A 56,322-nucleotide genomic window follows, 5' to 3' on the forward strand; every position below is an offset into this window, starting at 1 on the left:
CAACGTTCAACGAGTAATAATTAGCCTAGCTAATTAATACGAAAAAACCCGAGCTTAGCCTCGGGTTTTTTAATGCCTGCAATAAAATAAAGGTTTCAGGTGCAAGGTTTAATACCAATCCGCAATAATACTCAATCATTTTTTGGGGCTAAACGTGTCGCTATCTGTGTTAAAAAATTCTCATTTAGAACAACTAAATAGCGAATTTTTTGCCTAGCTATCCCCCCGTTTTTCCTGCCTCAAAATAGACCGCTTAATTAAGCGAATTGGTATAAGATTTTAGGTAAAGCAGCTCGGTGTAAATTTAACACTGTCACTTGGATTGAGTTTTATCGCACTTAGAGGGTAAAGCATGAAGGTTCTACACTTACCTTATGCATTGGTGCTTAGTAGCAACGATCGTTGAGTTCTCAATTACTGTAATGCTGCAGGTTTCAGGTTTTAATGAGTGAAGTTTGGCGTTCCTGTTGTTGTCGTAACGAAGTTTAAAGCAGCATTGATACCGCTGCTTAAAAATTAACGAGGCTATTTTAAGGCTTGTTTATCGTTATTTAAGTTGGAACGTTGTTATAATAGGTAATAATTAAATAGTCAGTAGCGCAGAGAGTCCAATGGAACTTGAACAAGATAGCAATTTAACACTTCCTTTATTTATTCTAGATGAAACACTAAGTACCCGTGACTTAGCGCAGCCTGACTTGGAAATTTCAGTTATCTTAAGTGATGAGCTGCTTACTCAACTATGCCAGAACCCCAGTGCTGACAGTAGTATAGGCATTAGCATTGCAGACTATGAGTTGAATATCATCAATTCAAGCTTTGCTACCATAGCGCATAGCGAGCATGACGCTCAATTAACCATAACACAGGGCCCTCTATTAAGCGCTGTGGTGACTACTGTTGAAAACCTAACATTCGTATCACCGCAAATCGATATGATGCCTACGTTCGATTTAGGTGATGAGACTGAATAATGAAAAAAAATATTATAGGTACTTTTGTACTGATTATCTTAAGTGGTTGTGCTTACTTAGGTAATGCACATTACAATGAATTATTCGGTCCTGAGCAAACACAAGATCGTATGGTTGCTCATAATAGCGGTGCGGGGGCTGAGTTTTTACAGCAAGTAAAGCCTGTACTCGATAACCGCTGCGTGGTTTGTCATGGCTGTTATGATGCGCCTTGCCAATTAAAACTCTCTTCTCCTGAAGGTATCGACAGAGGCCTCAGTAAAGAGCTGGTTTACGATGGTACTCGGTTGTTAGCCTCAACGCCGAGCCGATTATTATTTGATGCAACCACGACTGAGCAATGGCGTGATAAAGAATTTAGCCCGGTATTAAACGAGCGAGCACAAACTGAAGAAGCCAATTTAGCGGGTAGTGTGTTATTTAATACGCTGGTATTAAAGCAAAGTTCCCCCTTGCTAGAAGATGAAGTATTAGATGAACGTTTTGATTTTTCGCTTAGCCGCAACCAAAGTTGTGCGACGATGGGTCAGTTTGACCAATTAGCGGATGAGCAACCGCATGCGGGTATGCCTTATGGCTTGCCTGGAGTGACTGCTGCTGAATTTCAGCACTTACAAAACTGGATTAAAAAAGGCGGGAAAATGGCGCACATCAAGCCGCCATCAGCTGCTGAGCTTGCGCAAGTAAAAAACTGGGAAGCATTTTTAAATCAAGATGGTTTGAAGTACCAATTATCAGCGCGCTATATTTATGAGCATTGGTTTTTAGCACACATCTATTTTAGTGATGCACAATCACCTAACTTTTTTAAGTTGGTACGCTCAAGTACTCCCCCTGGTGAAGACATTAAGCTAATAAGTTCTCGTCGCCCTTACGATAATCCAAACGTTGAGCGTGTTTATTATCGACTGCTTCACGACCGTTCTACTATTTTATCAAAAACGCATTTACCGCTTAAACTTAATGATGAAAAGTTGGCACGTATTTACCAGCAATTTATTGCGCCAAATTACACTGTATCTAGTTTACCAAGCTATGAGCCTACCCTTGCATCAAACCCGTTTAAAACGTTTGAAGCACTGCCTATAGATGCAAAATATCAATTTATGCTCGATGAAGCTGAGCTAATTATTATGGGCTTTATTAAAGGCCCTGTTTGTCGTGGTCAAATAGCACTCAATGTGATTAATGATCATTTTTGGGTGGCGTTTGCTGATCCTAAAAAGGTAGCGACTCCGGCGGTAGGTAAAATGCTGGTGCAGCATGAGGATGCATTAGAGTTGCCCGCAGCAGAGGAAAGTAATGCGTTACCGATTTCTAATTGGGTCAAATACTCGGTTCGCGAAAAACGTTACTTAAAAGCCAAGGTAGAGCTTGCTAATAATCTGTTCAAAAACGGCGAGCATTTAACCACCGACTTATTGTGGAAAGGGGATGGGCACAATCAAAATGCGGCACTGACTATTTTTCGACACTTTGATAGTGCAACTGTAGTTAAAGGCTTTATTGGCCAACAACCTAAAACTATGTGGGTGCTTGATTACGCGCTGTTTGAGCGTATTCATTACTTGTTAGTTGCGGGCTTTGATGTGTATGGCAATATTGGCCATCAATTAATAACGCGCTTATACATGGACTTTTTACGTTTAGAAGGTGAGCACAACTTTTTAGCTTTGTTACCTGAAACTCAGCGAGAGACAATTAAACAGAGTTGGTATCGAAAATCACCACCTAGTTTGTCGACCTTTTTTGAAAACAATCGTGAGTTTAGTCAACCCAGCGGTATTAACTATCAAACAGATGAACCGCAATCAGAGCTATATGGCTTAATTAAAGAGGCATTAGAGCCCGTTTTAAGTCCTCGTTATGACTATAAAAAAGTACCCGCACCATTAAGTGCGATTAATACCATGCCTGCTAAAGCAGTTAACTTACTGCCACAGCTATCGTATGTGCTAGTGAAAGAGCAGGATGGCCACACAGGCTATACGATTATTCACCATAACGCGCACTATAATATTTCGAGTCTACTAAACGAAGATGGACAGCGCGCCTATGAAGAAGATACGGTGACAATTGTTCCGGGCTTTATTGGTGATTACCCTTCTGCAATTTGGTATTTAAATAACGCCCAACAGGTTTCGGCCTTTGCCGAACAGTTACCGCTAATGCAAGTGGAAGCTGATTATCGCGCTTTAAAGTCTAAGTTTGCGATTCGTCGAACTCACCCGCAATTTTGGCAATACAGCGATATTTTACATCAGGTTGCCCGCCAGTATCGAGGTGTCGAATTTGGTATGTTTGATTATAATCGACTAGAAAATCGTTAGGTACACGCTAAACGGTTACAAGAGCCCAGCTTAACTAGCTGGGTTTTTTATATTTAATAATTTAGTAATTAGTTTGCTAAGCTTAGGCTACAGTTAAAACAAAAAAAGTAACCTAGTTTATGTTCAACATTGTTAAGAGTATTCGCAAACGTTACCGTTGGGCTTTAGTTGCTATTGCCTTATTGGTCAGCGTATCTGCATTACTGATGCAATACTTCTTTTCAGTGCAAAAATACGATGCAAAAATTATCAATATAGCTGGCAAGCAACGTATGCTTTCGCAAAAAATAGCTTGGCATAGCAATGCATTAATTAATCAAACGGATAATCACGCACAACATCTTCAATCGTTAAAACACTCCCTTGAGTTATTTGAACAAGCCCATGAATATTTACTCACTAAAGATGAACAAGGTGACGCAGTTTATCTAAATACACCTTTATTTGATTTATATTATGCCCCCCCAAGCAACTTAGATGCAGAAGTGTTGGCCTTTATAACGCAAGCTAAAAATTTGGTTTCTCAAAAGGAGCCTATTAATTTGGCTTCGTTTTCCGTGAGCGAAGTTGAAGCATTACTTAAAAAATTAGACACTGCGGTGAGCTTATTTGAGCAACAAGCGGTAAAAAAGGTTGATTGGATCTCTAGTATTGAACTGCTTTGTTGGTTTTTTACTCTGGCATTATTGTTTTTAGAACTTAGATTTGTGTTTATGCCGATGGAAAAACGAGTTCTGCAGACCTTACAAAAGTATCAACAACAAAAAGAATTTGCAGAGCAGGTAAGTAATAACAAAGAGCACTTTATTGCACGAGCCAGTCATGAATTTAGAACCCCATTACAGGGGTTAATTACCTCGATCGATGAGCTAAAAATTCCCACTTCACAGCAGGATATACAACGCCAAGCTCGGTATTGCTCGGCGAGGTTGTTGGCGATGTTAGATGAATTACAAGATTTACAAGCGCTGAGTTTAAATCGTTGGTCGTTAAACCCGACCTCTGACAACTTACTAACCACCATAAATAAAGTGTTAGTTGTGTATGAATATGGTTGTACTGAAAAAGGGTTAAAGTTAATTAGAGAGTTAGCAGCGAGCTTAGACTGCGCGGTGATTGTAGATCATGCACGCTTACAACAAATAGTTAATGAGCTACTTAGTAATGCATTAAAGTTTACAGAGCAAGGAAAGGTGAAAGTCAACGCTACGCTCAACAATAACCAACTATCGCTGAGCGTCGAGGACACCGGCTGTGGCTTTGATCACCTTATCGAGCAATTAGAATTAGACAGCACTGAGCAAAGTAACCATTTTCAAGGACTCAGAACAGGCCTTACCCGTGTACAATATATTGTTGACGCCTTAAAGGGTGAAATTCGTTTTGAAAATAATCGTCAGCAAGGGGCATCTGTATTTTTAACATTACCATTAGAGATGGATACTACTTTAAGCAAGTCATCGTCAATTCCTGATAACTTACATTGTTTAGTCGTTGAAGATAACCCACTTAATATGCTGGTACTCACTAAGCTATTAACCGCATTGAACATACACGCTGAATGCGCTGAGAATGGCAAAATAGCGTGTGAAATGGTCGCCAAAAAATCTTATGACGTCATCTTTATGGATTTAAATATGCCGATTATGGATGGGTTTGAAGCCACTAAAATCTTGCATGATAACGATAAAACACTGCCGATTATTGTGGTTACCGCAAACACCTCTGATAGTGATCTTGCTCGCGCTAAAGCTTGTGGAGCAATAGGTCATATTCATAAACCCATAGATCAGCAAAGCATAATCGCGGCGCTAAACGATGCTTTTCTACCTGAGGTTGATTAAATCTCACTTGCTTAATTATTCCTTATTACGTTAGTTTGAGTTTTTAGCTCTGTTATGGGATCTAACGTGCGCTCAATTTTACTACAGCAATTTAGTGGTTATTTATCTACCGATGACAGTGTTCGGTATTATATCGACGATTTAACTTGGCAAGTAAAGCAGGGTGAACATTGGGTCTTACTCGGGGGTAATGGTGCTGGAAAATCAGCACTCGCAGCAGCGTTAATTGGTGAAGCAAAACAACAAAGCGGGCAACGTCATAGTACCTTTAACAAGCTACAATTAGTGTCAAGTGATCTACAAAAGCAGTTACTTAACACGCATCGTAAAAGTGAAAAGCCACAAAAAGTAACGGACATGCTCTTTGCTGAGCCTCAAATAAATAGCGATTTATGCCAACAGTTAATCACCGCTTTTAATTTTGATGCCTTACTTAATCGTGATTTTACTGATTTATCTACTGGCGAAACGCGTAAATTATTATTAATTAAAGCGCTATCTGCTAACAGTGATTTAGTCGTGCTTGATGAACCATTTGATGGCTTAGACTCTGAATCGGTTGGGCAGCTAAACCGCCTATTACAGCAGTTGAGCGCACAAACCTGCTTTGTGTTTGTGCTAAACCGTGTTGACGAAATTCCAGCGTTTGTTGATCACTTTGCTTATGTGAATAATGGTCGTTTACAACATAGCTTGGCAAAACCGTGTGCAGCAAAACGAGCGGATTTATTCAAATTACTTCATTTAGAGCATACATCATTAAGTATTCCCGATGCGCCTGAGCGCTGCTTTAAATCAGCGACAAACACGCCACTCGTTAAGCTCACTAATGTTCATGTGCGTTACAGCGAACAAACAATTTTTAAAAATTTAAACTGGACGATTAACCAATATCAGCACTGGCAACTTACCGGGAAAAATGGCTCAGGTAAAACCTGTTTATTAAATTTAATTACAGGTGATAACTCTCAATGCTATAACAATGAGATTGAAGTGTTTGGTTTTAAGCGTGGCACAGGGGAGAGTATTTGGGATATAAAACAGCACATTGGTTATATTTCAAATACGCTACATTTGCAGTATCGAGTGAGTATTTCGGCGCTTAATACTATTATTTCAGGGTTTTTCGATAGCATTGGTTTATATCAACAAGCCAGTGAGTTACAAACGCGTTTAGCTAAAGAGTGGTTGGCACTAATTGGTTTAAGTGACAAAACAAATAGCGCTTTTACCCAGCTATCGTATGGCGATCAGCGACTATTACTGATTGTGCGCGCAATGGTTAAACATCCTGCTTTGCTTATTTTAGATGAGCCATGTTTAGGGCTTGATGAGGCAAATCGTCAACGCGTTTTACTGCTGATTGAAAAGGTGTGTGCTGCAAAAACGAGTACCGTTATTTATGTAAACCATCATGCAGCAGATACCATTAAAGGGATTGAACACACCTTAAAAATGGAAGATTTTAAACCGGCTCACTATGGGCAACATGCTGCTCATAGTGAGACGCTTATGTAAGCTTGTTTATAACTGAGTAACCTTAAACCCTTGGTCGCGAAGTTGTTTAATTAAACCATGCTGCTCAACTAAGTGCAGAGCACCTACCGCAATAAACACCTTGCCTTGTTCAAGTTTAGGCGTGAGTTGAGTGACCCAATTATTATTGCGCTCAATCAGCATCACTTGCTCGCTTTGTTGACCGTATTGGCTGTCATCAAAACTGGTGTGGTAATAGCTGGTTAGGGTTTGCATATCGCCCTTTTTCCATGCATCCACTAGGGTGATAAAGTAGGTATTAATATCGCTTAGTTGCTCAAAAGTTTCTGCCATCATGGCATTGCTTAATGACTCTAAGCCATTAAACATCTGTAGTTGTTGCTCTATGGTTTCAAGCTCCGCAATGTTAATACTGTGCTTTTGCGCGTACTCGAGTATTTGCTTATCGATGCCGTTTTTATCTGAATAGCCCGCGTTTTGAAACTCAATTTGCATCATGGTCAACATGACAGCCCAAGGTTTAAAACTGTTGAACATGGCAATATCAATCGATTTTTTAGCAAAGTAGTCTTTGAGGAGTTGATAATTTTTTTCTGAAAGCTCGCTCTGTAGCGTACGCCCGTTAGTAAGCAGCATAAACGGCATAGAACGTTGTTGCATTTGTAATGGTGATAGTTTACTTATATCCACTTCAACAACAACTTGATTACTGTTATCCAGTGCGTGAGTCACTTTTTGTGGTAGCCCTTTCATGCTGGCATCACCCACATGCACGGTGCCAAATAAATACGAGCTAGCGCCTTGTTTTTCTATTTTGAATAGAGCCGGTGCTGCATAGCCATTGACGCTAAAGGCTAAAAGTAATAACACCATAAATAAATGACTAATACGTAATGACACGTTCATAAAATCCTATCCAAGTTTAAGTCGTTTTATAAATACTAACTTAGTTTACTTTATAGGTAACGTAAAAATGCCTGATTAATCAATCAGGCATTTTTCGGTGTTATTGATACCAATTATTGCTGTATGCCATGTTGCCATAATTAGCCAGCGCACGAGCTTGCTTGATGAGTGCGCTATCGTTATGTCTGGGGTGTAATTGCTTATTTTTATAAATATAGGTGGTTGCCGGTTTATCTGGCTGCAAAATAACAACGTTATCATTTTGCATGTAAGCAAAGTTTTTATCGTACTGCATCATTGCACGCTGCTTATTTTTGGCCACAGGGCGAGTGAGATCGTGACCAATCATTGGGTGTTCACCGCTGGCGCCAATAAGCGACAGTAAGGTGGTAGGAATATCCAGCTGACTGGCTAATTGATGATCGCGTTTGGGCTTAATACCGTTTCCAAAAATAACCGCAGGAATTCTAAAGTGATCAATAGGTACAAGGCTGGAACCAGACACGCGTGAGTCGTGATCAGCAATCACTATAAACACAGTATCGTCCCAGTAAGATGACTTTTTCGCCTTTTCAATGAATGTGCCTAGGGCATAATCTGCATATTTAGCTGCGTTATTACGGCTTTGCTTTGGTTGCTCAAACAGGGCTATTTTACCGTCCGGAAATTCATAAGGGCTATGATTAGAACTACTAAAAATCAGACTAAAAAATGGCTTTTGCTGTTGTTGTAATTTATTCAGCTCTTTATCTGCTTGAGTAAATAAATCTTCGTCAGATGCGCCCCATGAACCATTAAAGTTAATGTTATCGAAGCTTTCACTATCAACAATATCACTAAAGCCGTTACCCAAAAAGAAGCTACGCATGTTGTCAAAGTGACTTTCTCCACCATAAATAAACTGAGTATGGTAGTCCTGCTTTGCTAAAAAACTAGCCAAGGTAAAAAAGTCACGTTGTGATTTATCGAGTTTTACAACCGCGCGTGAGGGAGTCGGTGTAAAACCGGTTATAACTGCTTCAATACCGCGTACAGAGCGAGTGCCGGTAGCGTATAAGTTATCAAATCCCCAGCCCTGTTGATAAAGTGCATCTATATTAGGCGTTAAGGGTAAGCCACCTAAGGTACCTACATAACGAGCGCCCAAGCTTTCTTGCAGAATAATAACCAGGTTTTTCTTTTTACCTTGGTAGCTTGCCTGATGAAAAGTGCGGGTAGGGGCATTTGGATTATTAAATATTGCTTGAGGATTTTGCATGGTACTGCGTACTGTGGCGAGTAACTCCTCTTGAGGGACCTTGCCATAATATGCCTGACTTGATTGCTCATTGGAGAGCTGTTTTAACGCAAATGCTACGCTATATGATGAATTAAGCGTGAGGTCATTCAGCAAGTGGTCGGTCGAAAATGCCACCATAGCGGGGTTTAATGGACGATGGCCTAATGAATTTCGAGCGCCTAACAGTGTTAGGCTACATATAATAACAGCTAATAGTGATAGTTTTATTGCCCCTAGGGACGAGCGGTTTTGCCATTGCTGAGTAAGAATTTTGTTAGCAAATTTAATGGTGAAAACGAGCGCTAAAACAGCGAAGAGGACTTCGAGTTTGTAACCTGAAAAAATCATTTTAGAGACTTCTTTAGGATAAATAAGGTATTCAATAAATAGGCGATTAGGGCGTAAGTCGTATTCGTTAATAAACGTGGGTGTAATAACCTCAAAAAACACTAACATTGCAGCCATTATTACTAAATACCACTTTACGACTCCTCGAATATAAGCAGTTAATTTGAGAGCATGTGCTGCAAGTGTTAGTAACAAAGCGGGGGTTATGATGTAGCATAATGTTGCTATATCAACACGTAAACCGCCTACAAAAACAAAGTGCCAGGCGCCTTCGGTAAATACACGGCCACTTTGCCACAAACTTAAACCTAATCGCGCAAAAGTTAGCAAGCATAGGAGTGCGAAAAAAAATACCGCTAAAACCCACAATGGCCCCAGTACTTTTTTAGTGCTACTGATTAAGTCCATAGCACAGACCACCAAACTAAAATAGCAATAAGCATGGCGATAAAGACACTGGCGGATGCAATATCTTTAGCTAGGCCTGATAGTTCATGATATTCGCTACCGATGCGATCAACCACCACTTCGACTGCGGTATTGACCAACTCAGCAAATAACACAAACAATAAGCTGGCAATCAAGATTAATTTGCTACTTAAAGTAATTTCTTGCAAGCAGGCAAATACGCCTAGCAAACTAAATAAAACCAACTCTTGCTGAAAAGCAGCCTCAAATCGGCTCATCCATTTTAGGCCGTTAAATGTATGGCTTAAGGTAAAAATTAGGCGCATTAGGCCTTGGCGTTTTATAACGGTTTTATTATTCATATTTTAGTTTCGCTATGGTTAATCGTTTGACATGACGCGAGTAAATCTTCAGAGGTTTGGTAGGTTTTACTCGCAACACCGGTTAAGCTTAAAAGGGTATGAAAAATAGCATCGTGTGATTGCGCTAAAGTGCTATTTAAGTTGTTTAGACACTTGGCTGTAATGCGCTGATTATGCTTATCAGCCCAGATGTAAAGAGGCACATGGGTTTGAGCTGTTGGTGCAAATGCATAGGGAAAGCCATGTAAGTATGCGCCATTTTCACCGAGCGACTCGCCATGGTCTGACACATACAGTAATTGCTTATCAATATTAGCTGGCAGTGCCTTTAACTGTTCAATAACTTGAGCGTTGATAAAATCACTATAAGCAATTGTATTATCGTAGGTGTTAACCAGTTCTTCAGCGCTACAGTTTTGAATATCGCTGCGGTCGCAGGTTGGACTAAACTGTTTAAATTTTTCAGGGTAGCGCTTAAAGTAAGTAGGGCCATGTGAACCCATCATATGCAGCACTATAACCGTATTAGCCTGACTCAAATTGGCAAGCTTGTGCTTTAAAGGGGCTAGTAACGCTTCATCAAAACAGTATTTACCATCACATAGTTCAGATGCTTTGGTATCAATATTAATGGTAGGTACGCGCGTGCAGACGTTTTTACAGCCACTGTTATTATCAACCCACAAGACATCTGCGCCTGCTTGTTGTATCAAATCAATTACGTTTTGCTGGTTATCACTGTCTAAACGAGAAAAATTGGCATGAGTTTGCAGTGAAAACATACATGGTACTGACACTGCTGTGGCCGTGCCACACGACGATACGTTATCGAAATAAGTGACATTATGTTTTTGCGTGTATTGGTTGGTATTACGCTCATAGCCTTGGTAGGAAAAATTTTCAGCTCGAGCGGTTTCACCTACCACGATGACAGTAACTCGTGTTGTGCTTGGCGATGCTAAAGTTGGCGTGGTATCAATATTTTTAAATTCAATATCGCTATAAAGTAACTGGTCACGGGCGTATTTGTAGCCACTAGAGAGATATTGAAATGGAATAATTTCTTTTTTAAGAATACGGTTATTACGACCCGTTGCCGCGTAATCGGCGTAAAAGTTAACGACCACTAATGCAATCAGTGCAAAGCTTGCTAAAAGCAGTTTAAGACGGCTAATAACTTCTTTGTATGGGCGAGCGCAGTTTATTTTTATTCTACTCAAAATAAAGACAGGTAATGCGGCAAAAAGCAGTAAAAAGCCAACAAGTTGCAAGTTTAAATAGCTTAACGCTTCACTAGAGTCAGTTTCGACGGTGTTTTGTATCATGGAATAATCAAACACCACACCATAGTTCAATGAGCCATATAACGCCGCACTCGAGAGCACTAGCAGCAAGTAGTTAATGGGTTTTAGTATTCCCCGAATAGAAACCACTGAAAAGAATATGATTAGCAAACAAATCAGTAGTAACGGCACAGAAAACAAAAATAGCCATGAAAATGTGTGCAACGAGGTAATAGCGCTAAACGCACCATGCATAAATGGAATATTAATAACTAAGCCGTAATAACAAGCCATAAAAATAATGAATGCATTAGCACTGCAATTAAAATAAAAGCGTTTTTTAGTATTTTCTTGCGGTTGCTTACTGAGTTTGAAAGTTGGGTTCATAACACGCCTCTTTTTCGTGAACGTTGTTATGCTAGGCTGCCAAACTTAAGAAACTCTTAAGAAATCGATTTATTTTAATTTTGTTAGATAAAAATGAGGTGGCTTACTAAAAATTAATCAAACCAGAATTCAGTGTTATAAGAATAGTGAATTTCCTGAGTTGAAATGAAGGGATAAAAAATCTATTTAACCTGGTTTAATTGAATTTTAAAACCTGAGTAAGCGTGTTTTTATAATTATTTTGAATTGAATTTGGTGTTGACTTACCGCCCTGAGCGCGGTACTAATATAAAAAGACAGCGAAACAAGATGTTCGCAATGACTAAATCTTAAATGGTACTGAATTTTATGCTTAAAAATGCACTTAACCTAGTCCTGATTATTATCGTGGTGATTATTCCCGCGAGGGCTTCGTAGTGCTTTAAAAAACTAAGCATTGAAAAGCCCTCCGCACTTAACCGTCCGGGGGGCTTTTTAGTTTTAGAGTTAAATTTTTAATGGGTTGTCACACAGGAATGAGGATTTACTAATGACAGGCGCAGAACTAACAATCGATTTACTCGCCAAACACGGCGTAGGTGAAGTATTTGGCTACCCAGGTGGTGCTATTATGCCCATTTACGATGCCTTGTATGGTGCGCCTGTAAAACATTATCTTACTCGTCATGAGCAAGGTGCAGGGTTTGCCGCCGTGGGCTATGCACGCAGTACTGGACGTTTAGGTGTGTGCTTGGCAACATCAGGTCCTGGAGCGACTAATTTAATTACCGCATTGGCAGATGCCATGATGGACTCAGTGCCTTTACTTGCTATTACAGGGCAAGTACCAACCGCCGCTATTGGCTCTGATGCTTTTCAGGAAATTGACGTGCTTGGCATGTCGCTTTCGTGTACTAAACACAGTTACATGGTTGAGCGAGCAGAAGATTTAGCCGAAATATTACAAGAAGCGATGCATTTAGCACAAAGCGGCCGTCCAGGCCCCGTTTTAGTTGATATCCCCAAAGACATTCAAATGGCGCAGGTGCCTTTTAAACCTTGGTTAGCGGCAGATGAATACTTACCGCAACTTAATTTAAACCAAGTTGCTATCGCCAATCAATTACTCAGTGAAGCCAAGCAACCCGTAGCGTATGTTGGTGGGGGCGTTCATGCCGCTGATGCGCAAAATGAATTAATGCAATTTTTAAATAAAACGCAAATGCCTGCGGTTTCAACCCTTAAAGCATTGGGCAGTGTATTACCTGATTACGAATATGATTTAGGCATGCTAGGTATGCATGGTGGTCAAGCCGCTAATTTAGCGGTGCAAGAATGTGATGTATTAGTGTGTATTGGTGCTCGCTTTGATGACCGTGTAACAGGCAACTTAGCTAAGTTTGCTGCAAAAGCAAACGTGATTCATTTAGACATAGATGCAGCCGAGGTCGGTAAACGTAAACCCGCAAAGGCTTCTTTAATTGCTGATTTAAAAACCTCACTTCCCGCCCTTGAATGCGTCGTTACGCCAAAAGCGTGGTGCGATCATAATAAACAAATGATGGTTAAGCATGCATGGCGCTACGACTATCCTGGTGAAAAAGTATTTGCCCCTTATTTACTTAATCAACTAAGCCAGCGTATGCCAAGCACCAGTGTTGTTTGCTGCGATGTGGGTCAGCACCAAATGTGGGTTGCGCAGCATATGAAATTTAACCATCCATGCAACCACTTAAGCAGTGGCGGTGCAGGCACCATGGGATTTGGTTTACCTGCGGCAATCGGCGCACAAATAGCGAGAAAAGATGACTTTGTGATCACCGTATCAGGTGATGGCTCAATCATGATGAATATCCAAGAGCTTGCCACTATTCGTCGTAATAATTTACCAGTAAAAATACTGATACTTGATAACCAGCGTTTAGGCATGGTACGCCAATGGCAGGAGTTATTTTTTGAAGGGCGCTATAGCGAAACTAACTTGTCAGATAACCCTGACTTTGTGCAGCTAGCGGCTGTTTTTGGTATTGCGGGGCAAACGATTACCCATGCCAACCAAGTGGATGATGCAATTACAGCCTTATTAAATAGCGATGGGCCTTACATTGTTCATGCTTGTATTGATGATAAAGAAAACGTATGGCCACTTGTTCCACCTGGGGCTGCTAACGATGAAATGATGACGGAGAAAGCACAATGAAACACAGTTTAACTATTGCCTTAAAAAGCCAAAGTGTCGCAATCGAGCGCTTTTTACGTGTCGTGCGTCATCGTGGTTTTGATTTAACTCACTTGCAGCTCAATATGGACGATGGCCAATATAATATGGCCATGACGGTTGATAGCGATAAACCAATTTATTTGCTTACCAGTCAACTAAATAAATTGGTTGATGTGAAACATGTCACGCTGCAAAGCTTACAGCAACAAGCTGTATAACAAAAAATTTAACAGATTTTACGAGTAACTGTTCACGTGGTTACTCATCAATTTTAAGAATGAGGAATGCCCGCATTTATTGCGGCAAATACTGAGGTAACTATGGCTAAATTAAGAAGTGCAACGACTACTGAAGGACGTAAACGCGCAGGCGCAAGAGCATTATGGCGTGCAACAGGCATGACCGACACCGACTTTGGTAAACCCATTATTGCTGTGGTTAACTCATTTACACAATTTGTGCCGGGGCATGTGCATCTTAATCAGCTCAGTGAACTAATGGCTGAAACCATCACCCAAGCGGGCGGTGTTCCAAAAGAATTTAATACCATCGCCATAGATGACGGTATTGCCATGGGGCACGGCGGTATGCTTTATTCACTGCCATCGCGCGATTTAATAGCCGACTCGGTAGAGTACATGGTCAATGGCCATTGTGCTGATGCGATGATTTGTATCTCAAACTGCGACAAAATCACCCCTGGGATGATGTTAGCGGCGCTGCGTTTAAATATACCGGTTATTTTTGTATCGGGTGGCCCTATGGAAGCGGGTAAAACTAAATTAGCCAATATCGATATTAAACTCGATTTAGTAGATGCCATGGTTAAAGGTGCCGATGAATCGGTAAGTGATGCCGACTCAGAGCAAGTTGAACGCTCTGCATGCCCTACCTGTGGGTCTTGTTCAGGGATGTTTACTGCCAACTCAATGAACTGTTTATTAGAAGCAATAGGCCTTGCGCTGCCGGGTAACGGTACCACGCTTGCGACCCACAAAGACCGTAAACAATTGTATGTTGAAGCAGGTGCTCGCATCGTTGATTTATGCCGCGAGTATTACCAAAAAGATAACCAAGACGTACTGCCTCGTGCCATCGCTAATAAAACCGCATTTATGAACTCTATGGTGGTTGATATTGCCATGGGCGGCTCATCAAATACGGTATTACATTTACTCGCAGCGGCACAAGAAGCTGGCGTTGATTTTGATATGTCACACATTGATGAACTTTCACGTAAAACCCCGTTTTTATGTAAAGTTGCCCCAGCTACCGCGCAATACCATATTGAAGACGTACACCGCGCTGGTGGCATGATGGCCATAGTACGCGAGCTTGGTAAAGCCGGCTTGGTTGATTTATCGGTTAATCATGTTGCCGGCATGACCATGGGTGAGCTGGTAAAAAAATGGGATGCAACGGATCCTAATAACGAAGTGGCGCGAAAGTTTTACCGCGCGGGTCCCGCTGGTATTCGTACTACTAAAGCCATGAGCCAAGATTGCCGTTGGGACGAAGGGGATAATGACCGTGAACATGGTTGTATTCGCAGTGTTGAACATGCATTTCGTCAAGATGGCGGCCTCGCGGTACTTTCAGGTAATTTAGCGGTTGATGGCTGTATTGTTAAAAGTGCCGGCGTTGTCGATGAAATGCTGCACTTTGAAGGCACTGCTGTTGTTTATGAGTCTCAAGATGACTCTGTAGAAGGGATTTTAAATGGTGAAGTTAAAGCCGGCGATGTAGTTGTAATTCGTTACGAAGGCCCTAAAGGCGGCCCAGGCATGCAAGAAATGCTATACCCAACCAGCTACTTAAAATCAAAAGGCTTGGCTGAAAAATGTGCCTTGATCACCGATGGTCGCTTCTCGGGTGGTACGTCAGGTTTATCAATTGGCCATGTGTCTCCCGAGGCAGCCAGCGGTGGCGCGATAGCTTATGTTGAAAATGGCGATAAAATTATCATCGATATCGCTACTCGAGAAATCACTTTAGCATTAAGCGATGAGGAGCTTGAAGCTCGCAAGCAAAAACAATTGGCTCGTGGTAAACAAGCTTATAAGCCGCTTAACCGCGATCGTTATGTGTCATCTGCGCTTAAAGCGTATGCGCTACTAGCAACCAGTGCCGATAAAGGTGCGGTGCGTGATTTAGCCAAACTGGAGGAGCTTAGTTAGGTATGGTTTCTCAAGAACTCGATTATTTTCGCGCTATTATCCAAGCCAATATGGAGCCTTTAGCTAAGGTGACTGAGGTGAGTGAAATGGCCGAATTGAGTGCACGATTAGGTAATCATGTTTGGTTAAAGCGTGAAGATCAGCAACCGGTGTACTCGTTTAAATTACGCGGTGCTTTTAATAAATTAAATAAGCTGCCTAAAGGCTCGGTCGTGATAACCGCATCGGCAGGCAATCATGCTCAAGGGGTGGCGCTGAGTGCTTCACACCTAGGGCATAAAGCCACCATTGTTATGCCCGTAACCACGCCTGAAATTAAGGTTAATGCGGTAAGAGCATTGGGCGGGGAAGTCGTGTTACATGGTCATCAATTTGATGCCGCAAAGGCGTATGCGCTTGAATTAACTGAGCAGCGGAACGGCGTATTTGTCCCTCCATTTGATGACCCCGATGTCATTGTTGGTCAAGGTACAGTTGCCCGTGAACTAATGCAACAGCTGAACGACTTAGACGTGGTATTTATTCCTGTGGGCGGCGGCGGATTGCTGGCGGGTATGGCGGTATACATTAAATCGCTGCGCCCAGATATCAAAGTGGTTGGGGTCGAGGCTAATGAAAGCGCTTGTTTAAAAGCTGCCATGGAAGCGGGTGAGCCTGTAGAGCTAGAAAGAGTAGGAAGCTTTGCCGATGGTGTTGCCGTAAAAATAATTGGTAGCGAAACATTTAGACTGGCGCAAAAGTTTTGCGACGAAGTGGTGACCGTATCAGATGATGAAATATGTGCAGCCATGCAAGATATTTTTGTATCAACCCGTGCCATTGCAGAGCCTTCAGGTGCACTTGCTACCGCTGGGCTTAAAAAATGGTCTCAGCAGTCGGGTTTAAAGGGGTTAAATTTAGCAGCTATTTTGTCTGGTGCTAATTTGAATTTTGATCGCTTACGCTATGTGGCTGAACGTACTGCATTGGGTGAGAAGAACGAAGCATTATTAGCGGTAACAATTGATGAAAAACGCGGTAGCTTTAAACAATTTTGCGCCTCACTAGGTGGGCGCGCTATTACCGAATTTAACTACCGATATGCAGGGCCTGGCGAAGCACAAATTTTTGTTGGTATTGCACTGCGTCAAGGGTTAGCAGAACTTGAGGAGCTTAAACTAAGCCTAACCGATAATGGCTATACGTTTTGCGACTTGTCAGATAACGAATTAGCGAAACTTCATGTACGGTATATGGTTGGTGGTAAAGCGCCAGAGCAGCTACATGAACGCTTACTGCGGTTTGAGTTTCCAGAGTACCCAGGTGCGTTAGCGCGCTTTTTAGATACACTGGGTAGTAATTGGAATATCACTTTATTTCACTACCGTAATCATGGTGGTTCAACGGGTAATGTATTGGCAGGTTTTGCTATTGAGCCAAGTCAATATGAGATGTTTAATGAGCACTTAAACCGCCTAGGTTACAGTGTTCAAGATGAAACTCACAACCCTTGTTTTACTCAGTTTTTAACTACCCAACCTCAAGCAGAAAAGCTTGAAAAGCTCGCGCTAGCATAATTTATTCAAAGCAGGCATCTCATCTAGATGCTTGCTTTATTAGCTGTTTTACATATAGTTATAATTAATTATCATGTTTATGGAAGTCTTCTTTGCTACTTAAAGGAATAATAATTAGCACCTGCTTTTTTTGTAGCCAGTTAATGGCGCAGGAATCAGTGACGCTACAGCTAAAGTGGACACACCAATTTCAATTTGCTGGCTATTATATGGCCAAACAAAAAGGCTTTTATAATGAGGTCGGTTTAGACGTCAATATAGTTCCAGCAGATCCAAAAAGGCCAAATAGTTTTGGTGCGGTAGAGCGAGGAGAGGCGCAATTTGGTGTAGCGCATTCAGGTATATTAGAGCGACGTATTGCCGGTGAACCCTTTGTTGCCATGGCTGCCATATTACAGTTTTCTCCTTACTGTTGGATGGTAAAAGAAACTTCAGATATTTTTCATGCCCGTGATTTTATTAACAAGCGTGTAAGTGAAGTCAGCAAAGAGAGTAATTCTGAGTTACTAACTATGCTTAAGCGCAGTGGTATTGATACCGAAAAACTGGCTGTTTACAAAGGCGATGAATTACAACAAGCATGGATGGAAAATAAACTAGATGCCATAGAAGTGTATGTTACCGACCTACCTTATCATATGGACCAGCAAGGGGTTGCTCATAGACTTATATGTCCACAACGTTATGGGATGGATGTATACGCGGATATTTTATTTACCAGCGATAGTATGGTTAAGTATCACCCCGATACGGTAGAAAAGTTTTATCAAGCAAGTTTAAAAGGGTGGCGCTACGCGGTAATGAATATGGATGAAGCCATTGCCATAACCCAGCAGTTTTATGCGCCTGATCGCAGCTTCCATCAACTGGCATATGAGGCAGAGGTACTGAAAGACTATATTGCTCCACCGAGTACTAATGTGGGTAATATGTCGATGGCTAAATGGCGTTTAATTGCTGACTTATATGAGATTGATCAAACAAAGTTTGATGAAGTAAAAGCTGATTTTATTTATAAATATAAAAAGCAAGAAACACTACAGCTTTCTTGGATGCTGATTGCGGCTATTATAATAAGCATTATTTCTATCCCCCTCTATTTACGTTTAATGTTTAAATCGCGCTAGTGGATTACTTACTCTATTCCCTTGCTCTACTAGGTAAAAAAATAACCGCTTAAATAGCCGCTATTGTGCTGGTATAATTAATTGTCTTTTTTATATCCTAAGCTGTTATGACCTTAATTGAGCAATTTTCTGCCCTCGACTCTTTGCTAATGAATACTCGCTCGTATTGGCAATGCACTGCGTTTGATTTTGACGTCTTACCTTGGCCTGAATTACATGCACCCTTAAGCGCTTTATCTGACCAGGCAGTTGCCGAGTTAGACTCTGATCAACAGCAGCTTTATCAGTTTTTTTCATCTTATATTCCCGCTGTTGAGCAACTTAGCCGATTAGTGTCATTACCTGCCATTCCCAACAGTCGAAAGGAATACCCGTTTTGGATCAGTAATGGTATTAAAGGTCGAAAGTTTACTCAGTTACAAGACTTTGTTGGCGCATTACCCGCTAGTAGCCAGCCTGTATTGGAGTGGTGTGCAGGTAAAGGCCATTTAGGACGAATGTTAGCTTTTAATGGTGCGCAAAGTGTCCACAGCGTTGAGCTACAATCTCATTTGTGTGAACAAGGGCAAAAAAGTGCTCAGCAGCAGGGACTGGCAATGCAATTTAGCCAAGCCGATGTACTTAAGGATAACATTCAGGATTTTTTCAACCCACACACTCATGCCGTCGCTTTGCATGCCTGCGGCGCGTTACACCAAACTTTTATGCATCAAGCTAGTGCGGCAAAAGTACCACAAATTAGCTTTTCACCTTGTTGCTATCATTTATTTACTGATAATAATTACCAAGTGATGAGCGAGTACGCTCAGCAAAGCAGGCTTAATTTAACCCACAGAGATTTAAAGCTCGCCCTGCAAGAAACGGTTACAGCTCCTTCGCGAGTAGGTAAAGTGCGAAAAACAGAAGTGGAGTGGCGACTCGGGTTTGATGCCTTAAGAAAGTCACTTACTGGTGAGTCAGTGTATGTCAGCGTTCCTTCAGTAAATAAAGCGATATTTTCAGATTCGTTTGCAGCGTTTTGTAACTGGGCAGCTGATAAAAAAGCCTTAAAACTGCCAAAAGATATTGATTACAATAAATTTTTATTGATTGGGCAGGCGCGAAAAAAGATAACCGAGCGAGTTGAACTGGTTCGACATGTGTTTAGAAGAGCAATAGAAGTTTGGCTTGTGCTCGATCGTGCTTTATATTTGCAACAGCAAGGCTATAACGTCAGTGTTAGTACATTTTGTGAGAAGCAATTAACACCCCGTAATATTTTAATTTTAGCCAGTTTAACGCCCTCGACCTAAAAGAGATGTAATGAGAAATTTAAATAACTTACTAGAAAATAATAAACGCTGGGCATCTAGAACGAGCGAAGCTAATCCTGAATTTTTTAAAATTTTATCGATGCAACAAAATCCAGAATACTTATGGATTGGTTGCTCTGACTCACGAGTTCCTGCCAATCAAATTGTTGATTTATTACCGGGTGAATTGTTTGTGCACCGTAATGTTGCCAACGTGGTAGTGCACACAGATCATAATTGCTTATCGGTTATGCAGTATGCGGTCGAAGTATTAAAAGTTAAACATATTATGGTTGTTGGCCACTACGGTTGTGGTGGTGTACAAGCGGTATTAAACGAAGATCGCTTTGGCTTTATTGATAACTGGCTACGCCACGTTGGTGATGTAAAAGAAAAGCATTTAGAGCAACTTAATGCTCTACCAGAAAAACAGCGTCTTGATCGTTTAATTGAGCTTAATGTAATTGAGCAAGTGCGTAACGTATCGCGCACTAGCATTGTTCAAGATGCTTGGTTACGAGGTCAAGAGCTCACTGTGCATGGCTGGGTATATGGATTAGAAAACGGTCATTTGCATGACTTAGAATCGGTAGTTAGTTGTGCTGAAGAAGAGTGTGAAAGCTATAAAAAAGCAGTACACCATGTACTAAATAAATCTGCGGACAGTCACCTTTAATATGGCCAAAACGGCGCTAATAATCGGCAGTACCGGCTTAGTTGGCAGCCAGTTATTACAACAGCTGTTAGCATCTTCTAGCTATTCGCAGGTAGTGAGCTTATCGCGCCGCCAATTAGATTTTTCTCATCCTAAATTAATTAGCCATGTTATTGATTTTGAAAATTTGACGCATCATGTTGAATTGTTCAAAGGTGACGTGTTTTTTTCCTGCTTAGGCACCACGCTAAAGCAAGCTGGAAGCGTAGCAGCACAGCGTAAAGTTGATTTTGAATACCAATTTATTTGTGCGCAAATGGCGGCCAATAACGCTGTTCCTCATTATTGTTTGGTGTCATCAAGTGGCGCAAGTGCGCATAGCATGAGCCGTTACCTAAAAATCAAAGGGGAACTTGAGCAGCAGGTAAAGCAGCTTGGTTTTTCGCGCTTGAGTATATTGCAACCGTCTTTGTTAGTCGGCGAGCGATCAGAGCTTAGAATTGCAGAAAAGTTAGGTGAGGTGGTACTGCCACTGTTAACGCGTTTTGGCATCTTCAAACGGTATAGACCAATAACCGGTGAGCAAGTAGCTAATAAATTGCTAAGGGTGAGCATAGAGCAGCAACAAGCAACGGGTTATTATGTGCTGGACGAGCTATTTGAATAACTGAGTGATTAGCGCCATAAAGCAGGTTCGTCTATGGCGTTATATTTATTATTCTGCGTCTGTTTTTGCCGATAATTGCTGTTCAAGTATCGCTACTTTTGCTTCTAATTCAGTCAGCTTTTCACGGGTGCGGATCAGCACTTGGCTTTGAATATCAAACTCTTCACGGCTTACAAAGTCCATTTCGGCAAGCTTATTTTGTAACACTTGCTTGGTTTTACCTTCAAGTGTATCAGCCAGGTTTTTTACACCTTGTGGCATGTTATTAGTGATCTGTTTCGCAATTTCTTCAAGTTTTGCTGGGTTAATCATAGTCGTCCCTTGCCTGTTGCCTAAAATGATAATAACTAATATTACCTTATTGGCTAGGCGTATTGTAGTGATTACGTTAAAATTGCCCGTCTTTTTGCAATCAGCTGGTCGTTATGAAACTCAATCCTAAACAAGATGAAGCGGTAAAGTACATTAGTGGTCCTTGCTTAGTATTAGCCGGCGCAGGCTCGGGTAAAACACGAGTTATCACCAACAAAATTGCTTACTTAGTACAGAAGTGTGAGTATCAAGCGCGTAATATTGCGGCGGTTACCTTTACCAATAAAGCGGCTAAAGAAATGCGCGAGCGGGTTTTGCAAACCTTAGGAAAGCAAGAGTCTAAAGGTTTATGGGTCTCTACATTTCATACACTCGGGCTTGAAATCATCAAAAAAGAGTTAAAAACACTGGGTTTTAAGCCTGGTTTTTCGCTGTTTGACGACCAAGATACGAATCAACTACTCGGTGATTTAACCGAAGATGAGCTTAAAAAAGACAAAGACTTACTTAATCTACTTAAAATGCAAATTGGTAGCTGGAAGAATGAACTCATTTTACCAGAGCAAGCTATTCGCGAAGCCAGAGAGCCACAAAAAGCCTTGTTCGCTCAATTGTACGCACGCTATCAAAACCAACTTCGCGCTTATAATGCACTCGACTTTGATGATTTAATTATGATCCCCACGCTGCTTTTAAGCAGTAACGCCACTTCACGTGAACGTTGGCAGCAGCGTTTTCGGTATTTACTGGTGGATGAATACCAAGATACTAATACCAGCCAATACCAATTAGTAAAATTGCTGGTTGGTGAACGTGCACGGTTTACTGTGGTAGGAGATGACGATCAGTCAATTTACTCTTGGCGTGGTGCTCGCCCACAAAACTTGGTGCTATTAAGTAAAGACTATCCAGGATTAAGATTAATAAAACTAGAGCAAAATTACCGTAGTGCAGGGCGCATTCTTAAAGCGGCTAATATATTAATTGCAAATAACCCCCATGAGTTTGAAAAAAAGCTCTTTAGTGAACTTGGCTATGGTGAGCAAATTAAAGTCATTGGTTGTCGCGATGAAGAGCATGAGTCTGAGCGTGTGGTTGCAGAAATCATTTCGCATAAGTTTATGAAGCGCACCAGCTATAAAGATTACGCGATTTTGTACCGGGGTAATCACCAAGCGCGTGGTTTTGAAAAGTCGTTAATGAGTAACCGTATACCTTATAAAATTAGCGGCGGGATGTCGTTTTTTTCACGTTCTGAAATTAAAGATATCATGGCTTACTTACGTCTTTTAGTGAACCAAGATGATGACAATGCCTTTTTAAGAATCGTGAATACGCCACGGCGTGAAATAGGTACAGTTACGCTTGAAAAACTAGGCACCTTAGCCAATGAAAAACATCAAAGCTTGTTTGCCACCTGTTTTGATAACGACTTAGGATACAGACTAAAAGGACGTGGTTTTAATGCGTTAGCTGGGTTTGCCCGTTGGGTGGTTGAGCTGTCGGATAACGCAGTACGCAGTGATACACTGGAGGCGGTGAAGGATCTAGTACGTAATATTAATTACGAAGCTTACTTGTATGAATCATCGCCTAGTGCCAAAGCCGCTGAAATGCGGATGAAAAATGTGTCCGAGCTGTATCGCTGGATAACAGACATGTTAACAGGCGATGCCGATAATCCGCCAATGACACTGGCTGAAGTAGTTAGTAAATTGACCCTTCGGGACATGCTAGAGCGAAACGAAGAGGAAGATGAAGCAGATGCGGTACAATTACTTACGCTGCATGCTTCAAAGGGGCTCGAGTACCCTTATGTATTTATGGTAGGCATGGAAGAAGGATTGTTGCCACACCAAGTAAGCATTGATGAAGACAATGTGGATGAAGAGCGCCGCCTTGCCTATGTAGGTATTACCCGCGCGCAACAAGAGCTAACTTTAACCTATGCTAAAATCCGCCGTCAGTTTGGGGAGACATCACAAACAGAGCTCAGTCGATTTGTGCAAGAGTTACCGCAAGATGACTTAGCCTTTGAAAACAAAAAAGCGCCGAATACCCAAGCTGAACGGATGGAAAAAGGTCAAGCGCGGGTTGCCAACTTAAGAGCGATGCTGAAAAAGCCGCAATAATATATGTTTAGTGTTATTTTAATTCTGAATTTTTCAGTGTGGCTGACATAGTGCTAGTTAGTGGGTGCTGTTTAGCAACGAATAGGTTTAGACCGTGTTTATCTAAAAGGGCTCTAAAGTTTAATATTGACGGGCCTTTAGCTATTACTTTGATACGTTTTAGCTTAGTAATAGCCAACACCCCTTGCAACTGCAAATCGTAGCATTCTTGCTGTAATATTCGCTTACTAAAGGTGGAGCTTAATAGTAAGTAATCAAATTCTATCTCGGTCACTAAATTAAGCTCGCATTTATCCTTTGCGAAATTATTTAGACCAATAGAGTAGCCCAGCGCTTTAAGCTGTTTTAAGTTTTCTAGTTGCAGCGCACTGGCGTAACGTAATTCTTGATCATCAAACAACAAACAAAGTGGATCAATGTTTAATGGCTGCTTTAGTGCAGCAGTTAATAAAGAGAACTCATGCTTTTCTAAAAGCAGACTTGAGCAAGGCAGAAGAGCAACGCTTATTTCAGCGTCTTTCGCTTGTTGATACGCTTGTAAAATCAGTTGGAGTTCTACTTTTATATGCTGTTCTTTATCACTTGCAAATTTCTTTAAAATATCAAAACTAGTAAAGCCAAGTACAGGGTGTTCACCAAACGCTTCAAATAATGAGGCATATTGATAATGCTCATCCATAGAAATAATATCTGAGCTACGAAACGTCATAGGTAATACATCAAGATGGTGCAATGTTTGTGACTCATGTTGCAGCATTGGCTCTGTGAGTAACGGGTGAAATAATTCGAAGCGATTTTTACCAGAGTTTTTAGCGTAATACATTGCGGCATCAGCATCTCTAATAATTTCATCTGTATGTTTATAGCTTTGTTTTGAATAAGTGATACCAATACTCGCGCCGCTTTGCACACAAATACCTTTTGTACAGAAAGGTTTTCGCATGATGTTGATGATTCGATTTGCAACATCTTCAGCTTGGTTTGGCTCGGTTAAATGAGTGAGTAAAATTACAAATTCATCTCCCCCTAAGCGTGCTAATAAATCATGCTCACGGATACATTGAGAGAACAACTGACCCACGCTAATTAAAAATTCGTCTCCGGCATGGTGCCCAAGCTGGTCGTTTATATCTTTAAATTTATCAAGATCAATAAACAATACCGCAAAGTGCTCATCAGGGTGACGTTGGTAAAACTGTAGCGTTTTTTCTAGCTGCGTTAAAAATAAATTACGATTAGGCAAGCTTGTTAATGAGTCATGGTGCGCATCGTGATACAGCTGCTGTTCTATTTTTTTACGCTCATCAATTTGCATCTGTAAATGCAAATTTGCTTGGCTTAACTCTTTGGTTTTTTCGTTTACTCGAGAAGCGAGCTCTTGGTGACTTTTTTTCAGCGCCTGTGAGGCTAATTTTGTTTGTAATACCGTGGCAATTTGATGCGATACAAAGGTAATGAGTTCTGCATCATCTTGTGTGAAAAGATGTTCATTATTATAAGCTTGGCAAACAATTAAACCAATAACCCCTTGCGATGTTTTTAGCGGAGCGCCAAGCCAGCTGGTGGCTCTTCTAGATTCATCAATTGGTTTTTCACGCTCTACAATGCCACTATCTAATAACTCTTGTGCTCTTTGCGGGTGAATTATTTGTGTTTCTTCGGTGCTGATCACCAGCTCACTGTACCCTTTTGCAAAGCGCCTTGGTTGGGTGCTGCCTTGAAATTCGTCAACACTGTAAGGAAAACTAATCCAGCCCGTTTCTTTATCATACAAGGCAATATAAAGATTTTTTGCGTAAGTGATGGTTTTTATTATTTCGTGTATTTGAAAATAAGCATCATCTAGGTTTTTAGCTTGAGTTGTCAGCTCTGAAATTTTAAATAATATTTGCTGGCGTTGCAGGGCGCTTTTTCGCTGTTGTATTTCAACATTTAAAGCATCATTGCTTTGCGTTAATGCACGGGTTCTTAGTTTTACTTCTGATTCGAGCAACTCTCGTTTCTTAACGCGTTCAATAGCTGTCGCTAAATAAAGTGACATTGCTTCAAGTAGGTTTATTTGTTGCGAACTATAACCCTGCTCAGTGTCGTAACTTTGCGCTGCTAATACGCCAATAATATTTTTTTCTTGATAAACTGGAACGCCTACCCAGTGTTCTGCAGGTGTACCTAATGCTTTAAATAAGCCTTGCTGTGCAGCATCATGCATTTGTTGCTTAGTGAAATAAGTGGTCTTTCCTTGCTTAAACACATAACCCGTTGCGCCTTCTTCAAAATTATTCTCCCGATTAAGTGGTACAGAAATTCCATCTTTTTCATCAGAAAAATAAGACAGTTCCAACTGTTGTGATTGCGGCTCAACAAGCACCACATAAAAGCTTTTACTCGGGACATACTTTTGTAAAATGTCATGAATAGCTGGGTAAAGTAAGGTTAATTCGGCAACAGTACTTGCTTGCTCTGATAGCTGTATCAGGGCATTGTGGAGGTGGTAGGCATGTTTGTACTTTTTCAATAGTGCTTTTAGTCGTTTATTTTTGCGCACTACGCTACTCGGTACAATGAGTTTATCTTCCAATGATGTTTAACCAGTTATAATTTTTTGTATAGTTATTAATCATTATAGTTCCACTTTTAACATTTTGCGTCAAGTAGATATTTATCTTAATTATGCTGCGAAAAGTCGATAATTAGAAACAAAAAAGGCTTACTGTGAGTAAGCCTTTCATTTATAGTTTTAGCCTGACTGATTTTATTTAGCAGTCATAAAGTCGATTGCTGCGCTTATTTCATCATCAGAACAATCCATACATGTACCACGTGGCGGCATTGCATTGAAGCCGTTGATTGCATGATCTAATAAGGTATCTTTTCCTTTAGCAATACGAGGAGCCCAATCGTCAGCTGATTTAGGAGCGCCTAAAGCCCCTGTACCATGACAAGCAAAACAGGCCGCTTGATATACTTGCTCGCCTGAACGAGGCCCTGTTGGTGCAGCAACCGCTACTTTTTCACCTTCAAGGTAAACAGCACCGATAGGCGCTAAACGTTTTTTAATTGCATCTTCAGTCATAGAGTTATCATATGGCTGTGCGTATGCGGTGGTTGCTAGCACAAGTAATGCTGCAGCTGATAGTTTTTTCATTTTGCCTTGCCCACTTCAATTTGAACGTGATCAATCACGATTTTAAATGACGGAATTTAAACCAATTATAACTCCACTAAGTCATTTATAAAATGCTCAGAGTCGATTTTATTTAGAAATACGACTAATGATTGTCTTAACTCAATAAAATTACATGGTTTAGCGCATAGTTAAATTATAAAACGGGATCATCACGCCTTTAATGCGATCAAAGCCCTTACGACTAACTCATAGCTAATACGTTACGCACTAACTTATCGATTCCTGCATCTGCATCCATAATAGACTGTGCCAACATATAGGCCGGTGTCGTAACGAGTTTATTGCTTTTATCAATAACAATATCATCCACTTTACACTCTACGTGTTCAGCGCCTAATGTGCTAAGAGCCTCGGCTGTGTCGCTATCATTACCAATAGTAAGCTGAGGTTTATGATAAATAAAAGGCAATAGAGCCGGTGCAATACACATGTAACCCGTGGCTTTTTTTGCATCCGCAAACGCTTTACAAGCGCTAAGTACTGCCTCGTTTACTTTAGCGTTAGTGCCATTAATAGCAAAGTCAGATAGATTTTTAGCTACCCCGAAGCCCCCAGGGACAATGAGTGCATCAAATTGTGTAACGTCTAATTCAGCGAGTGACTTTATATTGCCACGGGTGATGCGAGCTGATTCAACTAATACATTTCGCGGCTGTGCTATTTCTTCACCAGTGATGTGATTAATGGTGTGATACTGCTCTATATCAGGTGCAAAGCACTGATACTGAGCATTATTTTTTTCAATGTGTAATAAAGTCAGTACCACCTCATTAATTTCGCTACCATCAAACACACCACAACCTGCTAAAATTACAGCTATATTTTTCATATTATTTCGCTCCATTAAAGTCTCTTAAATAAAGTTTAACACGATGAATCAGCCGATTTAAAAATTTATTTGCTCGTTTTTTAGGCGCAAAGCACGTTGTTATGCGCTATATGCCATTTAGTGATTAGTAGGCATGAAAAAAATTATAAAGGATCGCTATGATCTTTGATCCATTATGCTAGAATGCTCATCCAGTTATTTAAATGGACGTAAATAATTAAGGTGGGTTATAAAACCAGTGACGGTATAAATGCTTTTTCCACATTAATAGAAAAATAATAAAAAAGAACCTCGAATTATCTTTGTTTAAACAAAACAATAAGTTACAAATTAATCTAGGCATTTTAAGATGCTTCGGATGTATTGCTTGTGGGTGTTATCTACATAGTTATCCACAACTTACTAAAAATGTAGCGCGATTACTCACATTAATTCACAGTCGTTTTATTTACTGCCTTATGGCATGCTTACACTCATATTACTTTTTTGTATTTAGGATCCAATTTTACCATGGCTCAGATCCCCGAAAACCCGCTTATTTTAGTTGATGGCTCTTCATATTTGTTTCGTGCTTATCATTCACCACCACATCTAACCAACTCTAAGGGTGAGGCCACCGGTGCCATTTATGGCGTGGTAAACATGCTTAAAAGTTTGATCAAACAATATGATCCCTCACATATGGTGGTGGTATTTGACGCCAAAGGTAAAACCTTCAGAAATGATATGTACAGTGAGTATAAAGCGAACCGTCCGCCAATGCCTGATGATCTGCGTACTCAAATAGCGCCGCTGCACAGTATTATCAAAGCAATGGGTTTTCCGTTAATTAGTATTGAGGGCGTGGAAGCCGATGACGTAATCGGTACTTTTGCACGGATTGCCTCTGAGCAACAACGTCATGTGCTGGTATCGACTGGTGATAAAGATATGGCGCAGTTGGTCAATGAGCATGTAACCTTGATTAATACCATGACCGACAGTATTTCAGATCCCGAAACTGTGGTTGAAAAGTTTGGTGTTGGACCTGAACTTATTATCGATTATTTAGCTTTAATGGGCGACAAAGTAGATAATATTCCTGGCGTTGAGGGTTGTGGACCTAAAACAGCAGTTAAATGGTTACAAAAGTACGGATCGCTTCAGGGCGTAATTGATAATGCTTCTGATATAAAAGGTAAAATAGGCGAGAAACTGGCAAAAGCGATTGATCATTTACCGTTAAGCTATGAGCTTGCCACTATTAAATGTGATGTTGAGGTTGAATCTGATCTTGATACTTTTAAATTACAAACACCGAATAAAGACGAATTAATTGCCTTATACGGTGAATGTGAGTTTCGTCGTTGGCTAGCTGAATTGCTAGACAACCCAAAAGATGCCGACACACATTTAGCAGTACCAACGCAAGAGAATGAGCTGCCAAAAGTTGAAGATGCGCACTATGAAACTATTTTAACTGAGGCCCAATTTGAGACATTAATAGAACAGCTTAATGAAGCTGAGCTATTTGCTTTTGATACAGAAACAACCAGTTTAGAGTATATGAAAGCGCAATTGGTCGGTATGAGCTTTGCGGTTAAAGCAGGGGAAGCGGCTTATTTACCAATAGCACATGATTATCCCGATGCGCCCGAGCAGTTAAGCCTTGAATTTGTGATGCAAAAGTTGGGGCCGATATTAGCAGACGAAAATAAAGCTAAAGTAGGTCAAAATCTAAAATACGATAAAAGCGTGCTTGCCAATGCAGGCTACGAATTAAATGGTATTAAGTTCGACACTATGCTGGAGTCTTATGTATTTAATAGCGTAGGCACCCGTCATGATATGGACTCGTTGGCGCTTAAATACTTAGGCCACAAAAATATTAGCTTTGAAGATATTGCTGGTAAAGGTAAAAAGCAGCTTACATTTAATCAAATAGAACTTGAAAAAGCAGCGCCTTATGCTGCTGAAGATGCCGATATTACTTTGCGTTTGCACCAAGTGTTATGGCCGAAACTTGAAGCGGATGAAAAACTAAAATCGGTGTTTGAAGATATAGAAATGCCACTAGTAAGTGTTATTTCTGATATTGAGCGCACCGGTGTTGCTATCGACAGCAACATGTTGGCCACGCATAGCCAACGTTTAGGTGAGCGATTACTTGAGCTTGAAAAAGAAGCGTTTGAAATCGCGGGCGAACCGTTTAACTTAAGCTCACCAAAGCAACTACAGGTGCTGTTATTTGAAAAGCTCGAATTGCCCGTTATCAAAAAAACACCTAAAGGCGCGCCCTCTACAGCAGAAGAAGTACTACAAGAGTTAGCGCATGATTACCCATTGCCTAAAGTGATTATTGAGCATCGTGGTTTATCTAAGCTCAAATCAACCTACACCGATAAGTTACCCTTGATAGTCAATGAACGCACGCAGCGAGTGCATACTTCTTATCACCAAGCGGTAACAGCAACAGGTCGATTAAGCTCAAGCGATCCTAATTTACAAAATATTCCTATTCGTTCAGAGGAAGGGCGTCGTATTCGTGAAGCGTTTATTGCCGCAGATGGGTATAAAATTGTGGCTGCCGATTACAGTCAAATAGAACTGCGTATTATGGCGCATCTCTCGCAAGATAAGGGATTACTAAGCGCATTTGCTAATGGCTTAGATGTTCACAGTGCCACGGCTGCTGAAGTATTTGGGGTTGAGCTTGAAGAGGTAACATCAGATATGCGCCGTAAAGCTAAAGCGGTAAACTTTGGCTTAATTTATGGTATGTCAGCATTTGGCTTAGCACGTCAACTTGATGTACCACGCCATGAAGCGCAGCATTATATTGATAAATATTTTGAGCGTTTTCCAGGTGTTTTAGAGTACATGGAAACAACGCGTGAGAAAGCGGCCGAAAATGGCTATGTAGAAACAATTTTTGGTCGTCGCTTACATTTACCAGAAATAAATGCGCGCAATGGCGCTCGTCGCAAAGGCGCTGAGCGCGCAGCAATTAATGCACCGATGCAAGGCACTGCGGCTGATATTATTAAAAAAGCGATGTTAAGCGTGCATGCTTGGGTTAATCAGCAAGCACCTAATACAGTTAAGCTGCTCATGCAGGTACACGATGAATTGGTATTTGAGATTAAAACAGAATGTACTGAGCAATATACCAAACAGATTTGTGAGCTGATGTCACAAGCGGCGCAGTTAGATGTACCACTTATTGTTGAAGCTGACGAAGGTGATAACTGGGAACAAGCACACTAATTTAGCGCTACTGTACTGGTTTTAATATAGGCCAAATACAGAGTCCAAAAAGAGAATCATAAAGCGCCGCTAGGCGCTTTTTCTTCATCTTTCAGGTTAAAAAAAAGTTAAATTAAACAGCAGTTTGTATTAAATCGTTAGAGGTTCGTCAATTCGCTACGATTATCAATAATATGCTTGTATTTTTACACTTGCTTTTGGTAAAGTGCCGCCCGTCCTCATCCTGTAGGACATCCTGTTGATGATGCATCGTAAGATGCAACGTATTAATAGCTTCTCCCCAGTTTGCTATATCGGCCTATCATATATTTGATGGGCCGTTTTTTTATTGTCTTGCATCCAAGCGTTAAATTTATTCTCTAATTGCACTTAGCGTTTCAAGTGATACCATCAGTCTACTTAGCATTTTCGATTTACCACACAGTAACTAATGATTTTCAGCTGGGCTGATCAAAGTATTATTTTTACCGGTATAAGTCTTTTTATTTTAGGAGTGCATTATGTTTAAAACGTTAGCTATCGCAGGTTTATCTTTATCATGTTTACTAGTTTCAGGTGCTGCATCGGCAAACTGGCAACTATTGAACGATAAAAGCCAATTAAGTTTTGTATCAATTAAAAAAAATAGCATTGCTGAAGCAAGTCACTTTACTCAGTTAGCAGGGCAGCTGAGCGATCAGGGTCAATTTAGCGTAAACGTTGATTTAACCTCAGCCGAAACCTTTATCCCTATCCGTAACGAACGTTTAAGTAAAATATTGTTTGAGTCTGACACGTTTGCAAACGCAGTATTAACCGCTGACTTATCTGATAAGTTGTCACTTATTAAGCAACCAGGGCAGTACGTATTAAAAGGTATTAGCGCTGAGCTAGACTTTCATGGTCATAAAAAGCCACTTGCTGTTGATGTACTCGTAAGCAGTGCGGCCAATGGAGATTTAAGTGTGGCATCATTCACCCCTATTATTATCAACAGTGATGACTTTAAGATCACCGAAGGGGTAATGCAGTTACAAAAATTAGCCGGATTACCTTCAATTGCTACTGCCGTGCCAGTTACTTTTGCACTGACATTTAAAAAACAGTGATTTCACTTAACGAGCTTAGCAAGCAACTCAGCGAGCCAAGCAAACCTTTTGAACAATGGCAGCCCGCTCACTGCGGGCAGTTACCATTATTGATTGATGAGCAAGGTAAATGGTTTTACGCAGGTAGTGAAATTACTCGTCAATCAATGGTGAAACTTTTTGCCAGTGTATTATGCAACGAAGATGGGCAGTTTTACTTAAAAACACCCGTAGAAAAAATCGCGATTGAGGTGAAGGATGCGCCTTTTATTATTGTAAATTGGCATAGTGAAAAGACATCAGAGGGAAGTGTTATTTGTTGTATTGATAACTTAAACCGTACATGGTTATTAAGTCGTTCTGAGTCACTTTATATCAATGACTACAAAGGCGCTGCTGTGCCTTATATGCAGTTACCCTACGGCTGCTTTGCGCGAGTTGCGCGAAATGTGTTTTATCAGTGGGCTGAAATAGCCGAAACAGATGAGCTCGGCTATTTTATTACCTCCGCACAGCAGAAATTTTACTTACAGTAATTATTCGCTATCTGGCGCTACTAAATCAGCAGGTGGAACGGCCACGATTGGGCCTAAATACCACTCATCTAGCTTTTTAGCGACTTCTGGTAAGCCGGTGCCTTTAAGTGATGAAAATGCATGAACCGTAATATCGCCATCTAATTCACTTAACTCACGACGTACGCTAAGAACTTGTGATTTACGCGGACCTTGCTTTAGCTTATCGGCTTTAGTTAATAGTGCCAATACCGGAATTTCACTGCCTACAGCCCAATTAATTAAGTCGCGGTCTAAATCTTTTAATGGATGACGAATATCCATTAATACCACAATACCTTTTAAACTTTGACGTTTTTGCAGGTATTCGCCTAGCGATTTTTGCCATTTCTTTTTCATTTCAATCGGCACTTTTGCAAACCCATAGCCAGGTAGGTCAATTAGGCGCATATTATCTACATCGGCAAGTTCAAAGGTGTTGATCAGCTGAGTACGGCCGGGTGTTTTACTGGTTCGTGCTAACTTTTGATCGGTTAGGGCATTTAGCGCACTTGATTTACCTGCATTAGAGCGACCGGCAAACGCGACTTCAATTCCCGTATCAGCAGGTAATTTAGTGATGTCTGGCGCGCTTGTAACAAAAGACGCAGTGTTATACTTGATACGAGATTTGAGCACAGGCTCTCCTAAAACTTAAAAAAATAACATTGGGTAAACCAAATTCACCCGTGGCGCGTATTTTATACTATAAAGTAGCTATTAAAAAGTGTATTTGAGCATGTAAGATCATTGCTGACAGTACATTTTAACTGGCTTAGCGTTTAATTTTACTCAAAACCCTATAATTTATAGGTTTAATGTGTGTAGAAAACGTGCCAGAGAATTTAATATCGTGTAGAATATAAAAATCACAACATCCATATTGTAGATGATACAGGGTCGGAAACAGAGAATTCACCATGAAAAAAATAGCACTATCTTTAACTATATTGCTTGGTGCGTTGTCAGCAAGCAACGCAACAGCATTTGATGGCGATGTAAACGCAGGTAAAGAAAAATCAGCAACGTGTGCGGCTTGTCACGGCCCAGACGGTAATGCGCCGGTTAACATCTACCCAAAAATTGCAGGCCAACACGCAGATTACATATACAAGCAACTTACTGAATTTAAATTAGGTATGACTTCGGGCGGTAAAGAAGGTCGTATGAATCCAGTAATGAGCGGTATGGCAATGCCATTAAGTGATCAAGATATGAAAGACTTGGCTGCTTACTTTGCTTCTTTGAACATGTCTGAAGGTGCTACACCGAAAGATGTTCAAGAAACAGGCGCAATGTTATATAAAGCAGGTGATGCTGAGCGCGGTATCCCATCATGTGCGGCTTGTCATGGTCCACGTGGTAATGGCTCTTCACTTGCTAAATTCCCAAAGATTTCTTTCCAACATCCAGAATACATCAAGTCACAACTTGAACAGTTCAGAGATGGTGTTCGTAATAACGACCTAAATGGTGTTATGCAGGACATTGCAAAGAAACTAACAGATAAAGACATTGAAACACTCTCTAAATACCTTGGTGGTCTACACTAAAGTCGTATTTATTTAGATGTTGTTAACATAATATAATGTTAATTAGTGAAAAAGGCAGCTTTAGCTGCTTTTTTTGTGCCTGCCGTGACCGATAAAGCTCCTTCTCTTGTAAGACATTGACCATACTTTGGTGTAAGAAAAATCTCATTTTATTTTTATTTTTTAATGTAACTTATTGTAATTTATATCTTTTAGTGTTTTTTGTCATATGTAGTACAAGAAAAAAGATATAAATTAGTTGTAACAAAATTATTAACGAGTAAATTAACCCCTGTCGCAAAAACAATAACAAATAGGAAAACGTTATAAGGATAGTAGCGCGGCACGACTGAATAGCACATAGAGTGTGCTACCAAAGGAAATATCAAAAAAGTGTTAGGAAGACCGAAAATAATAAAATACTCATGGAAGTTTAATAATAAAAACAAAATGGAATGCTACACGGAAGATAAATAATAAAAATACGGATAGAAAATAATAATAAAAACAATAAAGACTAAAAAGTCGAAGGGAGAAGTGTCCATATAATGGCGCTCAGATTAGTAGGCGGTAGAGATGTTTTCTCTACCGCCTTTTTATTTGTCCTGTTACAATACCCCCCGTTTAAAAAAAGCACCTTAACTGTGCTTTGGCGCACAAAACGCCCAAACTGAATTCTCCTGGCTAGGCCAGCACCGCGATGCCCATTGAGTTGCGCCTCGCTCAAAACCTCTTAAGTGAGACGATCAAGATATGAGTAGAAAGAAAAAGTCACGTAAAATTCCATCAAATGGTCCCGTTCGTTTAAGTCAAGATAAGCTTAAAGAAATGCGCGCATTGAAAGAGCAACGTGTTAAAAAAACTAAGGGCGCTAAGCCTGGTTCACGTAATGCACCGGATGCATTGAGTAATGACACTCAAAAAGCAGGTTCGGCTGCTAAAGATAAACGCGTTGGTAGTAAAAAAGCAGTGCCATTGGTTGCACCTGCTGCTGAACCAAAAATCGAAATGAAACGTAACCTTAAACCTGTAGCAGAGCTTAAAAAGGCTGTTGAACCAGAATTAACGCCTGAACAAGAGTTAGAAGCCCTTGAAAATGATGAGCGCTTACTTAAATTAGTTGAGCGTCATGAGCAAGGTGAAATGCTAACGGGTAAAGATGCAAAATACTTTAATAGCCGCATAGCGCGTCACCAAGTGCTTTGTAAATTATTAGGCATTGAAGATGAAGAAGAGTTTGAAGATGACTTCAGCGATGAAGACAGTAATTCAGACTTTGATCAATACCTATCAAACGATCTAGCGAATGAATGGCTAGATGACGACGAAGATAAGTAATAAGGACACGCAATGAGTACAGCAGTGATCTTAGCCTTAGTTGTAGGTGCTGCTATTATAGCGGGCTTGGCATTTTATGCGGGTCAGTTGCTCTATAAGCTAAATGTGCAAAAAAAGCTAATTAGCAAAAAACAGGCAGAGCAACAGCAAAAGCTAAAACAGTCGCGTTTAAAGCGTAATGCGAAGTTAGCCGATAGTATTCATTTAATTGCACGTGCTATGAATGAAAAGCAATGTGATTATTCTGAGGGGTGCTTACGTATTTGGGTGCTTATGTCGCAATATAGTTTTGATACTGAGCGCGACCTAACGAGTGCATACCCGGGTATTTATAAAATGTACGACGTGGTAAAAGAAATGCCAACCCATGATTCGCGCAAAAAGTACGCTAAAAAAGAAATTTTTAAGCAAGACACGGCGCGCTGGCGTGCAGAAGAATCACTGAGTGATGAAATTGAAGCTGACTGTAAAAAAATTATTGTTGAGTTTAAAGCAGCCCAAGGCAGCGAAAACGTGGTTTTTAACTAGCGCTTAGATTTTGCGGCATATATAAAAAAAGCAGACCTTGGTCTGCTTTTTTTATGCGTACTAGTTTTAAATTATATAACGCGTGAGAAGCGAGTGGCATTTATCTGTTTTTGTAAATGCGCATCAAAGCACATACAAATAATACGAATAAATAAATTCCCTTTTGGTGTTACGCTAATTAGGTTGTTTTCTATTGTTACCATTTCATCGGCAATTAATGGTGCGAGTGCCTCTAAAGCATCTTGAAAGTAGTCATTAAAGCTGATTTTATGTTTGTTAGCGAATACGCTCATATCAAGCTCAAACTGGCAAATAAGCTGCTTAATCGCATCGGCGCGAATAATATCATCTTGGGTTAAATGCATGCCTTTATTAATGGCACTGCCTGCTTGCTCATCAACTGCTTGATAATAATGTTTTAACTCTTTTTTATTTTGTAATATCGCTGTGCCTATTTGTGAAATAGACGAGACACCTAAGCCCAATAAGTCGCACTCGCCATGAGTGGTGTAGCCTTGAAAATTACGATGCAGCTGATTCGTATTTTGTGCAATGGCTAGCTCATTATCAACTTTTGCAAAGTGATCCATACCTATAAATTGATAGCCCGCCTGCGTCATTTGCTCTAGGGTATTTTTAAACATGGTGAGCTTATTATGGGCACTAGGTAAATCAGCATCTTTTATTTTACGTTGGGCGGCAAAACGTTCTGGTAAATGAGCGTAGTTAAATACTGAAACGCGGTCAGGGTTTAAGGCAATAAGTTGCTCAATCGTTTGTGTAAAGCTCTCAGGTGTTTGTAGTGGCAGGCCATAAATCATATCAGCATTAATTGATTTAAAGCCCAACTGTTTTGCTTGGGTAATTAATTGCTTTACCTCATCAACATGCTGAGGGCGATTAACAGCCAGCTGAACCTGATCATTAAAATCTTGAATACCAAATGACACACGATTAAACCCCAACTCGCTTAAATCAACCAGCATATTGTCAGCCAGTGAGCGAGGGTCGATTTCGATACCGCGCTCACAGGTATCGCTAAAGTTAAAGTGTTGCTCTAGTAGCTTTACTAAGCGAGTCATTTGGGCTGCGGTCAAAAAGGTTGGAGTACCGCCTCCTAAATGTAATTGCTCAACCCGATAGTCTTGAAATAGCGGCGCTTGTGCTGCGATTTCTTTAGCTAAAAAGTCTAGGTAGGTATCGGCTTTAGATTGGTGGCGAGTAATGACTTTATTACAGCCACAGTAATAACAAAGCTGACTACAAAAAGGAATATGAATATATAAAGACAACGAACGGGTTTGCGATGATTCAATAGCGCTAATCAAATCTTGTTGCTGATAACCATCAGCTAACGAAAGCGCGGTCGGGTAAGACGTGTAACGCGGGCCCGATACATTGTATTTGTTTATTAAAGTTTGATCCCATTGAGGAAGTTTAATCATCACGCGCACCTTATCTTTTAAGTTGCTGCGTATTGTAAAAAAGCAAAGGGGAGGAGGTTTTGATCTACAACAAAAAAAGGTGCCGCAGCACCTTTTTAATATATAACGCGGCTGCGTTACATTATGGCGTCTTTTAAGTAGTGAAATAACTCTTTGTAGCTTCTTGCTGGTTTTTCAGCTTTTACTTCTTTGGCAGCATTACGCACCATTTGGCGCATTTTTTGGCGCTCAAGCGCAGGATATTGTTCAATTGTTTCGTTGATTAAGTCATCGCCTTGTTCAATTAAATCACTGCGCAGTTGCTCAATTTTTTTGATCATAACCTCAGCTTGGTTATTTTTATTAAGCATGACATCAATGATCGCTTTAATTTCTTCAATATTTTCTACCGTACGAAGGGTTTTTGCGATGTAATTTAAATGTCGGCGGTAGGCATCACTTTTATTACTTATTTTATCAGCAACCACCATTGCTTCTTTTAAGTCATCATTAAGCGGCAGGCGTTCACGCTGCTTTTTACCCATTTTGGCAATTTCAGATCCTAACTGATGAAACTCTTGCGCTTCGCGCTTAAGTTCACTTTTTGATACATATATAATTTCTTCTTCAATTTCAGCAGGCTTGCCTTTTTTCTTCGCCATGGGGTGCTCTTAAATAAAAATAACTTCATCTATTATACGCGATTCTTTTAGTGATTAATATTAGCTGATGTGGTGCAGTGAGTGTGTTAGCATTTAAATATAAAAAATGTGTGCAATATGGCCTTCAGGGCTCAGGACAGAATTTATGAAAAGCCAACACCAAGATCCAATTTATTCGCAAATCTCTCAAGTAAAAGACGCTGTATCAGAAGTACTTGAACATGCTAAAAAACTAGGTGCTACCGCTGCAGAAGCTGCTATGTCAAGCACTTCTGGGCTGTCGGTAAGTACGCGCATGGGGGAGGTAGAAACCATTGAGTTTAATCAAGACGGTGGTTTAGGTATTAGCGTGTATGTTGGCAATAACAAAGGCTCGGCATCAACGGCTGATTTAAATCCTAAAACATTACGTGCTGTGGTCGAAAAAGCCATCGATATTGCTAAATTCACTTCAGACGATCCATGTAATGGCATTGCTGATAAAGAACTGCTTGAGTTTGCCCCTAAAGATTTAGACTTGTTTCATCCTTGGGATGTAAGCCCAGAGCAAGGGATTGATTTGTGTCATGCAGCAGAGCAAGCCGCATTAAACGCCGATGAGCGAATTGTGAATTCAGATGGCGCTAGCTTTTCATCGCATCAAGGGTTGCGAGTATATGGTAACAGCCATGGTTTAATTGCCGGCTTCCCTCGAACCCGTCACAGCATTAGCACTATGGTGATAGGTAAAGAGGGCGAGCATATGCAGCGCGACTCAGCCTACACGATTTCTCGCGATCAAGCAGGATTAAAAGATGCAGCAAGTGTTGGACTTGAAGCTGCAGCAGAAACCCTAGCAAAACTAAACAGCCAAAAACTAGGCACCATGAAAGTGCCGGTTATTTTTAGAGCCGATATTGCTAATTCATTGTTTGGCCATTTGGTATCAGCAATTGGTGGTGGCGCACTGTATCGTAAATCCAGCTTTTTATTGGATAGCTTAGGCACGCAGGTATTTAGCAAAACCGTTAATATTTCAGAGCGTCCGCACTTACTTAAAGGCTTAGCATCATCGCCATTTGATAGCGAAGGGGTTAAAACTCTCGACAGAGAAATAATTCACGGTGGCGAGTTACAAACGTATTTATTAGCAAGCTATGCGGCACGTAAAATGAATATGACCCCAACAGGGCACGCTGGCGGTATTCATAATTGGTTAGTAGAACAAACGCATCAAGATTTAACTGCATTATTAAAAACCATGGGTACGGGCTTATTAGTTACAGAATTGATGGGGCAGGGCGTGAATACAGTAACCGGTGACTACTCTCGCGGTGCGGCTGGTTTTTGGGTTGAAAATGGGGAAATACAATACCCAGTAAGCGAAATTACGATTGCTGGTAATTTAAAAGATATGTTCAAAGGTATTTCCGCTATAGGTGGCGATATAGAGCGTCGCGGCGGGATTCAGACTGGTTCAGTACTGATTGAACAAATGCAAGTAGCAGGTGCTTAATACCCATCCGCAATAATATTTATTTCAGTGAATTGGTATAAACCCACATTGCTTGCTTAAATTAAGTTTAATTTAAGCAAGCCTTCTTTTGATGTTTTTAAGGTGTGATATGGCTAAAGATAGATATGCGCCAAAACCGTTAACCGATATTATGGCTGGGCTGAACAACCGCTTAGCAGCCTATGCGGGAAAAAGCCAAGCACTGGATACACAGCAACAATTGTTGCGCGATTTCTTAGGCCCTAAGTTAGGTGAAAAGTGCCGAGTAAGTAATTACCGTGACGGCACCTTAATGATAGAAGCCGTTTCTGCACCTATTGCGCTTAGGCTTAATTATTTAAAAATGGACATGCAATCGCATTTTAGAGCCGCGGGTATGGCCGAGCTTGGGCAAATTAAAATTACTGCCAATCCACAGGCAACTCAACGGTTAAGCACTCGACCTAAAGTGGCTGATGGCAAACCAACGAACTCCCTTAAAATGAGTGAACAAACGGCTGATTATTTAAATGCGATCGCCGATTCTGCTCCACCGTCATTAAAAGAAAAGCTTCAACGCTTAGCTTTACATGGTAAAAATAAACCTTAATTAAATACCATTTAACACCTTGCTCGGTTTGTTTTGCTGGCTTTAAAATACTTTGTTACATATTCGATTTTATTGTTATTTAAATCAGGTTTATGATGCCTAGTTAGTACTTCCTAAATTAGGTTGTAGCTGATGCGTATTTCATTAAGCAGATAATAGACTGCATCCTATTGTTGTTTTTTTTGAGTTATCAAACCTTAATGAAATGCGTATTTATTCTAATTAATATACGGAATTCTTATGAAAAAAATAACAATGACTGCCGCCAGTATTGCATTGGCGTTAGGTTTGGTTGGTTGCGGCGAAAAGCCACAAGAAATGCAAGCAGAAACAACAACAGTAACCGCACCGGTAGCAACCCCTGGTGCCTTAGGTGTTGATTTACAAAATATCGATAAAAGTGTTCGTGCACAGGATGATTTTTACTACCACGTAAACGGTAAATGGTTAGAAAAAACTGAAATCCCTGGCGATAAGTCAAACTATGGGTCGTTCTCACAGTTATATGATGAATCGCAAAAAGCAATGAAAACAGTACTAGAAAATGCCAGTACCAATAGCAGCGCAAAGCCAGGTTCAGATGAATATAAGATCGGCGCATTTTATACTAGCTACATGGCTGAAAATGCTCGTGAAGAGTTAGGGATGTTACCACTTGAGCCGGCTATTAAAAGCATTGATACAGTGAAAGATAAAGCCGCGTTGGTCACACTGATGGCACAGCTACAAGTTAAAGGCGGAGATCTTCCTTTTGGCTGGTATGTTAATAATGATGCTAAAAACTCAAGTGAAAATGCGCTTTATGCTTATCAAGCGGGACTTGGTTTACCTGATCGTGACTACTATTTAAAAGATGATGAAAAATTCACAAAAATTCGCGCGGCTTATCAAACCTATATCACCGATATTTTAGCTAAAGCTGGCGTTAATAATGCCGCGGATGCAGCCAAAGCGATACTTGCCCTTGAAACGACACTTGCTGATGCACAGTGGAGTCGGGTACAAAGTCGTGATGCAACAAAATCATATAATAAAATGTCAGTAGCTGAAGCTAACACGTTAATGGGAGATTTTGATTTAAGTGCTTACTTTGAAGCCGTTGGTGTTGATGCTCAAGAGTTGATTGTGCGCCAACCAAGTTACTTTGAAAAATTTGCAGACATTTTCAAAAATACAGACTTAACGGTTTGGCAAAACTACTTAAAATTCCATTTCGTTAGTAATTACGCGCAGTTGCTAAATAAAGACTTAGTGGATTTAAAATTTAATTTTTACAGCACCACATTACGCGGTGTTGAAGAGCAAGCGCCACTTTGGAAGCAAGCTGTTGATGCATCAAACAGTGTACTGGGTGAAATTTTAGGTAAAGTCTACGTTAAAGAAAACTTCCCGCCAGAAGCGAAAGCGCGCATGGAAGAATTAGTTGATAACGTGATTAAAGGCTATTCAGTGGCAATTGAAAACCTTGAGTGGATGAGCCCTGAAACAAAAGTTGCGGCGCAAGAAAAGCTGGATAAGTTTACGCCTAAAATTGGTTACCCAGATAAATGGAAAGATTATTCAGATTTAGTAATTAACCCTGATGAACTAGTAGGTAACTATATTCGCTACAGTGAGTGGGCTTATGCAGATATGATTGCTAAATTAGGTAAGCCAGTTGATCGCTCTGAGTGGCATATGACGCCACAAACAGTGAATGCTTACTACAACCCAGTGAATAACGAAATAGTATTCCCTGCGGCGATTCTGCAGCCTCCTTTCTTTAATTTAGAAGCAGATGATGCGGTTAACTATGGTGCTATTGGTGCGGTTATTGGCCATGAGTTAGGCCATGGCTTTGATGACCAAGGTGCAAAATACGACGGTGATGGCAATTTACGTAATTGGTGGAGCGAGTCAGACCTTAAGCAGTTTGAACAGCGAAGTGCTGCCTTAGTTGCGCAGTATAATCAATATAAACCGTTTGAAGATGCCAGCGTTAATGGTGAGCTGACACTGGGTGAAAACATTGGTGATTTAGGCGGCTTAACCGTCGCTTATAAAGCGTATCAATTATCGCTGGGTGATTCTAAAGCGCCCATTATTGAAGGCTATACGGGCGACCAACGCTTCTTTATGGGCTGGTCGCAAATTTGGCGTCGTAAATACCGTGATGAAGCATTACGTAATCGTTTAATGACCGATTCACATTCACCGAGTCATTATCGCGTGATTGGTATTTTGTCGAACATGCCAGAATTTTACCAAGCGTTTGATGTTAAAGAGGGCGATAAAATGTATATCAAGCCTGAAGATCGCGTAAAAATTTGGTAATTTAAGCTAAAATTAGCTTAAACTAATCGAAAAATAAAAAGCCAGTGAGCATCATGCTCACTGGCTTTTTAGTTACTTATATACCTGATAATAAAACTAGGGTCTGTTGACCTTTGCGGATTAAAATTTGTTCAAACTAGGGGCGATTTAATCACGGCGCGAGGTTTGTAACCTAGTGGGCTAAGTCAAAACCGAGCAAAGCTTCCGCGTCCTGCTCACGCCCCTTACCTACATCCATGTAGGCAACAAAGAGTAAATCGCCCCTAGGCAGAACCCTTCTGGCAGCGCCTGTTTGGCATCGATGCTGCGTTATCGCCTATTTATGGGGAATAACCACACCACATAGGCTCTGCCTTGCCTAAATACCAAACAGACTACTGCAAATTTAACCTTGAAAGATCAACAGACCCTAGCTATATTTTGTTTTTATGGCGCTGATAATCTCGACATTGGCTGCAGGAAAATTATAGTTATCAAGTTCGTCTATACTTACCCATTCGCTTGGTTGCCCTTCTGCGCCATGAGCTTGACCATTAAAGTTACTGACCACGTGTACATTAAGTCGTACGCATTTATCGCCATAGTCGTGCTCTATAGTGACAAGTTCGCTTGAGCTATGAATAGTCAGTCCTACTTCTTCAAATAATTCGCGCTTCAGTGCTTGAAAAACACTTTCTCCGGCTTCAACTTTTCCGCCTGGAAATTCCCATAAGCCACCTTGGTGCTGTTCATCTGCACGTTTACAAATAAACACATTGTTATTTTTTTTAATTACACCCACAGCAACATTGATGATTACTTTAGTCATTACCTCTCCCTTAAATAGCATAAAAAAAGCGACGCAAGCGTCGCTTTTTATCTAACGTAACAAAGTGGTGTTATTTTAATTTACCACAACATTGTTTGTATTTTTGACCTGAACCACATGGACATGGATCGTTACGACCCACTTTTGGCTCGCTACGCGCCATAACCTGAGCGCTTTGTGGTGCTTCACCACCTACGTGCTCTGCTTCTTCATGTTGATATTCGCGAGGGGCATTTTCACTTTTACGGTGTTGCTCTTCTACTTTTTCAACATCTTCTTCAGCGCGAACTTGCACTTTACTTAAAATACCGACGACATCGACTTTTAAGTTTTCTAGCATTTCAGAGAACAATTCAAACGACTCACGTTTGTACTCTTGCTTAGGATTCTTTTGTGCATAACCACGTAAGTGAATACCTTGGCGTAAGTGATCCATTGCAGCAAGATGGTCTTTCCAATGTTGGTCAAGACTTTGAAGCATAATGGCTTTTTCAAACTGACGTAGTACAGAATCGCCAACCATTTGTTCTTTTTGCTTGTAAGCTTGTTCAACCGCTTCTTCAATACGCTCACGCAGTTTTTCTTCGTACAGTTTATTGTCATCAGCTAACCACTGAGTAATTGGTAACTCAATTAAGAAGTCTTGTTTTAAGCGTTCTTCAAGTCCTGGTATATCCCACATTTCAGCCAAGCTTTGTGGAGCAATGTATTGATCAATCACACCAGCGAGCACATCACCACGGATAGCAGTAATCGTTTCTGAAATATCACCTTCTTCAAGCAATTCGTTACGTTGAGAGTAAACAACACGACGTTGATCGTTTGCTACATCATCGTACTCAAGTAGCTGTTTACGCACATCAAAGTTACGTGCTTCTACTTTACGCTGAGCGTTTTCGATTGCGCGGTTAACCCATGGATGTTCAATCGCTTCGCCGCGTTGCATACCTAGTTTACGCATCATATTAGTCATGCGCTCACCAGCAAAAATACGCATTAACGCATCGTCCATCGATAGGTAGAAACGGCTTGAACCGGCATCACCTTGACGGCCAGAACGACCACGTAATTGGTTATCAATACGACGTGATTCATGACGCTCAGTACCAATAATGTGTAAGCCGCCAGCATCAATTACCGCATCATGGCGAATTTTCCATGCTGCTTTTATTTCAGCAATTTGTTCGTCAGTTGGGTTCTCAAGTTTTTCAACTTCGCTGTTCCAATTACCACCAAGTACAATATCGGTACCACGACCGGCCATGTTGGTGGCAATGGTGACTGTGCCTGGTAAGCCCGCATCAGAAACAATGTCTGCTTCTTGTGCGTGGAATTTAGCATTAAGTACGTTGTGCTTAATTTTTTCTTTGCGTAAAAACTGCGATAAGTACTCAGAGCTTTCAATTGAGATAGTACCTACAAGTACCGGCTGACCACGTTCTTGACAGTCTTTAATGTCTGCTAAAATCGCTTCGTACTTTTCTTCTTGCGTTAAGTAAACTAAATCAGCGCGATCATCGCGGATCATTGGTTTATTGGTTGGCATAACCACAGTGTCTAAACCGTAGATAGACTGAAACTCAAACGCTTCTGTGTCGGCTGTGCCTGTCATACCTGCTAGCGTTTCGTACAAGCGGAAGTAATTTTGGAACGTAATAGAGGCTAATGTTTGGTTCTCGTTTTGAATTTTCACACCTTCTTTTGCCTCTACAGCTTGGTGTAAACCTTCTGACCAACGACGTCCTTCCATAGAGCGACCTGTGTGCTCATCAATAATGATAACTTCGTTTTCTTTAATAACGTAGTCAACATCTTTTTGATAAAGCTTGTGCGCACGAAGAGCGGCATAAACATGGCTAAGTAGGGTAATGCTCGCTGCTGAATATAGTGAGTCACCTTCTTCAATTAGGCCGCGCTCGGTAAGTAACTCTTCAACTTTTATTTGCCCACGCTCAGTAAGATGAACTTGCTTAGATTTTTCATCGATGGTGAAATCGCCATCACCTTCAATTCCTTCCTCGTCTTCTTTTTCTTGTAATTCAAGTAGAGGAACGATGGTATTTATTTCAGTGTATAGCTCAGAGCTATCTTCAGCGGGACCAGAAATAATCAGTGGCGTACGTGCTTCATCAATAAGGATTGAATCCACTTCATCCACTACAGCATAAAATAATGGGCGTTGTACGCGCTCATCAATACTAAATGCCATGTTGTCACGCAGGTAATCAAAACCAAACTCGTTATTGGTACCGTAAGTTATGTCAGCTGCATAAGCTTGTTTTTTCTGTTGTGGCATCATGCCCGGAACATTACAGCCTACGGTTAACCCTAAAAATTCAAATAATGGGCGATTGGTTTCGGCATCACGTTTAGCCAAGTAGTCATTCACGGTAATGACATGAACACCTTTACCTGTTAAACCATTTAAATAAGCCGGCAGTGTCGCTGTGAGTGTTTTACCTTCACCGGTACGCATTTCTGCGATACGACCTTGGTGTAAAACCATACCACCTAATAACTGCACGTCGAAATGACGCATACCGTTTACACGCTTTGATGCTTCACGCACCACTGCAAATGCTTCTGGTAGAATATCGCCTAAGCTTTGTCCGTTATCGTAACGCTCTCTAAACTCGGCTGTTTTAGCTTTTAAATCTTCATCTGAAAGCGCTTCTAGCTGCGTTTCAAGTGCATTGATCAGTGCGACCGTCTTTCTTAGGTTTTTAATAGTGCGGTCATTGCGACTACCAAAAATCTTGGTAAATAAATTAGATATCATGATAAAACCGTTACAATGTGTTTTTTTGCTAGCCGTGCATCGGCTAACCCATTTTTTACAATTGATAATTAATGTATTCTTTAAATTAACCTTTAGGACACATTAATTAGCAATTTTGTATTAAGCTGCTTAAAAAGCACTGTTTATTACCTGCGCTACTATACCAGACTCTGCTAAACATCAAACTACCTCAATAAAAAGATCTTCATTTAAAACAGAAAAATGAGATCTCGCTCATAAAAATAGCGTTATGTAACGAAACTTGATTAAAACTGCAGATAAACAGACCCTTAAGATATGGTGCTGAATAAATTAAAAACAAGGGCAAAACGCTTAAATTTCACCCTTAAACGCCTTGTTAGCAGCCATCGTTTTTTAAAGTTTAAATTGAGCAATCGTTTTATATATTACTCTCGATAAGTCACTTAAGTCATACGCTTTATCTGCAGGTATGTAATGAATGGTTGCGGTATCATTAAAGAGATTACTAATTGCAAAAAAAGCGTGTGTTAATATCTTCTGCAACCAGCGTTTGCTAATATTATTTTTAGTCGCATAAAGTTAATTATATTTTTTATCGCTATAAAACGCGTTGATTGAGTTTTAATAAGGGTAAATAAAGTGCAAACCAACAAAGATAATTTAGTCGTTCTTGGCGCTGGCTGGCTTGGCCAAGCCTTATGTATTGATGCACAAAAACAAGGTTGGCAAGTGCAGGGGACTCATCGAAGTGACACTCATCAATTTGATTTTGAACGTCAGTTTGTTGTACAAAACGGTGAGTTGCAGCACCAAGTTGATTTACAAAATGCGTATTGGGTCTGTGCAATCCCGCCTCGCAGTCGAGATAGCGAAAGTGATTATCCGCAAGTGCTTGAGCAGGCGTTAAAGCTGGCAACTGAGCTTAATTGCAAAGGCTTTTTATTGTGCTCATCGACTGGGGTATATGATCAAGAACCTGGCGTTTATAGTGAAAGCAGCGATATATCAGGCACTAACGAGCGACAAATAAAGCTGTATGACGCTGAAGAGCAAGTGCTTGAACAGCAAGGTAAAGTGCTTCGCTTAGCCGGATTGTTGGGGCCAAATAGAGAGCCTGGTCGTTTTGTGGCGGGTAAAGAACTCAATACCTCTAGTCAGCAAGTAGTGAATATGGTGCATCAACAAGATGTGATCAATGCTATTTATGCGGTCCTTAATAACTGGTCGCAAGGACAGAGCATTTATAACGTGGTGAACCCAGCGCACCCGACCAAAGCAGATTATTATGCGCAAAAGTGTGAGCTGTATGGCACACAAATGCCGAGCTTTACGAGTAATGAGGTCGCTGAGCGCAAAGTTATTGGCTCAGCGATAGAAGCACTGGGCTTTAGTTATCAGTATGGTATTTAATAAGAAGGTAAGGGGGAGTGGCTTATGAAGTCACACAACTTACCTTCACTTAGTAGCGTGTTGGCCGCTTCAATATCGGGAGCAAAATACCGGTCTTTGTCGTAATAGCTAACATGTTGGCGTAGCAGTGCTTTGGCACTTTCTACTTTATCACACGCGCGTAGTGGTGCTCTAAACTCAAGCCCTTGGGCAGCACTGAGCCATTCTATGGCCAGTACGCCTTGCGTATTATTAGCCATATCAATTAGTCGTCGTGCTGCAAACGTTGCCATAGAAACATGGTCTTCCTGATTTGCTGAAGTCGGTAAGCTATCTACCGAAGCTGGGTGTGCTAAGGATTTGTTTTCAGAGGCCAGTGCAGCCGCGGTGACTTGAGCAATCATAAATCCTGAATTTACCCCACCGTTTTTTACTAAAAATGGCGGTAATTTAGATAAATTAGAGTCAATCAATAGAGCAATACGTCGCTCAGCTAAGGCGCCAATTTCAGCAATAGCAATCGCCAGGTTATCAGCGGCCATAGCAACGGGCTCAGCATGAAAGTTTCCGCCTGAAATAATATCCCCTACATCGGCAAATACGAGAGGGTTATCGGTTACTCCGTTTGATTCACACAGTAGTACTTCGGCGGCTTGACGTATTTGGGTTAAACATGCACCAAGAACTTGCGGCTGGCAGCGCAGGCAATATGGGTCTTGTACTTTTTCACAATTAATATGTGAGTCACTAATTTGTGAGTGACTATCGAGTAATTCTCTAAATACGTGAGCCGTATCTATTTGCCCTTGCTGACCACGAATGTCATGAATACGCGCATCAAATGGCGCGCGACTGCCCATGGCCGCTTCTATACTGATAGAGCCAATAACACAGCTTTGTGCGTACAAGTCTTCGGCTCTAAATAAGCCTTGTAGTGCAAATGCAGTGGATGCTTGGGTGCCATTCAATAAGGCTAACCCTTCTTTTGCAGCTAATGTTAGTGGCTCAAGCCCCGCAATTTTTAGCCCTTGTGTAGCGCTTATAAGCTCACCTTTATAACGCATTTTACCCTCACCTAATAAAGGCAAACACATATGCGCAAGCGGTGCTAAATCGCCCGATGCACCCACTGAGCCCTTTTTAGGCACGCAAGGGTAAACTTCACTTTTAAGCAGCTGCATAAAAAACTCAAGCACAGCTAAGCGAATACCAGAATAACCGCGCGATAAAGAGTTTATTTTTAGTGTGATCATCAATCTAACGGTGCTGTCATCCATTAACTCACCAATACCTGCGGCGTGTGAAAGCACGATACTGCGTTGTAATAGTTCGAGTTCATCGTCAGCGATTTTAGTATTGGCCAATAACCCAAAGCCAGTATTAATACCATATACAGTGCGATGTTCGTTTATCACGTTTTGGACTGTTTGAGCACTGGCAGCTATTTGCGCCTGTGCATCATTGGCCAGAGTTAAGTGTATGGCTGATTTGTTAATTTTTCTTAGCGTGTTTAAGTCAAGCTGACCCGGTTTGAGTGTATATGAAATCATGACTTGTCCTCATTAAGCATTGGTAGGTCTAGCTGCTGCTGTTGCGCACAGTTTTTTGCAATTTCATAACCCGCATCAGCATGGCGCATTACACCGGTGGCGGGATCGTTCCATAATACTCGAGCAAGACGCTGCTCTGCTTCATCAGTACCATCGGCAACAATTACTACGCCTGAGTGCTGGCTAAAACCCATACCTACACCACCACCATGATGAAGCGATACCCAAGTAGCACCGCCTGCGGTATTAAGCAGGGCATTTAATAGTGGCCAATCGGAGACCGCGTCAGAGCCATCTTTCATACTTTCAGTTTCACGGTTAGGACTGGCAACTGAGCCTGAGTCGAGATGATCTCGTCCAATAACTACCGGCGCTTTAAGCTCACCGCTTTTAACCATATCGTTAAAGGCAACAGCTAGGCGCGCTCTATCTTTTAAACCGACCCAACAAATACGTGCAGGTAAGCCTTGAAATTGAATTCGCTCACGCGCCATATCAAGCCAATTATGCAGGTGTTTATCATCTGGAATGAGTTCTTTTACTTTTGCATCGGTTTTATAAATATCTTCAGGATCGCCAGATAGCGCTACCCACCTAAATGGACCAATACCTTCACAAAATAATGGACGAATATACGCAGGCACAAACCCAGGGAAATCAAATGCATTACTCACGCCTTCTTCTAGGGCCATTTGACGAATATTATTGCCATAGTCGGTTGTTGCTGCGCCCGCTTTTTGTAGTGCCAGCATCGCCTTTACTTGGACTGCCATTGACTGTTTAGCCGCTTTTACAACTGCTTGTGGGTTATCGATTCGCATTTTAGCTGCGTATTCCATACTCCAATCTTGTGGCAGGTAACCGTTAAGTGGATCATGAGCTGAGGTTTGATCGGTAACTATATCGGGGGTCACCCCACTTTTTACTAAGGTACTAAAAACATCGGCGGCGTTACCTAGTAAACCCACAGAAAGCGCTTCACCTTTTATGCAAGCATCTGTTATTAATTTTAGTGCATGCTCAAGATCTGTGGCTTTTACATCGACGTACCCTGTTTTTATTCGAAAATCGATACGGCTTTCATCACATTCCACCACCAAGGCACTAAAGCCTGCCATGGTAGCCGCTAATGGTTGTGCGCCCCCCATACCTCCAAGGCCACCCGTTAATACCCACTTACCTTTAGCATTACCAGCAAAATGCTGTTTTGCCATAGCCACAAACGTTTCGTAAGTGCCTTGCACTATGCCTTGAGAGCCAATGTAAATCCAAGACCCTGCGGTCATTTGGCCATACATCATCAAGCCTTTTTTATCTAGCTCGTTAAAGTGCTCCCAATTTGCCCAGTGCGGTACTAGGTTTGAATTGGCAATTAATACCCGTGGTGCATTGCTATGAGTTTTGAATACACCCACAGGTTTGCCTGATTGCACTAATAGGGTTTCGTCATCGTCAAGGCGCTCAAGCGTCTCAATTATTTTGTCGTAGCTTGGCCAGTCACGGGCAGCACGGCCAATCCCGCCATACACCACCAAAGCTTGCGGGTGCTCGGCAACATCAGGGTCTAAATTATTCATTAGCATGCGTTTAGCTGCTTCGGTTTGCCAGCTTTTTGTAGATATTTGATTGCCATGTTGCGCGCGTATTGTGCGTTGTGTGTCCAGTCGATGATTCATTGTTCACTCCTGTTAAATAGTATTAAGCGTTATGCGCTTTATTATTATTTTTAAATGTTAATTGCCCGCCCAAGCGGTACTTACTGCCCGGCGATATAAGTCGTGCAAAGCTAACAATCCCGTTTATCGACCAAGTGCGGCGTATTACTTGTAAGCATGGCTCTTCGTTATATAGGTTAAGCCACTGACACATTTCATTATTTGGCGTTATAGCCTCTACCGTGTGCCTTGCTTGTGTTAAAGGGGCAACCGTTGATAGGTATTCGTGTGGGGTGAGAGCGGTAAAATTTTGTTGTAAATAATCCTTGGCAAGTAACGGGTTTACAAAACGTTCTTCAACTTGCAAGGGACTGTCATTTTCGTTATGAATAATGACACTTCTATACACCACACTATCTACCTCAACACCTAAAGCAATAGCAATTGGCGCCACGGCATTGATTGATTCCAACACCTGTACTGTGCAGCTGTAGTTTCCGTTTCGCTCTTTGACTTCATGTGCAATGTTTTTTATTTCGAGTAATGATGACTGCGACTTAAAGCTTGCGACAAAAGTACCTAGCCCTTGGCTACGGGTTAAAATGCCTGTATCAGTTAGCTCACTTAACGCTCGACGTGCGGTCATTCTGCTTACTGTAAACTGTTTTGCTAGTTCATTTTCTGAGGGTACGCGTTGGTTTTCAAGCCAAAGTCCGCTGCGTATTTTGTCCACAATAAACTGTTTTATTTGTGTAAATTTAGGTGTTGGCATAAACGCTTTTGGTGTATTAAAAATAAACAATACTTAATAAGATGGCATAATTACCTTGTATATACAAGATGTGTTGTTAAACTCGTTTGAACATTATCGCGGAGAAACTTATGCAAGCCACAGAATCTACAGAACAGTTAAATGATATCGATTTATTGCTCACAGATGCCAACATTGCCACTATGGATAGCAATATTGATGCGCCTTATGGGGCGATAGAAAATGCGGCATTAGCTATCAAAAATGGCAAAATAGTGTGGCTAGGTAAGCAAGCTGACTTACCTAATTTTGATGTGTTAGCCACCCCGATATTAAGTGTAAAAGGGCAATGGTTAACCCCAGGCTTAATTGATTGCCATACACATTTAGTGTTTGCCGGTTCTCGTGCGCAAGAGTTTGAGCAGCGTTTGCAGGGCGTGAGCTATCAGCAAATAGCCGCGCAGGGAGGGGGAATAGCAAGTACAGTTAAAGCAACCCGAGAGGCTGACCACGAACAGTTATTTGTAGCAGCAAAAGAGCGTTTAAATGCATTGTTAGCTGAAGGGGTGACGACGGTTGAAATTAAGTCAGGGTATGGGCTTGATATAGACAATGAGAAAAAAATATTGGAGGTGGCTAGGCTGTTAAATCAACATCACCCCATTGAAGTAGTTAACACCTTTTTAGGGGCACATGCGCTACCTTTGGAGTTTAAAAACCGCAGTGATGATTACATAGATTTGGTATGCAATGAAATGCTAAGCACGCTTGTTGAAAATGACCTAGTAGATGCAGTTGACGTATTTTGTGAAGACATTGGCTTTAGCTACGCACAAACTCAACGCGTATTTGATGCAGCTAAAAAACAGGGTTTGGCAATCAAGTGTCATGCCGAGCAATTATCAAATCAACACGGTGCAGCGCTGGTAGCACAATACAATGGCCTGTCGGCTGATCATTTAGAATACCTTGATGAAGCAGGCGTTAAAGCTATGGCAAACGCAGGCACTGTGGCGGTATTACTGCCTGGGGCTTTTTATTTTTTAAAAGAAACGAAATACCCACCAATTGAGCTGTTAAATAAATACAAAGTACCCATTGCGATCGCCAGTGACTTTAATCCCGGCACATCACCCTTGTGTTCGTTGCAATTAATGATGAATATGGCCTGCACCTTATTTAATTTCACCCCAGAGCAGGCATTAACTGGCGTAACAGCACATGCGGCTCGTGCTTTAGGTTTTACTGATAGAGGGGTATTAAAAGTTGGCGCTCGCGCAGATATCGCTCATTGGCAAATTGACCATCCTGCACAATTAAGTTATCAGTTTGGGGTAAATAAACTGTTAAATTTATGGATATTGGGTAAACTTAGTTAGTTTGTATAAAATTAACTCTTAAACCTATGTTTTATTTAATGTCAGTGAGTACGTCAGCTATGGATGGAACGTTATTGAGCTACAGCAATTTAGCTATTTTTTTAAGTGGTGCACTTTTAATGGCAATGGTTGCCACGCTATTAACCGTTAAAAGTAACGTAATGAGACTCAACTTTTTATGTACTGGGCTCATTGGCTTAGCTATGGTCAGTAGTGCAATACCTTGGCTCGCTATTTTACTAGCGCTAGGTTTTGGTTTTAATTTATATCAAGCGAAGTTACAAAAGCAAAAAAAACCATTTCTTATCAGTGCCTGTGCAAGCGCATTACTTGCTTTACTATTAATAGGGTATCTCTTTTTTGCGCTGCATTTAGCGTGGTTGATTATGGCTATTTTACTGCTCTCAGTCAGTGGTTTTTTAGCTGATAATGAGCCTAAAGCTACTGCGCCTTTAAAGCCACAAACCGAGCCTGAGGTGTATGTTGAAAACTCACCCTTAGCCAGCTTCCCCGATAAACAACAGTTACGTCAAAAGTATAATGAGCTTACCAATGAAGGTTCATTCAGAGCCGCACTTATTGTATTAAGGCTAGAGGGATTTGCGCAGGTAAATCAACATATTGGACGAGATTTTGGTGACTTACTGTTGTCGCAGTCGGCAAATCGAATAAAAGACTTACTAGACAGTGATGAAGTGTTGTTCCTTGCTCCGCACGCTAAATTAGCGCATTTAGGCGGGTTAAATTTCGCGTTTATTTGTGATTTACAAAGCCATAATCATTTACATCAACAGCTTATCAAGCAAATTATTGGCGCTACATTAAAGCCCTTTAACGTGGCTAATTGCACTATTGAAGTAAAGGTAAGAGCCAGTTATGTTCATTGCGATCAACAAAGTACGAGCTTTGATGATTTAATTAGTCATGCTTACTTGGCACTTGATAGTCAGCCAAGCAAACAAATAGTGGCTTATCATCAACAAATGACAGTTGAGCATTTAGAGCAACAAGCGCGATTAACAGAGCTTGCGAATATCAGCTTTGCTGATGAGTTTGAGCTGTTTTTTCAACCCGTTATTCGCAACGGCGATGGCCAAATTGAATTTTTAGAATTGTTATTACGTTGGCAACACCCCACGCAAGGCACGTTATCGGCAAGCCGATTTATAAATGATATTAGAATTGCAGGGCTTGGTTATTCACTGGCTACCTTTGTTATAGAGCGTGCTGGCGAATTAGCCATGGCACTTCGTATGGAAGGGATGTCGGTGCCTTTGAGTGTTAATTTATTTGGCCCAGAAATGCTCAATGAAGAGTTTGTTGATTTTGTTTACGGAGTCATTGGTGAGCATCAACTAAGACCAGGCGATTTAATTATTGAATGTCCGCTTCATGTTTTTACCAGCCTCGATGATAAAGGCAGAGCCATGATCGCAAGGCTTAACAGTTTAGGTTTAAAAGTATGCGTTGATGGCTTGGGAGATAACCCCGTATTACTGTCTAAATTACCAAGTTTAGCGGTGGAGTATATTAAGGTATCTCCTGCCTTAACTGCTGACTTTAGTAATCAAAATAATATACGCAGCTTAGTAAGCGGTATGGTGGAAATGCATAATCAGCAACAAACAAAAGTGATTTTTGAAGGTGTTGAAACACTGGACCAACTTAAATTTGTGAAAAGTTTGAAAGCTTATGCCTCACAAGGCTACTACTTTGGACACCCTTTAAGTAGCTTAGGGTTAATGAGTTGGTTTAAACAGTGGTTACAGGCACAAGAAGACTAGGGAAGATTAGGTTTTTTGCTTTGTTTGTAGGTAGGTATTTACTAAGGCGCTGATAACTTGACCACATTGTAATTTACCCGCAGCAAGAGAGTGAGGATGTTGCGACGGTGCTGCTTCGCATAAATGTAAATAAGCACTGTGATAATTACTTGCAGCCAAATAAACATAATGCTCGCCATCGCTAACATCAAAACCGCAATAATTAAATGCGCTTGCAGGCATGTTGGTTAGGCTATCTAAATCAACTTCTATTCCTAACGGTGCGTTATCAAATGCGTTTAGTGCATTGTTAGTTGCTTCCGTTAAACTTGTTTCTCGCCTAACATTAATCGCTTGATAGCTGGTGAAACTAAATTTTGCACTTTGCATCGCATTAAAAATTTGTTGATTATTTTTAAGCTCATGTAAGCCAATTACATGGTAACTGTTAAGGTGCTGCTCTTGATAGGCGTAGTGAAACCCATTGCCACTGTGTCTGCCTTCACACTCTCTAAAGTCGGCATGGGGGTCTAAATTAATGGCGTTAATTGCGCTGTTTTTATATTTTGCAAGCGAGCGAATAATACCTAAGCAGTTATTATGTCCGCCACCAATAATGATGGGTTCAAGACCGGCTTTAAAAATCATGCTTAAAATTGCTTCAACCCGCACATCAATCTCAGCGCACAACTGACGTAATTGGTCTAAATCGAGAGGATTTTGGTTATCAAGCGGGTGTGCTTGTTCCATTAAGTCATCGAGGTTTACTTCGCCAAGCAGTAACACTTTTTGCATGGCAATAGCGTGATTGTGAGGTTGGTTTAAAAAGTGTTGTAAAAAAGCTGGCCAAGCATGCTGTGCTCCGCCTTTACCTAAATTGGCTCTAGGTCCAATGTCTTCGCAAACGCCCAGTAAAACAAAGCGCATACCAAACTGTGCAGCATCAGTAAGCGCTTGTTGTATATTAACGTTTGCGTCAAGTAATGCCATTGACTGCCACGCTTTTTGTTCACCAGCACGGTAAGAGCAAATGCTCTTGAGCGTGCTTTCGTTATATACTTTAAGGTGTGCTGTCACGCTACAGTTCTATTATTTCTAGCTCTAATTCTTCAGCAGAAAGTACAATACCTGTACTGTCGGCATAAACAAAATCATCATCGAAAAATGATACACCCGCAAAGTTAACGCCTATGCCGCTTTCACCCGCGCCTTCACTGTCAGCTGCAACCGGAATTGATCCAATGGCTTGAATTCCTAAATCCAGTTCTTCAAGTTCATCAACATGGCGCAGTGCACCATATACAATAATACCTTGCCAATTGTTTTCAAGTGCCAGCTCAGCCAGTTCAATATCAATTAAGGCTCTGCGAGTGGAGCCTCCACCATCAATAAGTAAAATCTGATCTGTACCATCTTGAGAAAGCAATTGACGGATCAGTTCATTATTTTCAAAACATTTTACCGTTTTAATGCGGCCACCAAAACTGTGTCGACCACCAAAGTTGATGAACATAGGTTCAAGCACGTCAACCACATCAGCGAAATGGTCACATAAATCAGAAGTGCTGTAATCCATTATTTTATCCTCAAAAGATACATAAGTTAGTAACTTAGTATACCCTCCTTATATTCAATAACAACGACTTAATTGCAGTAAATTTAGCCAGAAATAGAACTAAATCAATAACACGACTCATATTTTTTTAATAAAATTGTCATCTTTATAAATAAATATTTTTAAAGCTATGGACTGAGCGCTTATAAGT

43 protein-coding genes are annotated in these 56,322 nt (G+C 40.9%); 25 read left to right on the forward strand and 18 right to left on the reverse strand.

What is annotated here, in order from left to right; translation table 11 throughout:
• The first annotated feature begins 611 nt into the window (after window positions 1–611).
• The 4 genes from A9479_RS10995 to modF all read left to right on the forward strand — a co-directional run bounded on the left by A9479_RS10995 (window position 612) and on the right by modF (window position 6,666).
• On the forward strand, window positions 612–974 hold the full coding sequence (locus tag A9479_RS10995; protein WP_013463853.1) for a hypothetical protein: 363 nt from the start codon (window positions 612–614) through the stop codon (window positions 972–974).
• The gene (locus A9479_RS11000; protein WP_064663445.1) at window positions 974–3,304 is read left to right on the forward strand and encodes a fatty acid cis/trans isomerase; all 2,331 of its coding nucleotides are present in this window, start codon (window positions 974–976) and stop codon (window positions 3,302–3,304) included. The genes A9479_RS10995 and A9479_RS11000 overlap by 1 nt, the downstream gene beginning before the upstream one ends.
• 119 nt (window positions 3,305–3,423) lie before the next feature.
• Window positions 3,424–5,148: a response regulator gene (locus A9479_RS11005; protein ID WP_064663446.1), complete on the forward strand. Its 1,725-nt coding sequence runs from the start codon at window positions 3,424–3,426 to the stop codon at window positions 5,146–5,148.
• 66 nt (window positions 5,149–5,214) lie between these two features.
• Window positions 5,215–6,666, forward strand: a complete 1,452-nt coding sequence (modF, locus tag A9479_RS11010; RefSeq protein ID WP_064663447.1) for a molybdate ABC transporter ATP-binding protein ModF — start codon at window positions 5,215–5,217, stop codon at window positions 6,664–6,666.
• Between the two features lie 6 nt (window positions 6,667–6,672).
• Here the strand turns inward: modF and A9479_RS11015 are convergent, their stop codons facing one another.
• From A9479_RS11015 to A9479_RS11030, 4 genes are all read right to left on the reverse strand, one after another.
• A complete protein-coding gene (locus tag A9479_RS11015; RefSeq protein WP_033104319.1) occupies window positions 6,673–7,551 on the reverse strand; it encodes a TraB/GumN family protein in 879 nt (292 codons plus the stop codon).
• Window positions 7,552–7,651: 100 nt separating this feature from the next.
• Complete coding sequence (locus tag A9479_RS11020; protein WP_033104318.1) at window positions 7,652–9,586, reverse strand: LTA synthase family protein; 1,935 nt, start codon at window positions 9,584–9,586, stop codon at window positions 7,652–7,654.
• Entirely contained in the window at window positions 9,577–9,948 is a 372-nt protein-coding gene (locus tag A9479_RS11025) for a diacylglycerol kinase (RefSeq protein WP_008112748.1), read from the reverse strand. The genes A9479_RS11020 and A9479_RS11025 overlap by 10 nt, the downstream gene beginning before the upstream one ends.
• A complete protein-coding gene (locus tag A9479_RS11030; protein WP_064663448.1) occupies window positions 9,945–11,618 on the reverse strand; it encodes a phosphoethanolamine transferase in 1,674 nt (557 codons plus the stop codon). The genes A9479_RS11025 and A9479_RS11030 overlap by 4 nt, the downstream gene beginning before the upstream one ends.
• Window positions 11,619–12,147: 529 nt before the next feature.
• On the opposite strand from A9479_RS11030, the gene ilvG reads away from it, so the two are divergent.
• From ilvG to A9479_RS11070, 8 genes are all read left to right on the forward strand, one after another.
• Window positions 12,148–13,797 (forward strand): acetolactate synthase 2 catalytic subunit, encoded by a 1,650-nt coding sequence (gene ilvG / locus A9479_RS11035; protein WP_064663449.1) that lies wholly within the window; start codon window positions 12,148–12,150, stop codon window positions 13,795–13,797.
• Window positions 13,794–14,036 (forward strand): acetolactate synthase 2 small subunit, encoded by a 243-nt coding sequence (gene ilvM / locus A9479_RS11040; RefSeq protein WP_028834467.1) that lies wholly within the window; start codon window positions 13,794–13,796, stop codon window positions 14,034–14,036. Before ilvG ends, ilvM begins: the two co-directional genes overlap by 4 nt.
• A 102-nt stretch (window positions 14,037–14,138) precedes the next feature.
• Window positions 14,139–15,995, forward strand: coding sequence for a dihydroxy-acid dehydratase (gene ilvD, locus A9479_RS11045; protein WP_064663468.1), 1,857 nt, complete (start codon window positions 14,139–14,141; stop codon window positions 15,993–15,995).
• A gap of 2 nt (window positions 15,996–15,997) precedes the next feature.
• Window positions 15,998–17,551 (forward strand): threonine ammonia-lyase, biosynthetic, encoded by a 1,554-nt coding sequence (ilvA, locus tag A9479_RS11050; RefSeq protein ID WP_064663450.1) that lies wholly within the window; start codon window positions 15,998–16,000, stop codon window positions 17,549–17,551.
• A 143-nt stretch (window positions 17,552–17,694) separates the two neighbouring features.
• Entirely contained in the window at window positions 17,695–18,678 is a 984-nt protein-coding gene (locus A9479_RS11055) for an ABC transporter substrate-binding protein (protein WP_064663451.1), read from the forward strand.
• 107 nt (window positions 18,679–18,785) lie between these two features.
• Entirely contained in the window at window positions 18,786–19,970 is a 1,185-nt protein-coding gene (locus A9479_RS11060; RefSeq protein WP_064663452.1) for a methyltransferase, read from the forward strand.
• Window positions 19,971–19,980: 10 nt separating this feature from the next.
• Window positions 19,981–20,646, forward strand: a complete 666-nt coding sequence (gene can, locus A9479_RS11065; RefSeq protein WP_008112739.1) for a carbonate dehydratase — start codon at window positions 19,981–19,983, stop codon at window positions 20,644–20,646.
• A 1-nt stretch (window position 20,647) separates the two neighbouring features.
• Window positions 20,648–21,292 carry a hypothetical protein gene (locus tag A9479_RS11070; RefSeq protein ID WP_064663453.1) on the forward strand — a complete coding sequence of 215 codons (645 nt, stop codon included), beginning with the start codon at window positions 20,648–20,650 and terminating at the stop codon, window positions 21,290–21,292.
• Window positions 21,293–21,340: 48 nt separating this feature from the next.
• Here A9479_RS11070 and A9479_RS11075 read toward each other — a convergent pair whose 3' ends face one another.
• A complete protein-coding gene (locus A9479_RS11075; protein WP_008112735.1) occupies window positions 21,341–21,604 on the reverse strand; it encodes an accessory factor UbiK family protein in 264 nt (87 codons plus the stop codon).
• Between the two features lie 113 nt (window positions 21,605–21,717).
• Between A9479_RS11075 and rep the strand changes: the two genes are divergently transcribed.
• Window positions 21,718–23,736 (forward strand): DNA helicase Rep, encoded by a 2,019-nt coding sequence (gene rep, locus A9479_RS11080; RefSeq protein ID WP_016899315.1) that lies wholly within the window; start codon window positions 21,718–21,720, stop codon window positions 23,734–23,736.
• A 13-nt stretch (window positions 23,737–23,749) separates the two neighbouring features.
• On the opposite strand, the gene A9479_RS11085 is transcribed toward rep, so the two are convergent.
• From A9479_RS11085 to elbB, 3 genes are all read right to left on the reverse strand, one after another.
• Complete coding sequence (locus tag A9479_RS11085; RefSeq protein ID WP_064663454.1) at window positions 23,750–26,314, reverse strand: diguanylate cyclase; 2,565 nt, start codon at window positions 26,312–26,314, stop codon at window positions 23,750–23,752.
• Between the two features lie 174 nt (window positions 26,315–26,488).
• A complete protein-coding gene (locus A9479_RS11090) occupies window positions 26,489–26,881 on the reverse strand; it encodes a cytochrome c5 family protein (protein WP_016899314.1) in 393 nt (130 codons plus the stop codon).
• A gap of 223 nt (window positions 26,882–27,104) precedes the next feature.
• Window positions 27,105–27,752 (reverse strand): isoprenoid biosynthesis glyoxalase ElbB, encoded by a 648-nt coding sequence (gene elbB / locus A9479_RS11095; protein WP_028834474.1) that lies wholly within the window; start codon window positions 27,750–27,752, stop codon window positions 27,105–27,107.
• Window positions 27,753–28,262: 510 nt separating this feature from the next.
• Here elbB and polA point away from each other — a divergent pair.
• The 3 genes from polA (at window position 28,263) to A9479_RS11110 (ending at window position 32,601) form a co-directional block, all read left to right on the forward strand.
• The gene (gene polA / locus A9479_RS11100) at window positions 28,263–30,998 is read left to right on the forward strand and encodes a DNA polymerase I (RefSeq protein ID WP_064663456.1); all 2,736 of its coding nucleotides are present in this window, start codon (window positions 28,263–28,265) and stop codon (window positions 30,996–30,998) included.
• Between the two features lie 500 nt (window positions 30,999–31,498).
• A complete protein-coding gene (locus A9479_RS11105) occupies window positions 31,499–32,086 on the forward strand; it encodes a YceI family protein (protein WP_013463874.1) in 588 nt (195 codons plus the stop codon).
• Window positions 32,083–32,601 carry a DUF1285 domain-containing protein gene (locus tag A9479_RS11110; RefSeq protein ID WP_013463875.1) on the forward strand — a complete coding sequence of 173 codons (519 nt, stop codon included), beginning with the start codon at window positions 32,083–32,085 and terminating at the stop codon, window positions 32,599–32,601. Before A9479_RS11105 ends, A9479_RS11110 begins: the two co-directional genes overlap by 4 nt.
• Here A9479_RS11110 and yihA read toward each other — a convergent pair whose 3' ends face one another.
• Window positions 32,602–33,258, reverse strand: coding sequence for a ribosome biogenesis GTP-binding protein YihA/YsxC (gene yihA / locus A9479_RS11115; RefSeq protein WP_013463876.1), 657 nt, complete (start codon window positions 33,256–33,258; stop codon window positions 32,602–32,604).
• A 281-nt stretch (window positions 33,259–33,539) separates the two neighbouring features.
• Between yihA and A9479_RS11120 the strand changes: the two genes are divergently transcribed.
• The 3 genes from A9479_RS11120 (at window position 33,540) to A9479_RS11130 (ending at window position 36,017) form a co-directional block, all read left to right on the forward strand.
• The gene (locus A9479_RS11120; RefSeq protein WP_013463877.1) at window positions 33,540–34,172 is read left to right on the forward strand and encodes a cytochrome c; all 633 of its coding nucleotides are present in this window, start codon (window positions 33,540–33,542) and stop codon (window positions 34,170–34,172) included.
• A gap of 732 nt (window positions 34,173–34,904) precedes the next feature.
• Entirely contained in the window at window positions 34,905–35,489 is a 585-nt protein-coding gene (gene yihI, locus A9479_RS11125; protein ID WP_013463879.1) for a Der GTPase-activating protein YihI, read from the forward strand.
• 12 nt (window positions 35,490–35,501) lie between these two features.
• Window positions 35,502–36,017, forward strand: coding sequence for a DUF2489 domain-containing protein (locus tag A9479_RS11130; protein ID WP_024602131.1), 516 nt, complete (start codon window positions 35,502–35,504; stop codon window positions 36,015–36,017).
• Between the two features lie 71 nt (window positions 36,018–36,088).
• Here A9479_RS11130 and hemN read toward each other — a convergent pair whose 3' ends face one another.
• Complete coding sequence (hemN, locus tag A9479_RS11135) at window positions 36,089–37,462, reverse strand: oxygen-independent coproporphyrinogen III oxidase (protein WP_064663457.1); 1,374 nt, start codon at window positions 37,460–37,462, stop codon at window positions 36,089–36,091.
• 116 nt (window positions 37,463–37,578) lie between these two features.
• Complete coding sequence (yjgA, locus tag A9479_RS11140) at window positions 37,579–38,103, reverse strand: ribosome biogenesis factor YjgA (protein ID WP_064663458.1); 525 nt, start codon at window positions 38,101–38,103, stop codon at window positions 37,579–37,581.
• Window positions 38,104–38,248: 145 nt separating this feature from the next.
• On the opposite strand from yjgA, the gene pmbA reads away from it, so the two are divergent.
• The 3 genes from pmbA (at window position 38,249) to A9479_RS11155 (ending at window position 42,500) form a co-directional block, all read left to right on the forward strand.
• Window positions 38,249–39,598, forward strand: a complete 1,350-nt coding sequence (gene pmbA / locus A9479_RS11145; RefSeq protein WP_013463883.1) for a metalloprotease PmbA — start codon at window positions 38,249–38,251, stop codon at window positions 39,596–39,598.
• Between the two features lie 109 nt (window positions 39,599–39,707).
• Window positions 39,708–40,187, forward strand: coding sequence for a DUF721 domain-containing protein (locus tag A9479_RS11150; RefSeq protein WP_036955747.1), 480 nt, complete (start codon window positions 39,708–39,710; stop codon window positions 40,185–40,187).
• A gap of 240 nt (window positions 40,188–40,427) precedes the next feature.
• Window positions 40,428–42,500, forward strand: coding sequence for a M13 family metallopeptidase (locus A9479_RS11155; protein ID WP_064663459.1), 2,073 nt, complete (start codon window positions 40,428–40,430; stop codon window positions 42,498–42,500).
• A gap of 409 nt (window positions 42,501–42,909) precedes the next feature.
• Here the strand turns inward: A9479_RS11155 and mutT are convergent, their stop codons facing one another.
• Both mutT and secA read right to left on the reverse strand, forming a co-directional pair.
• Window positions 42,910–43,308 carry an 8-oxo-dGTP diphosphatase MutT gene (mutT, locus tag A9479_RS11160; protein WP_064663460.1) on the reverse strand — a complete coding sequence of 133 codons (399 nt, stop codon included), beginning with the start codon at window positions 43,306–43,308 and terminating at the stop codon, window positions 42,910–42,912.
• 70 nt (window positions 43,309–43,378) lie between these two features.
• Window positions 43,379–46,087 carry a preprotein translocase subunit SecA gene (gene secA / locus A9479_RS11165; RefSeq protein ID WP_064663461.1) on the reverse strand — a complete coding sequence of 903 codons (2,709 nt, stop codon included), beginning with the start codon at window positions 46,085–46,087 and terminating at the stop codon, window positions 43,379–43,381.
• A 621-nt stretch (window positions 46,088–46,708) separates the two neighbouring features.
• Between secA and A9479_RS11170 the strand changes: the two genes are divergently transcribed.
• Window positions 46,709–47,479, forward strand: coding sequence for a hypothetical protein (locus tag A9479_RS11170; RefSeq protein WP_064663462.1), 771 nt, complete (start codon window positions 46,709–46,711; stop codon window positions 47,477–47,479).
• On the opposite strand, the gene hutH is transcribed toward A9479_RS11170, so the two are convergent.
• Genes hutH through hutC form a run of 3 tightly spaced genes read right to left on the reverse strand, consistent with a single transcriptional unit; the run spans window position 47,476 to window position 51,435 of the window.
• Window positions 47,476–49,008, reverse strand: coding sequence for a histidine ammonia-lyase (gene hutH, locus A9479_RS11175; RefSeq protein ID WP_064663463.1), 1,533 nt, complete (start codon window positions 49,006–49,008; stop codon window positions 47,476–47,478). The genes A9479_RS11170 and hutH overlap by 4 nt on opposite strands.
• Entirely contained in the window at window positions 49,005–50,684 is a 1,680-nt protein-coding gene (gene hutU, locus A9479_RS11180; protein ID WP_064663464.1) for a urocanate hydratase, read from the reverse strand. The genes hutH and hutU overlap by 4 nt, the downstream gene beginning before the upstream one ends.
• A gap of 22 nt (window positions 50,685–50,706) precedes the next feature.
• Window positions 50,707–51,435 (reverse strand): histidine utilization repressor, encoded by a 729-nt coding sequence (gene hutC, locus A9479_RS11185; RefSeq protein ID WP_064663465.1) that lies wholly within the window; start codon window positions 51,433–51,435, stop codon window positions 50,707–50,709.
• Between the two features lie 110 nt (window positions 51,436–51,545).
• Here hutC and hutI point away from each other — a divergent pair, with 110 nt between their 5' ends.
• On the forward strand, window positions 51,546–52,793 hold the full coding sequence (gene hutI / locus A9479_RS11190; RefSeq protein ID WP_016899306.1) for an imidazolonepropionase: 1,248 nt from the start codon (window positions 51,546–51,548) through the stop codon (window positions 52,791–52,793).
• A gap of 59 nt (window positions 52,794–52,852) precedes the next feature.
• The gene (locus A9479_RS11195; protein WP_064663466.1) at window positions 52,853–54,577 is read left to right on the forward strand and encodes a GGDEF domain-containing phosphodiesterase; all 1,725 of its coding nucleotides are present in this window, start codon (window positions 52,853–52,855) and stop codon (window positions 54,575–54,577) included.
• A gap of 6 nt (window positions 54,578–54,583) precedes the next feature.
• Here A9479_RS11195 and A9479_RS11200 read toward each other — a convergent pair whose 3' ends face one another.
• Window positions 54,584–55,633, reverse strand: coding sequence for a formimidoylglutamase (locus tag A9479_RS11200; protein WP_064663467.1), 1,050 nt, complete (start codon window positions 55,631–55,633; stop codon window positions 54,584–54,586).
• Window position 55,634: 1 nt separating this feature from the next.
• Complete coding sequence (gene rraA, locus A9479_RS11205) at window positions 55,635–56,132, reverse strand: ribonuclease E activity regulator RraA (protein ID WP_008115004.1); 498 nt, start codon at window positions 56,130–56,132, stop codon at window positions 55,635–55,637.
• Window positions 56,133–56,322 lie beyond the last annotated feature (190 nt).

It is taken from the genome of Pseudoalteromonas sp. MQS005, from assembly GCF_001661605.1.
In the GTDB taxonomy this organism is placed as follows: Bacteria; Pseudomonadota; Gammaproteobacteria; order Enterobacterales; family Alteromonadaceae; genus Pseudoalteromonas; species Pseudoalteromonas tetraodonis.

Excerpts from the sequence above, each read along its gene's own strand:
- yihI (WP_013463879.1), top strand. The coding sequence starts at position 34,905 with ATGAGTAGAAAGAAAAAGTCACGTAAAATTCCATCAAATGGTCCCGTT.
- mutT (WP_064663460.1), bottom strand. The coding sequence starts at position 43,308 with ATGACTAAAGTAATCATCAATGTTGCTGTGGGTGTAATTAAAAAAAAT.
- hutC (WP_064663465.1), bottom strand. The coding sequence starts at position 51,435 with ATGCCAACACCTAAATTTACACAAATAAAACAGTTTATTGTGGACAAA.
- pmbA (WP_013463883.1), top strand. The coding sequence starts at position 38,249 with ATGAAAAGCCAACACCAAGATCCAATTTATTCGCAAATCTCTCAAGTA.
- A9479_RS11005 (WP_064663446.1), top strand. The coding sequence starts at position 3,424 with ATGTTCAACATTGTTAAGAGTATTCGCAAACGTTACCGTTGGGCTTTA.
- ilvD (WP_064663468.1), top strand. The coding sequence starts at position 14,139 with ATGGCTAAATTAAGAAGTGCAACGACTACTGAAGGACGTAAACGCGCA.
- A9479_RS11130 (WP_024602131.1), top strand. The coding sequence starts at position 35,502 with ATGAGTACAGCAGTGATCTTAGCCTTAGTTGTAGGTGCTGCTATTATA.
- A9479_RS11155 (WP_064663459.1), top strand. The coding sequence starts at position 40,428 with ATGAAAAAAATAACAATGACTGCCGCCAGTATTGCATTGGCGTTAGGT.
- A9479_RS11020 (WP_033104318.1), bottom strand. The coding sequence starts at position 9,586 with ATGGACTTAATCAGTAGCACTAAAAAAGTACTGGGGCCATTGTGGGTT.
- A9479_RS11030 (WP_064663448.1), bottom strand. The coding sequence starts at position 11,618 with ATGAACCCAACTTTCAAACTCAGTAAGCAACCGCAAGAAAATACTAAA.
- hutI (WP_016899306.1), top strand. The coding sequence starts at position 51,546 with ATGCAAGCCACAGAATCTACAGAACAGTTAAATGATATCGATTTATTG.
- A9479_RS11120 (WP_013463877.1), top strand. The coding sequence starts at position 33,540 with ATGAAAAAAATAGCACTATCTTTAACTATATTGCTTGGTGCGTTGTCA.
- A9479_RS11015 (WP_033104319.1), bottom strand. The coding sequence starts at position 7,551 with ATGAACGTGTCATTACGTATTAGTCATTTATTTATGGTGTTATTACTT.
- hutH (WP_064663463.1), bottom strand. The coding sequence starts at position 49,008 with ATGATTTCATATACACTCAAACCGGGTCAGCTTGACTTAAACACGCTA.
- ilvM (WP_028834467.1), top strand. The coding sequence starts at position 13,794 with ATGAAACACAGTTTAACTATTGCCTTAAAAAGCCAAAGTGTCGCAATC.
- A9479_RS11075 (WP_008112735.1), bottom strand. The coding sequence starts at position 21,604 with ATGATTAACCCAGCAAAACTTGAAGAAATTGCGAAACAGATCACTAAT.
- A9479_RS10995 (WP_013463853.1), top strand. The coding sequence starts at position 612 with ATGGAACTTGAACAAGATAGCAATTTAACACTTCCTTTATTTATTCTA.
- A9479_RS11000 (WP_064663445.1), top strand. The coding sequence starts at position 974 with ATGAAAAAAAATATTATAGGTACTTTTGTACTGATTATCTTAAGTGGT.
- ilvG (WP_064663449.1), top strand. The coding sequence starts at position 12,148 with ATGACAGGCGCAGAACTAACAATCGATTTACTCGCCAAACACGGCGTA.
- rep (WP_016899315.1), top strand. The coding sequence starts at position 21,718 with ATGAAACTCAATCCTAAACAAGATGAAGCGGTAAAGTACATTAGTGGT.
- polA (WP_064663456.1), top strand. The coding sequence starts at position 28,263 with ATGGCTCAGATCCCCGAAAACCCGCTTATTTTAGTTGATGGCTCTTCA.
- A9479_RS11105 (WP_013463874.1), top strand. The coding sequence starts at position 31,499 with ATGTTTAAAACGTTAGCTATCGCAGGTTTATCTTTATCATGTTTACTA.
- A9479_RS11150 (WP_036955747.1), top strand. The coding sequence starts at position 39,708 with ATGGCTAAAGATAGATATGCGCCAAAACCGTTAACCGATATTATGGCT.
- A9479_RS11055 (WP_064663451.1), top strand. The coding sequence starts at position 17,695 with ATGGCGCAGGAATCAGTGACGCTACAGCTAAAGTGGACACACCAATTT.
- hemN (WP_064663457.1), bottom strand. The coding sequence starts at position 37,462 with ATGATTAAACTTCCTCAATGGGATCAAACTTTAATAAACAAATACAAT.
- A9479_RS11195 (WP_064663466.1), top strand. The coding sequence starts at position 52,853 with ATGGATGGAACGTTATTGAGCTACAGCAATTTAGCTATTTTTTTAAGT.
- A9479_RS11070 (WP_064663453.1), top strand. The coding sequence starts at position 20,648 with ATGGCCAAAACGGCGCTAATAATCGGCAGTACCGGCTTAGTTGGCAGC.
- A9479_RS11060 (WP_064663452.1), top strand. The coding sequence starts at position 18,786 with ATGACCTTAATTGAGCAATTTTCTGCCCTCGACTCTTTGCTAATGAAT.
- rraA (WP_008115004.1), bottom strand. The coding sequence starts at position 56,132 with ATGGATTACAGCACTTCTGATTTATGTGACCATTTCGCTGATGTGGTT.
- can (WP_008112739.1), top strand. The coding sequence starts at position 19,981 with ATGAGAAATTTAAATAACTTACTAGAAAATAATAAACGCTGGGCATCT.
- yjgA (WP_064663458.1), bottom strand. The coding sequence starts at position 38,103 with ATGGCGAAGAAAAAAGGCAAGCCTGCTGAAATTGAAGAAGAAATTATA.
- A9479_RS11090 (WP_016899314.1), bottom strand. The coding sequence starts at position 26,881 with ATGAAAAAACTATCAGCTGCAGCATTACTTGTGCTAGCAACCACCGCA.
- hutU (WP_064663464.1), bottom strand. The coding sequence starts at position 50,684 with ATGAATCATCGACTGGACACACAACGCACAATACGCGCGCAACATGGC.
- A9479_RS11025 (WP_008112748.1), bottom strand. The coding sequence starts at position 9,948 with ATGAATAATAAAACCGTTATAAAACGCCAAGGCCTAATGCGCCTAATT.
- elbB (WP_028834474.1), bottom strand. The coding sequence starts at position 27,752 with ATGAAAAATATAGCTGTAATTTTAGCAGGTTGTGGTGTGTTTGATGGT.
- ilvA (WP_064663450.1), top strand. The coding sequence starts at position 15,998 with ATGGTTTCTCAAGAACTCGATTATTTTCGCGCTATTATCCAAGCCAAT.
- secA (WP_064663461.1), bottom strand. The coding sequence starts at position 46,087 with ATGATATCTAATTTATTTACCAAGATTTTTGGTAGTCGCAATGACCGC.